This is a genomic window from Collinsella sp. Sow4_D11 (assembly GCF_052116465.1).
GTDB lineage: Bacteria > Actinomycetota > Coriobacteriia > Coriobacteriales > Coriobacteriaceae > Collinsella.
The window spans coordinates 1-53936 of the sequence record NZ_JBQKLA010000015.1 but is presented as its reverse complement, the minus strand read 5'-3'; the positions used below and the strand labels follow the sequence as shown (position 1 = coordinate 53936).

The 53936-nt window shown below is 59.5% G+C and carries 50 protein-coding genes and 3 pseudogenes; 40 read left to right on the top strand and 13 right to left on the bottom strand.

Going from position 1 to position 53936, the window contains the following annotated elements; translation table 11 throughout:
- The first annotated feature begins 149 nt into the window (after positions 1-149).
- The 27 genes from ACTQ40_RS07485 (at position 150) to ACTQ40_RS07355 (ending at position 29080) form a co-directional block, all read left to right on the top strand.
- On the top strand, positions 150-1631 hold the full coding sequence (locus tag ACTQ40_RS07485; RefSeq protein ID WP_154515227.1) for a DUF1846 domain-containing protein: 1482 nt from the start codon (positions 150-152) through the stop codon (positions 1629-1631).
- Positions 1632-1824: 193 nt separating this feature from the next.
- Positions 1825-2208, top strand: a complete 384-nt coding sequence (locus ACTQ40_RS07480; RefSeq protein ID WP_441044758.1) for a hypothetical protein — start codon at positions 1825-1827, stop codon at positions 2206-2208.
- Between the two features lie 180 nt (positions 2209-2388).
- Positions 2389-4050, top strand: a complete 1662-nt coding sequence (locus ACTQ40_RS07475; RefSeq protein WP_441044757.1) for a CTP synthase — start codon at positions 2389-2391, stop codon at positions 4048-4050.
- A gap of 41 nt (positions 4051-4091) precedes the next feature.
- A complete protein-coding gene (gene xerD, locus ACTQ40_RS07470; RefSeq protein WP_441044756.1) occupies positions 4092-4994 on the top strand; it encodes a site-specific tyrosine recombinase XerD in 903 nt (300 codons plus the stop codon).
- A gap of 464 nt (positions 4995-5458) precedes the next feature.
- Entirely contained in the window at positions 5459-5893 is a 435-nt protein-coding gene (locus ACTQ40_RS07465) for a division/cell wall cluster transcriptional repressor MraZ (protein WP_441044755.1), read from the top strand.
- A 20-nt stretch (positions 5894-5913) separates the two neighbouring features.
- Complete coding sequence (gene rsmH, locus ACTQ40_RS07460) at positions 5914-6879, top strand: 16S rRNA (cytosine(1402)-N(4))-methyltransferase RsmH (RefSeq protein ID WP_154515233.1); 966 nt, start codon at positions 5914-5916, stop codon at positions 6877-6879.
- A gap of 90 nt (positions 6880-6969) precedes the next feature.
- Positions 6970-7440, top strand: a complete 471-nt coding sequence (locus ACTQ40_RS07455; protein ID WP_441044754.1) for a hypothetical protein — start codon at positions 6970-6972, stop codon at positions 7438-7440.
- 239 nt (positions 7441-7679) lie between these two features.
- Positions 7680-9323 (top strand): peptidoglycan D,D-transpeptidase FtsI family protein, encoded by a 1644-nt coding sequence (locus ACTQ40_RS07450; protein WP_441545600.1) that lies wholly within the window; start codon positions 7680-7682, stop codon positions 9321-9323.
- A 124-nt stretch (positions 9324-9447) separates the two neighbouring features.
- The gene (locus ACTQ40_RS07445; RefSeq protein WP_427719184.1) at positions 9448-10872 is read left to right on the top strand and encodes a UDP-N-acetylmuramoyl-tripeptide--D-alanyl-D-alanine ligase; all 1425 of its coding nucleotides are present in this window, start codon (positions 9448-9450) and stop codon (positions 10870-10872) included.
- Between the two features lie 3 nt (positions 10873-10875).
- The gene (mraY, locus tag ACTQ40_RS07440; protein ID WP_154515238.1) at positions 10876-11895 is read left to right on the top strand and encodes a phospho-N-acetylmuramoyl-pentapeptide-transferase; all 1020 of its coding nucleotides are present in this window, start codon (positions 10876-10878) and stop codon (positions 11893-11895) included.
- Positions 11896-11904: 9 nt separating this feature from the next.
- The gene (gene murD / locus ACTQ40_RS07435; protein WP_441044753.1) at positions 11905-13311 is read left to right on the top strand and encodes a UDP-N-acetylmuramoyl-L-alanine--D-glutamate ligase; all 1407 of its coding nucleotides are present in this window, start codon (positions 11905-11907) and stop codon (positions 13309-13311) included.
- Positions 13312-13479: 168 nt separating this feature from the next.
- Positions 13480-14841 carry a putative lipid II flippase FtsW gene (gene ftsW, locus ACTQ40_RS07430; protein WP_441563698.1) on the top strand — a complete coding sequence of 454 codons (1362 nt, stop codon included), beginning with the start codon at positions 13480-13482 and terminating at the stop codon, positions 14839-14841.
- The gene (gene murG / locus ACTQ40_RS07425; RefSeq protein WP_441044751.1) at positions 14831-15946 is read left to right on the top strand and encodes an undecaprenyldiphospho-muramoylpentapeptide beta-N-acetylglucosaminyltransferase; all 1116 of its coding nucleotides are present in this window, start codon (positions 14831-14833) and stop codon (positions 15944-15946) included. Before ftsW ends, murG begins: the two co-directional genes overlap by 11 nt.
- Positions 15947-16042: 96 nt before the next feature.
- A complete protein-coding gene (murC, locus tag ACTQ40_RS07420; protein WP_441044750.1) occupies positions 16043-17461 on the top strand; it encodes a UDP-N-acetylmuramate--L-alanine ligase in 1419 nt (472 codons plus the stop codon).
- Positions 17462-17466: 5 nt separating this feature from the next.
- The gene (murB, locus tag ACTQ40_RS07415; protein ID WP_154515248.1) at positions 17467-18378 is read left to right on the top strand and encodes a UDP-N-acetylmuramate dehydrogenase; all 912 of its coding nucleotides are present in this window, start codon (positions 17467-17469) and stop codon (positions 18376-18378) included.
- A gap of 187 nt (positions 18379-18565) precedes the next feature.
- On the top strand, positions 18566-19600 hold the full coding sequence (locus ACTQ40_RS07410) for a cell division protein FtsQ/DivIB (protein WP_441016687.1): 1035 nt from the start codon (positions 18566-18568) through the stop codon (positions 19598-19600).
- Positions 19601-19800: 200 nt separating this feature from the next.
- Positions 19801-20952, top strand: coding sequence for a cell division protein FtsZ (ftsZ, locus tag ACTQ40_RS07405; protein ID WP_427727619.1), 1152 nt, complete (start codon positions 19801-19803; stop codon positions 20950-20952).
- A gap of 210 nt (positions 20953-21162) precedes the next feature.
- Positions 21163-21963 (top strand): polyphenol oxidase family protein, encoded by an 801-nt coding sequence (locus ACTQ40_RS07400; protein WP_441044749.1) that lies wholly within the window; start codon positions 21163-21165, stop codon positions 21961-21963.
- On the top strand, positions 21960-22796 hold the full coding sequence (locus tag ACTQ40_RS07395; RefSeq protein WP_154515256.1) for a phosphate ABC transporter substrate-binding protein: 837 nt from the start codon (positions 21960-21962) through the stop codon (positions 22794-22796). Before ACTQ40_RS07400 ends, ACTQ40_RS07395 begins: the two co-directional genes overlap by 4 nt.
- 1 nt (position 22797) lies before the next feature.
- Complete coding sequence (pstC, locus tag ACTQ40_RS07390; RefSeq protein WP_441033191.1) at positions 22798-23724, top strand: phosphate ABC transporter permease subunit PstC; 927 nt, start codon at positions 22798-22800, stop codon at positions 23722-23724.
- 3 nt (positions 23725-23727) lie between these two features.
- Positions 23728-24633, top strand: a complete 906-nt coding sequence (gene pstA / locus ACTQ40_RS07385; RefSeq protein ID WP_427727613.1) for a phosphate ABC transporter permease PstA — start codon at positions 23728-23730, stop codon at positions 24631-24633.
- Between the two features lie 12 nt (positions 24634-24645).
- Entirely contained in the window at positions 24646-25449 is an 804-nt protein-coding gene (pstB, locus tag ACTQ40_RS07380) for a phosphate ABC transporter ATP-binding protein PstB (RefSeq protein WP_089571588.1), read from the top strand.
- A gap of 92 nt (positions 25450-25541) precedes the next feature.
- Positions 25542-26399 (top strand): phosphate signaling complex PhoU family protein, encoded by an 858-nt coding sequence (locus ACTQ40_RS07375; RefSeq protein WP_427719211.1) that lies wholly within the window; start codon positions 25542-25544, stop codon positions 26397-26399.
- A 120-nt stretch (positions 26400-26519) separates the two neighbouring features.
- Positions 26520-27257 (top strand): YggS family pyridoxal phosphate-dependent enzyme, encoded by a 738-nt coding sequence (locus ACTQ40_RS07370; protein WP_441044748.1) that lies wholly within the window; start codon positions 26520-26522, stop codon positions 27255-27257.
- A 60-nt stretch (positions 27258-27317) separates the two neighbouring features.
- The gene (gene sepF, locus ACTQ40_RS07365) at positions 27318-28046 is read left to right on the top strand and encodes a cell division protein SepF (RefSeq protein ID WP_154515266.1); all 729 of its coding nucleotides are present in this window, start codon (positions 27318-27320) and stop codon (positions 28044-28046) included.
- A 15-nt stretch (positions 28047-28061) separates the two neighbouring features.
- Positions 28062-28349 (top strand): YggT family protein, encoded by a 288-nt coding sequence (locus ACTQ40_RS07360; RefSeq protein ID WP_427727642.1) that lies wholly within the window; start codon positions 28062-28064, stop codon positions 28347-28349.
- A 62-nt stretch (positions 28350-28411) separates the two neighbouring features.
- Positions 28412-29080 (top strand): DivIVA domain-containing protein, encoded by a 669-nt coding sequence (locus ACTQ40_RS07355; protein WP_154515270.1) that lies wholly within the window; start codon positions 28412-28414, stop codon positions 29078-29080.
- A gap of 165 nt (positions 29081-29245) precedes the next feature.
- On the opposite strand, the gene ACTQ40_RS07350 is transcribed toward ACTQ40_RS07355, so the two are convergent.
- From ACTQ40_RS07350 to ACTQ40_RS07340, 3 genes are all read right to left on the bottom strand, one after another.
- A complete protein-coding gene (locus tag ACTQ40_RS07350) occupies positions 29246-29767 on the bottom strand; it encodes a nitroreductase family protein (RefSeq protein ID WP_441563699.1) in 522 nt (173 codons plus the stop codon).
- A gap of 295 nt (positions 29768-30062) precedes the next feature.
- Positions 30063-30686, bottom strand: coding sequence for a DUF47 domain-containing protein (locus ACTQ40_RS07345; protein ID WP_441044747.1), 624 nt, complete (start codon positions 30684-30686; stop codon positions 30063-30065).
- 66 nt (positions 30687-30752) lie between these two features.
- Entirely contained in the window at positions 30753-31802 is a 1050-nt protein-coding gene (locus ACTQ40_RS07340; RefSeq protein WP_441016702.1) for an anion permease, read from the bottom strand.
- A 249-nt stretch (positions 31803-32051) separates the two neighbouring features.
- On the opposite strand from ACTQ40_RS07340, the gene ACTQ40_RS07335 reads away from it, so the two are divergent.
- The 4 genes from ACTQ40_RS07335 (at position 32052) to ACTQ40_RS07320 (ending at position 35156) form a co-directional block, all read left to right on the top strand.
- Positions 32052-32390, top strand: coding sequence for a hypothetical protein (locus ACTQ40_RS07335; protein ID WP_154515278.1), 339 nt, complete (start codon positions 32052-32054; stop codon positions 32388-32390).
- 80 nt (positions 32391-32470) lie between these two features.
- Entirely contained in the window at positions 32471-33166 is a 696-nt protein-coding gene (locus ACTQ40_RS07330) for a Bax inhibitor-1 family protein (RefSeq protein WP_154515280.1), read from the top strand.
- 136 nt (positions 33167-33302) lie between these two features.
- The gene (locus ACTQ40_RS07325) at positions 33303-34418 is read left to right on the top strand and encodes a TIGR02452 family protein (RefSeq protein ID WP_441044745.1); all 1116 of its coding nucleotides are present in this window, start codon (positions 33303-33305) and stop codon (positions 34416-34418) included.
- A gap of 78 nt (positions 34419-34496) precedes the next feature.
- Positions 34497-35156, top strand: coding sequence for an SGNH/GDSL hydrolase family protein (locus ACTQ40_RS07320; protein ID WP_427747774.1), 660 nt, complete (start codon positions 34497-34499; stop codon positions 35154-35156).
- A 73-nt stretch (positions 35157-35229) separates the two neighbouring features.
- On the opposite strand, the gene thiD is transcribed toward ACTQ40_RS07320, so the two are convergent.
- The gene (gene thiD, locus ACTQ40_RS07315) at positions 35230-36060 is read right to left on the bottom strand and encodes a bifunctional hydroxymethylpyrimidine kinase/phosphomethylpyrimidine kinase (protein ID WP_441041697.1); all 831 of its coding nucleotides are present in this window, start codon (positions 36058-36060) and stop codon (positions 35230-35232) included.
- Between the two features lie 180 nt (positions 36061-36240).
- Positions 36241-37575: a phosphomethylpyrimidine synthase ThiC gene (thiC, locus tag ACTQ40_RS07310; RefSeq protein ID WP_099431544.1), complete on the bottom strand. Its 1335-nt coding sequence runs from the start codon at positions 37573-37575 to the stop codon at positions 36241-36243.
- A 171-nt stretch (positions 37576-37746) separates the two neighbouring features.
- Here thiC and ACTQ40_RS07305 point away from each other — a divergent pair, with 171 nt between their 5' ends.
- Positions 37747-38262 (top strand): hypothetical protein, encoded by a 516-nt coding sequence (locus ACTQ40_RS07305; RefSeq protein WP_441044744.1) that lies wholly within the window; start codon positions 37747-37749, stop codon positions 38260-38262.
- A 40-nt stretch (positions 38263-38302) separates the two neighbouring features.
- On the opposite strand, the gene ACTQ40_RS07300 is transcribed toward ACTQ40_RS07305, so the two are convergent.
- Together ACTQ40_RS07300 and ACTQ40_RS07295 are read right to left on the bottom strand one after the other, a co-directional pair.
- Complete coding sequence (locus tag ACTQ40_RS07300; RefSeq protein ID WP_427727597.1) at positions 38303-39112, bottom strand: YaaA family protein; 810 nt, start codon at positions 39110-39112, stop codon at positions 38303-38305.
- A 103-nt stretch (positions 39113-39215) separates the two neighbouring features.
- Positions 39216-40613: an aminopeptidase gene (locus ACTQ40_RS07295; protein ID WP_427794724.1), complete on the bottom strand. Its 1398-nt coding sequence runs from the start codon at positions 40611-40613 to the stop codon at positions 39216-39218.
- Positions 40614-40779: 166 nt separating this feature from the next.
- Between ACTQ40_RS07295 and polA the strand changes: the two genes are divergently transcribed.
- A complete protein-coding gene (gene polA, locus ACTQ40_RS07290; protein WP_441044743.1) occupies positions 40780-43530 on the top strand; it encodes a DNA polymerase I in 2751 nt (916 codons plus the stop codon).
- A gap of 272 nt (positions 43531-43802) precedes the next feature.
- On the opposite strand, the gene ACTQ40_RS07285 is transcribed toward polA, so the two are convergent.
- Positions 43803-44630, bottom strand: coding sequence for a Cof-type HAD-IIB family hydrolase (locus ACTQ40_RS07285; protein ID WP_441044742.1), 828 nt, complete (start codon positions 44628-44630; stop codon positions 43803-43805).
- A 554-nt stretch (positions 44631-45184) separates the two neighbouring features.
- On the opposite strand from ACTQ40_RS07285, the gene ACTQ40_RS07280 reads away from it, so the two are divergent.
- The 4 genes from ACTQ40_RS07280 to ndk all read left to right on the top strand — a co-directional run bounded on the left by ACTQ40_RS07280 (position 45185) and on the right by ndk (position 49155).
- The gene (locus tag ACTQ40_RS07280; protein ID WP_441044741.1) at positions 45185-46411 is read left to right on the top strand and encodes an argininosuccinate synthase; all 1227 of its coding nucleotides are present in this window, start codon (positions 45185-45187) and stop codon (positions 46409-46411) included.
- A gap of 234 nt (positions 46412-46645) precedes the next feature.
- Positions 46646-46816 carry a hypothetical protein gene (locus ACTQ40_RS07275; RefSeq protein ID WP_441044740.1) on the top strand — a complete coding sequence of 57 codons (171 nt, stop codon included), beginning with the start codon at positions 46646-46648 and terminating at the stop codon, positions 46814-46816.
- A 118-nt stretch (positions 46817-46934) separates the two neighbouring features.
- Positions 46935-48365 carry an argininosuccinate lyase gene (gene argH / locus ACTQ40_RS07270; RefSeq protein WP_441044739.1) on the top strand — a complete coding sequence of 477 codons (1431 nt, stop codon included), beginning with the start codon at positions 46935-46937 and terminating at the stop codon, positions 48363-48365.
- 385 nt (positions 48366-48750) lie between these two features.
- Positions 48751-49155, top strand: coding sequence for a nucleoside-diphosphate kinase (gene ndk, locus ACTQ40_RS07265; RefSeq protein ID WP_432317366.1), 405 nt, complete (start codon positions 48751-48753; stop codon positions 49153-49155).
- Positions 49156-49332: 177 nt separating this feature from the next.
- On the opposite strand, the gene rpiB is transcribed toward ndk, so the two are convergent.
- Together rpiB and ACTQ40_RS07255 are read right to left on the bottom strand one after the other, a co-directional pair.
- Positions 49333-49800 (bottom strand): ribose 5-phosphate isomerase B, encoded by a 468-nt coding sequence (rpiB, locus tag ACTQ40_RS07260; protein WP_055251633.1) that lies wholly within the window; start codon positions 49798-49800, stop codon positions 49333-49335.
- On the bottom strand, positions 49797-50084 hold the full coding sequence (locus tag ACTQ40_RS07255; RefSeq protein ID WP_441563697.1) for a hypothetical protein: 288 nt from the start codon (positions 50082-50084) through the stop codon (positions 49797-49799). The genes rpiB and ACTQ40_RS07255 overlap by 4 nt, the downstream gene beginning before the upstream one ends.
- Between ACTQ40_RS07255 and ACTQ40_RS07250 the strand changes: the two genes are divergently transcribed.
- Together ACTQ40_RS07250 and ACTQ40_RS07245 are read left to right on the top strand one after the other, a co-directional pair.
- Positions 50068-51381 carry an L-cysteine desulfidase family protein gene (locus tag ACTQ40_RS07250; protein WP_441068120.1) on the top strand — a complete coding sequence of 438 codons (1314 nt, stop codon included), beginning with the start codon at positions 50068-50070 and terminating at the stop codon, positions 51379-51381. The two genes, ACTQ40_RS07255 and ACTQ40_RS07250, sit on opposite strands and share 17 nt — an antisense overlap.
- Positions 51382-51471: 90 nt before the next feature.
- Positions 51472-51738 (top strand): hypothetical protein, encoded by a 267-nt coding sequence (locus ACTQ40_RS07245; protein WP_441563701.1) that lies wholly within the window; start codon positions 51472-51474, stop codon positions 51736-51738.
- A 33-nt stretch (positions 51739-51771) separates the two neighbouring features.
- On the opposite strand, the pseudogene ACTQ40_RS07240 reads toward ACTQ40_RS07245, so the two are convergent.
- Positions 51772-51861 (bottom strand): annotated as a pseudogene (locus ACTQ40_RS07240) (helix-turn-helix transcriptional regulator); the annotation flags it as partial.
- 28 nt (positions 51862-51889) lie between these two features.
- Positions 51890-52048: pseudogene (locus tag ACTQ40_RS07235) on the bottom strand (helix-turn-helix domain-containing protein); the annotation flags it as partial.
- A gap of 350 nt (positions 52049-52398) precedes the next feature.
- Between ACTQ40_RS07235 and ACTQ40_RS07230 the strand changes: the two are divergent.
- Complete coding sequence (locus tag ACTQ40_RS07230) at positions 52399-53472, top strand: helix-turn-helix transcriptional regulator (protein WP_441563696.1); 1074 nt, start codon at positions 52399-52401, stop codon at positions 53470-53472.
- Between the two features lie 143 nt (positions 53473-53615).
- Here ACTQ40_RS07230 and ACTQ40_RS07225 read toward each other — a convergent pair.
- Positions 53616-53936 (bottom strand): annotated as a pseudogene (locus ACTQ40_RS07225) (XRE family transcriptional regulator); the annotation flags it as partial.

Below are 53936 nucleotides of genomic sequence, written 5' to 3'. Positions count from 1 at the left end.
GGGGGGGGGTGTTTTTAGCCCCCCCCCAATAAGAGTGTAAAAAAAAACCCCCCCGCCCAATTTTGGGGCCCCCGGCCTCGTCGGTGGGGGAGGGTCTGCTCCGCTATAATCGCCTAGGACATTAAATGGAAACGGGACGGGAGCCATACATGCGCCAGGGTTTCGACAACGCGAAGTATATCGAGCTGCAGGCTGCTCACATTAAGGAGCGCATCTCGCAGTTTGGCGGCAAGCTGTATTTGGAGTTTGGCGGCAAGCTGTTCGATGACTATCATGCGAGCCGCGTGCTGCCGGGTTTTGAACCGGACAGCAAGTTCCGCATGCTCAAGAGCATTGCCGACGACGTCGAGGTCATCATCGCAATCAATGCGAACCATATCGAGAAGAACAAGGCCCGTGGCGACTTGGGCATTACCTATGACGAGGACGTCCTGCGTCTGGTCGATCTGTTCCGCGGGAACGGATTTGCCGTTGCCGCCGTGGTCATCACGCAGTATGCCGGTCAGCCCGCTGCCGACGTCTTCCGCAATCGTCTAAACGCGCTCGGCATTCCCGCCAAGCTGCACTATCCCATCGAGGGCTATCCGCACGATGTTGACCTGATCGTTTCTGATGAAGGCTACGGCAAGAACGAGTTTGTCGAGACCACGCGTCCGCTCGTTGTCGTGACGGCGCCCGGCCCTGGCTCGGGTAAGCTCGCCACCTGCCTGTCGCAGCTGTATCACGAGCACAAGCATGGCACCGCTGCCGGCTATGCCAAGTTCGAGACCTTCCCGGTCTGGAATCTCCCCCTTACGCATCCGGTGAACATTGCCTATGAGGCTGCCACGGCAGACCTCGATGACGCCAACATCATCGACTCGTTCCACCTTGAGGCATATAACAAGACCACGGTCAACTACAACCGAGACGTTGAGGCGTTCCCGGTTGTTCGCGCCCTGATGGAAAAGATCTTGGGCGAGAGCCCCTATCAGAGCCCTACGGACATGGGCGTCAATATGGTCGGTTTTGCCATTACCGATGACGATGCATGCCGAGATGCCTCCAAGATGGAGATCGTGCGCCGCTATTTTGCCGCGGTTGAAAGCGTGCGCCGTACTGGCGTGGGCGATGAGCAGGTCGACCGTCTCAAACTCATTATGAAAAAAGCCGGCATCGACAAGAACTATTCGCCGGCACGCTCGGCTGCTCTCACCAGGGAGCAACTGACGGGCGGTCCCGTGGGTGCCATGGTGATGCCGGACGGTTCGGTAGTGACCGGAAAGACCTCAACGCGTCTGGGTGCCGCGAGCTCGCTCATCATGAACGCGCTTAAGCATGTTTCGGGCGTCGATCTTGAGCTCGAGGTCATCAGCGATGAGGCGATTGAGCCTATCAGCAAGCTCAAGACGCATTTCCTTGGCAGCAAAAACCCGCGTCTCCACACCGACGAGACGCTCATGGCGCTCTCTATCACCTCGGCCACGAGCGAGACGGCTACTCGTGTTCTTTCGGGTCTTGAGCAACTGCGCGGCTGCGATGCCTTCTTTAGCGTGATTATCTCGCCTACGGACGAGACGGTGCTGCGCAAGCTGGGCATTAACGTGTGCTGTGAGCCCAAGTTTGAGCGACGCGGTTTCTTCCATCGCTAAGATTGAGATGAGACGCCGCATCGGAGTGCGCACCCGATGCGGCGCTTAGGGGTATTTAGGGCTTAATTTGCCGAAATTTAGGCCGTTTACCTGCCCAAAAGCGATTTGCGCGGTATACAATTACCTCAGTGGATACATCCTTTGCGGGGCTACCCATGATGGATGTTGCCGGCCATCGAGGGATGCGCCGGTCATGCGCGGTGCTTTTGATGCTCGTGCTCGGTTTGAGGAGGCTGCCATGGCGGGCAAGGGTCGTGCGAGTGTCAACGATATGAAGCGTGTCGAGGTGCTGGTGCTGATGGAGATCGATCGGCAATCTAAGGGAAACGGTGTGCCGTACGGTTTCTCGCGCAAGACACTCTCCGAGTGCGTAGGGGTTTCGCCGTATCGTGCCCGCGCTGCAATCGACCGTTTGGATTCTGATGGCCTTATCGAGGTCGTTTCTCGTTATAACGATGATGGCGGCCAGCTTGCAAACGGCATATGCCTGACCGGGCGAGGCGAGTGGTACCTTAAGGGTGTTCGTGCCGGCATGCTTGTTCAAGATATGTTGAAGGATGAGACTGCCGATCGGTAACAACACGGCAGTTTCGACGAGCCTGCACCGCCCAAAGCTACTTGGGCGGTGTTTTGTTTCGAGATGGAGAAATGCGGGCATGCGGGTGAAAAATAGCGAGCGGCTTGCTTTTCGAGTATTACAATGAAGACCCGTAAGATGTGAATGGAAAACTTCTACGGGAAGCGCAGGTAATTCAATATGACCAAGCATGTGTTTGTAACCGGCGGCGTAGTTTCGTCCTTGGGTAAGGGCATCACCGCGGCCTCGTTGGGCCGTCTGCTCAAATCGCGCGGCTACAAGGTGACGATGCAGAAGGCCGACCCGTATCTGAACGTCGACCCCGGCACCATGAGCCCGTTTCAGCATGGTGAGGTCTTCGTGACCGAGGATGGCTACGAGTCCGACCTGGACCTGGGCCATTATGAGCGCTTTATTGACGAGAATCTGACCCGTGATTCCAACTTTACGACCGGCGCTATCTACAAGAGCCTGATTGCCCGCGAGCGTCGCGGTGACTTTTTAGGCGGCACCGTTCAGGTGATTCCGCACGTCACCAACGCCATTAAGGATAAGTTCCGCCGCATCGAGGAGCAGACCGGTTCCGACGTGGTCATCACCGAGCTGGGCGGCACGATTGGCGATATCGAGTCGCAGCCGTTCGTGGAGGCCATCCGCCAGTACCGTAAAGAGGCCGGTCCCGAGAACGTCTGCTACATCCACGTGTCGCTCGTCCCCTATATCGCCGCCGCGCACGAGGTCAAGACCAAGCCCACGCAGCATTCGGTCAAGGAGCTTCGCAGCTTTGGCATTCAGCCCGACATCATTGTGCTGCGTTCTGATCACCATATCGACGATGCCATCCGTGGCAAGATCGCAAGCTTCTGCGACGTCGATACCGACTGCGTCTTTACCAACGAAGATTGCGCGAGTATTTACGATGTGCCGCAGCTGCTCGCCGAGCAGGACTTTGACCTGCGCATTTGCGAGCGCCTGGGCTTGGACCCGCGCGAGCGCGACATGAGCGAGTGGAACGAGTTCCTGCGCAAACAGAATCATGCCAACCACCATGCCGACAAGGTCAAGATCGCCGTTGTGGGCAAGTATACCCAGCTCCCCGATGCCTACCTGTCGGTTATCGAGGCCCTGCATCATGCAGGCGTTTTCTATGATCGTCATGTGGACGTGCAGCTGGTCGACGGCGAGAGCCTCGACGAGCAGAACGTCTCCGAGGTGTTAGGCGACGCATCGGGCATTTTGGTGCCCGGCGGCTTTGGCAAGCGTGCCCTGGAGGGCAAGATTCTTGCTGCCGAGTTTGCTCGCGAGCATAAGATTCCGTATCTGGGCATTTGTCTGGGCATGCAGGTCGCCGTGTGCGAGTTTGCCCGCAACGTGGTCGGCCTTGCCGGCGCTAGCTCCTCCGAGTTCGATCCGGACGGTCCGTTTAGCGTAATTGACCTGATGAGCTCGCAGGAGGACGTGACCGAGAAGGGCGGCACCATGCGCCTGGGCGCCTATCCGTGCAAGCTCGCCGCCGATACCCTTGCGCGCGAGGCCTATGGCGAGGAGCTTGTCTATGAACGCCACCGTCATCGCTTTGAGTTCAACAATGCCTTCCGCGACCAGCTCGAGGACGCGGGTTTGGTTATCTCGGGTCTTTCGCCTGACGAGCGTCTGGTCGAGATGGTCGAGCTGCCGCGTGACGTGCATCCGTGGTATGTGGCCACCCAGGCCCACCCCGAGTTTAAGAGCCGTCCGACCAAGCCGCAGCCTCTGTTCCGCGAGTTCGTGCGCGCTTCGATTGGCCAGCACGAGGGTATCGATCGCCTGCAGGTGACGCCCATGAACCTCGCGACGGACTAAGGGTGCCAGCGAACGAAAGACATACCGAAGATACTCCCTCGTTGCTCGATACGGTGGCGGGGGAGTATCTTGATTACCTTGCGGTCGAGCGAGGCTTGGCGCGCAATACGATCGCGGCATATCGTCGTGACTTGACGACTTACTGTTCCTACCTGCAGCGGGCCGGTGTTGAGTCCTTTGAAGGCGTGAACCGTCAGATAATAGAGGGTTTTGTCGGTGATCGGCGCGACGGGGGCTACTCCGATGCCTCGGTGGAGCGTGCAGTTGCGGCCGTGAAAGGTTTGCATGCCTTTTTGGTTCGCGATGGGATCGTCGCCCAAAACCCGACGGCTGCACTGCGCCTGCCCAAAAAGGCGGAGCGCCTTCCGGAGTATCTCTCGGTAGGGGATGTCTCGGCGCTCCTCGACCAAGATTTCCCGGAAGGGGAGATGGGTTTGCGGGACCATGCCATTTTGGAAGTGCTCTATGGATGTGGCCTGCGCGTGAGCGAGTTGGTGGGGCTCGATGTGGGCGACGTCCATTTTGACGACGGCTTTGTGCTGGTGCGCGGCAAGGGCTCGAAGGAGCGGCTTGCCCCACTCGTGGGAAGTGCCGCACGGGCTATGGCTCAATATATTGCTGATGGGCGTCGGCGCCTGGCCGCTCATGCCCGCGGGTCAAAGACGCCGGCAGTCTTTTTAAATAAGAACGGTGGTCGCCTGTCGCGTCAGAGTGTTCATGTCATATGCGAGCGATACGGGCGTCAGGTGGGACTGGTGGGACTTCATCCTCATACCTTGCGTCACTCCTTTGCGACCCATATGCTTGCGGGCGGTGCCGACCTGCGCGTGCTACAGGAGATTTTGGGACATGCCGACATTTCGACCACACAGGTCTACACGCATGTCGACCGCACGCAGCTGACCGAGGTCTACCTGGCGGCTCATCCGTTGGCGCATCGCTAGCGACTCTTTGACCTGCATATTTACAACTAATGGGGGACGGACCCCAGGTTGTCGTGACGCGGTTTTGTGCGCGTATCGGCAATCTGGGGTCCGCCCCATCTTTTGTCTTGCGCCGATGCGCCGGTGGGTCGCGTGTGACGTTGGTGGGGAAGTTTGGGGGGGCGATGTGAACGGCGCGTAAAGGGACACAAAATTCGCCTCAAGGTCAACTTGAAGGTTGAGGTTGAAAGCCGGGCTGCTACAGATGGCATCTCGGCTTTGCTGTAAACACAACATATTGTGTTTTCGAACATATGAACGAGGGTGTTTTACAGCATATAGAGGGTGGAGTGGTGGGGTGTTGTGGGGGAAGGTGTGGGGAAAGATGTTGAAAAATGGGGCAGTTCCCCATATTATTAATGACGTCGACAGGCGGGGTGGTTCCCCGCGTACGTGCCATCTGAGTAACCGAGGGGAGGGCGCACATGGGAATGACGGGTGCATACGAGCGCAATCTCGATGCAAAAGGTCGTCTGTCCCTGCCTGCACCCCTTCGCGAGGAGCTTGGAGAGCATGTTCGCGTGTTCAAAGCCCTGGATGTCGATGCTCTGTACGTGTTCTCTGCCGAGGCCTTCGATAAGTGGGTCGAAGGACTCTTCGCGGGTCGTGAGGGCCACGAGGGTTTTAACCCGCGTGACATCAACGACCAGAAACTCATGAGGGCGATCAACAAGCGCACCACCTCGATGGATGTGGACAGCGCCGGTCGTATCGGTCTTTCTGAGTCTCTCCGCAAGCAGGCGAAGCTCGACCGCGAGGTCACGGTTGTGGGCAACTACGACCACCTCGAGGTTTGGGACCGTGCTACGGCCGATGAGGACGATGACGATGAGGCTCTGCTGGACCTCTTCTTCTCGTAAGGGCAAGGCATGAGTAACGGATGGAGCGTGGGATCTTGACACAAGAATATCGGCATGAACCTGTCATGCTCGGCGAAGTGCTTGAGTCGCTGCAGCTAAAGAGCGGATCTGTCGTCTGCGATTGCACCCTTGGCGGTGCCGGTCATTCGGTAAAGATGGCCGCGCAGGTGGGGGAGACGGGTCTTTTGCTTGGCGTCGATCAGGACGACATGGCCCTCGAGGCCGCTGGTGCCCGTCTGGACCGCGAGGTCCCCGGTGTCCCGCATCAGCTGCTGAAGGGCAACTTTGGCGACTTGGACGAGCTGCTTTGCTCGGCCGAGGTGCCCGGGGTCGATGGCTTCCTGTTCGACTTGGGCGTTTCGTCACCGCAACTCGATATCCCTGGCAGGGGCTTTTCGTATAACGAAGATGCCCCATTGGACATGCGGATGGATCCGGGTAACAACACCCTAAACGCAGCTGAGGTCATCAACACCTATAACGAACACGACCTCGCCCGGATTCTACGCGTCTATGGCGAAGAGAAGTTCGCCTCGCAGATCGCACGCGAGATCGTGCGTCGCCGCGAGTCCGAACCGATTGAAACCACCGGTCAGTTTGTCGAGATCATCAAGGCTGGCATTCCGGCTGCCGCTCGTCGGCATGGCGGACACCCGGCCAAGAAAAGTTTCCAGGCCATTCGCATCGAGGTCAATCATGAACTCGATGTGCTCGAGAGAGGACTTGACGCCGCCACCAGGTGGCTCAACCCGGGCGGACGCATCTGCGTCATCTCGTATCACTCGCTCGAGGACCGTATCGTAAAGAATCACTTTAAGGAGATGAGCCAGGGGTGCACGTGTCCGCCGGAGATTCCGGTGTGCGTGTGCGGCAACGTGCCGATACTCAAGGTCATCACCCGCAAACCCTTGGTTGCCCAACCCGATGAGGTTGCGCGCAACCCTCGGGCGAGATCAGCCAAAATCCGCGTGGCGGAGCGCTTGTAGCGTTACGCGCGCGATATTGGACCTCCCGCTCGCACCATAAACGAAGCTTAAACACACTACCAACGTACTCGGGATGGGAGGCGGCATATCATGGGCTACAACACCTCAAACGCAGCACTCGCCTATGATATGAACGCCATGCCCGCCTACCGCGAGGCACCGCAGGCGCCCGCTGCTCCTCGTGAGCAGCGCACACCGCGCTTTGATGTCTACACGGGCGCGGGCCGTCAGGCAAACCAGGCGGTAAGCCCGGTTTTCATGAGCGTTCTTAAAACGTTTTGCATCATTGCGGCTATCTTCATGACGATTGGCGTCGCCCGCGTGGCGCTTGCAAGCGTTACGGCCCAGGTGCTCAACAGCAACGCCGAGCTTACCAGCACGCTCGAGAAGGCGACCGATGAGAGCTCTGACCTTGAGGTCATGCACTCTGTTTATGGTGCCGATACGCGCATTCGCGATCTTGCGGGCGCTTATGGCATGGTGGAGCCCAGCGAGAGCGTTACACTTGATTTTTCGCAGGATGCAGCCGCGGGCGCTAGCTCGGCTGCGGCTGTCCAGTAATAAGACGGTAGCTGAGTATGACAAATGATTATCGCCGCGGTCCAGACGGGAGTCGCGGGCAGGGACGTCCCTCTTCGCGGGGACGTTCTGGTTATCAAGGATCGGGTCGGTCATCTTACAACTTGGGGCCGAATCGTGGCAACGACCCAACGTCGCGCCTTCGCGGCTCGGATGACCCTCAAGTACGCAATAGCAGATCGAATAGACGATCTTCGACCGAATGGCTTACGGGGACGCCATTGCCTCGCCGTAATGTCGTCATGGGTTGTATCGGTTTGGGCCTGGCTGCGGGCGCCATCCGCCTTGCCGACTACCAGATCGTAAATGCCGATGAGTTGCGCGGGCGCGCCGATGCTCGACGCCTGCTTGCGGAGACGCTTTACGCCAAACGCGGCACGATCTACGACCGAAACGGCAACGTGCTGACGTCGTCGGTCGAGTGCAGCAATGTCGCCGTGAATCCACAGCTGATTGAGGATGTCGACAAAACGGTATCGGCCTTGGTTAAGGCGACTGGAATCGATAAGAAGACTTGCCGCAAGCTGGTTCAGTCCGACGGCACCTGGGTGTATATCAAGCGCCAGGTGGACGAGGACGATGCCGCGGCATTGAAGAAGAAAAATCTGCCCGGCGTGCTCTTTGAGCAGGCGATGAAGCGGGTGTATCCATACGGCAATCTGGCTTCGCAGGTTCTAGGCGTGGTGAACGTTGACAACGTGGGCCTAACGGGCCTTGAAAAGCAATATGACAAATTGCTGACCGGAACAAACGGCACGCTGGTACGAGAGCGTGCGAGGGACGATAGCTATATTGCGGGTGGCGCCTATAAAAAGGTTGCCGCCATCGATGGCGTTGACATCGTGACGACGCTGGATGTCAATATCCAGCGTGCAGCAGAGGACGCTCTGGCGGAGGCGGTCGAGAAGACCAAAGCCAAGAACGGTTCGGCTTTGGTGACAGACCCTACTACCGGCGAGATTCTGGCCGCCTGTTCGTATCCGACCTACGACCCGACCAATTTGGAGAACGCCAAGACCGAGGATATGAACTTGCGCTTGGTCACCGATGCGTATGAACCCGGTTCGGTCTTTAAGACGCTCGTTGCAGGTGCGGGTTTCGACTTGGGCGTCGTGCGCTCGAGTACGTCGTTTGAGGTGCCGGCGAGCATTAAGGTCGGCGACGATACCGTCACCGATGCCGATAAGCGTGACTACGCCATGACCATGGATGTGCGCGAGATGATGCGCCGCTCATCCAATGTTGGCTTTGTATTGGTCGGGCATAAGATCGGCGCGGACGATTTTGCCGCGTACGTGGACAAATGGGGCGTTGGACACAGTTCGGGCATCGATTTTCCCGGCGAGAGCCTTGGCATTGTCAAGGAGCGTGACCAGTATGACGGTGCCACGTTGGGCTCGATGAGTTTTGGCCAAGCGCTGTCTGTCTCGCCGATCGAGATTGCGCGCGCCGTGGGTGGCATTGCCAACGACGGCGTGATGATGACGCCGCACTTTTATAAATCCAGCAAAGGCGAGGAGAAGGACTGGGGCGAGGGCGAGCAGGCGATTTCTGAGGATGCCGCCGCCCAGGTGACATCGTGCATGCAGACGGTCGTTTCCGAGGGCACGGGTGTCGGGGGCGCCGTCGACGGTTACGACGTGGCGGGTAAGACCGGTACGGCCGAGCGCGCCGATGAAAAAGGCGGCTACCTCAAAGCGAGCTATATGTCGTCCTTTATGGGGTTTGCCCCGGCGCAAGCACCCAAGGTTTTGTGCTATATCACGCTCGACGGAACGCCGAGCGGTTCGGATGCCGCCGCCGTGCCGTTCCAGGTCATTATGGCTAACGCGCTCGATGTGTTGGGTATCCCACGCACCAAGTAGGGGGTTACAATCCTGAAAAGGGCTGTCGATTAATCTGGAGGGTGTTCACATGCCCTGCACCACGCATGCGCGGCGCTGGGATACAATACGCCGATAGCATTATTAGGTTTACAGGGGAGCTGCAATGATAGAGATCGCCGTCAACAACCTCGCGGCCGCAACAGGGGCCCGGACCGTGACGGGAGAAGCCGATCGGGTATGCCGTGGGTGCGTTATCGACTCGCGCCAGGTTGAGGAAGGCACGATTTTTGTTGCCTTTCCGGGTGAAAAAGTCGACGGCAACGATTTTGCTTCCCGCGCCATCGAATCGGGCGCCGGCGCTGTTGTGATGACGCGCGAGCCCAATGCCGAGCTTGTATCGCTGGCTCAGCGTAAGGGCTGCGCCATCCTACACACCGATGATCCCGAGGAATTTTTGCTGCGCCTGGCACATGCCTATCGCACGCAGCTTGGCTGCCTAGTAGTTGGCATTACCGGCTCTATCGGTAAGACGACGACCAAGGATGTCCTTGCGGCAGTGCTTGCCAAGCGCTATCGCGTTTGGGCCACCAAGGGTAATTTCAACAATCTGATCGGTATGCCGCTCACGGTTTTGGCCGCTCCTGCCGACACCGAGGTGCTGGTTCTCGAGATGGGTATGAACCATTTTCACGAGATCGAGCGCCTTTCTCGGTCCGCCAATCCCAACCTTGCCATCGTGACCAAGATCGGCACCTCTCATATTGGAATCCTGGGAAGTCGCGAGAATATCGCCCGCGCTAAGTCCGAGATTGTTGGGGGCATGTGTGCCGCCGACGACCTTCTCCCGTTGCTGGTTTTGGGCGGCGAAGACGACTTCACCCCGTTCATTCGTGAGACGTTTGCCGAGCCCGCGGGTATCGACGTGATGCTGGCGGGTGTTTCGGATGTTGATGAGGTTTGCGCCCGCGGCATTCACATTGATGATGAGGGTCGTCCGGTCTTTACGCTTGACTTTGGTATGGGTGAGTCCGTTGACACCATGCTCGCCATTCCCGGCGTCCAGTCCGTTCCCAATGCCGTTAAGGCCGCCGCAGTTGCCTATCGTTTGGGTGTGACCCCCGAGCAGATCGATGCTGCCTTTAGGGGTATCGCGATTACCGGTCATCGTCAGGAGATCAAACACGCCAAGAGCGGTGCCCGCATTATCGACGACTCGTATAACGCCAGCGCCGAATCCATGGCTGCTGGCCTTGACCTGCTGTGCTCGCTTTCGTGTTCTGGCTCTCGAATGGCGATTCTGGGCGAGATGGGCGAAATGGGCGACGAGGCCCCCCGCATGCATGAGCTGGTGGGCGCCTATGCCGCGGCTAAGAAGCTCGATATGCTGGCGTGCGTGGGCGGTGAGCTGGCCGCTCGTATGGCCGAAGCCGCGCGCATGATGGGCATGGACGAGGACCGCATCCAGGTGTTCTCCGATTATCAGCAGGTGCTCGACCGTATGGCCGGCGCACTTGAGAAACATGATGTTGTGCTGGTCAAGGGCTCTCGCTTTGTCGAGCTCGACCGCTTTGTGGAAGGTGTGTGCTAGCCCATGTTCGGGAACCCCGCGTATCCTACATACCAGGCCTTTTTGGGACTTGGCATCGCCGCCGCCATTGCGCTGCTGCTCATGCCGTGGTGGATCAAGCTTCTTAAGGTCGAGGGTATCGGCCAGCAGGTCCGCGCCGATGGACCCAAACGCCACCTGATTAAGCAAGGCACGCCCACCATGGGCGGCGTTGTCATTCTCGTAGCCGTTTCGCTGACGTGCCTTTTGATGGGCAAGCTCACCACCGAGCTTGTGCTCGTGCTGCTTGCCACGCTTGCAACCGGCGTTCTGGGCCTTATCGACGATTTGACCTCTGTCACGCACGGTCGTTCGCTCGGCCTGACGCCCCACGCCAAGATGATCGGTCTCACCATCATCTGCGTCACGTTTACCGTGCTTGCCGTCAGCTGGTGCGGCGTTGCCCCCGAGATTCGTTTTCCCGGCGGTCTGACGATTGACCTCGGTATCTTCTCGACCACCATTGGTGGCCTTACCTTTCCGTGGCTCTACATCGTCTTTTGCTGGTTGATGATCGCCGGTCTTTCTAATGCCGTGAACCTGACCGATGGCCTGGACGGCCTTGCCGGTGGCACCTCCATGATTGCCATGCTTGCCATGGCTGCCATGGCGTTTTTGCACGGTGACGTAAACCTGTCTATCTTCTGTACCGCATGTGCTGGTGCTTGCCTGGGCTTCCTTTGGTTCAACTGCTATCCGGCGAGCATCTTTATGGGTGATACCGGCTCTCTTGCCTTGGGTGCGGCCTTTGCCTGCACGTCCATTATGACCAACACCGAGGTCGTCTCGCTCATCATCGGCGGCCTGTTTATCGTCGAGACCCTGTCGGTCATGATTCAGGTCGTCTACTTCCACTTTACGCATAAGCGCGTCTTCCTTATGGCGCCCATTCATCATCATTTCGAGAAGAAGGGATGGGCCGAGACTAAGGTCGTCATCCGTTTTTGGATTGTCGCTGCCGCTTTTGGCGCTCTGGGCCTTGCCCTGTTTTTCCAGTTGGGATAGTGGTTTTTCATGCCTCTTGCAGATTCCTTTAGCCTGCTCGTCTTGGGCCAGGGTAAGTCCGGTCTTGATGTCGCTCGCTGGGCGCTTGCGCACCCCGAGCGCGTGAGTACCGTTACCGTGTACGGTGGCGGCACGTCCGAGCCCAATGATGCCACGCGCTCGCTCGAGGCGCGCGGGGTATCGTTTGTCTACGGAACCGAGCAGGTCGAGGGCGCGTTTGATGTATGCGTGACGTGTCCGGGCATCTCGGAGTTCTCGTCATTCTTTAAGGCTGGCCGCGATCACGCTGTCCAGATCATGGGTGAGCCCGAGTTTGCCTACCGCCTGTCTCCCCAAAATTGGATCGCCATTACGGGCACCAATGGCAAGACGACCACCACGTCGCTGACCGACTACCTGCTTAAGGCAGCGGGCGAGGCGAGCGTTGCTGTCGGTAATATCGGTGAGCCTCCGGTGAACGAAATCGACGACCGCGCGCATAACGAGTGGTTTGTAGCTGAGCTTTCGAGCTATCAGATCGCAACGACCCAGGAGCTTCACCCCCGTGTGGCGGTGCTGCTCAACATCACCCCCGACCATCTGGGCTGGCACAAGAGCCATAAGAACTATGCGCTCGCCAAGATTAAGCTCTTCGAGAATATGGTCGATGATGACCTTGTGGTTATCGACGTCGAGGATGCCGGTATCCATGAATTCGATGAGTATGTCTACACGCCGGGTCGTCGCATCTGCAAGGTCGCCTTTGACGAGCCTGCGGGCGAGGACGCCGCATTTGTGCGCGATGGCAAGATGGTCATTCGCCTGAAGGGCGTCGAGGCCCCGCTCATCGCCACGTCCGAGCTCAAAATCTCCGGACATCACAATGTCATCAATGCCCTGTGCGCTGCCACGGCTGCCCTGGCCGTCGGTGCCGATGTCGACGGTGTGTGTCGCGGCCTGGCCTCATTCCAGCCGCTGGAGCACCGCGTTGAGCCCTGTGGCGAGATCGATGGCGTGCGCTACGTCAACGATTCCAAGGCAACGAACACCGATGCGGTCGAAAAAGCCCTGACGGCGTTTCCCGACGACGACGTGATCTTGCTGCTCGGTGGTCACGATAAGGGCACGCCACTCGAGTCCTTCGCCCGCGTTGTCATGGACAACGTGCGATCGGTCGTCTGCTTTGGCGATGCGCGCGAGCGCTTTACCGCCGCTATGGACGAGGCCGATGTCGATGGTGATGTTGATATCGCTCAGGCAGACGACCTGCGCGACGCCGTCGACGTTGCCCGTTCGCTGTCGAGCCGAGGCGACGTGATCCTGCTTTCTCCCGCCTGTTCTTCGTTCGATGAGTTCTCGGGCTACGAGGAGCGCGGCCGCGTGTTTAAGGACTACGTGGCCCAGCTTGCCGCCGCAGCGAAATCGCAAATGGAATAGGGGCCGCCGGTGAGAGAGGAGAGCCCCCGACAAGGTATGAGGAGGCCCGACTCGGACCGTGCTTCCTCGCAACGCAGTACGCCGCGTTCCGGTCGCGGCGGGCAGACGCTCAGCGAACGCTATATTGCCGGCGTCCCCGCCCGCATCATGCGCCCTCGTTTGATATTCATGGCGTGCCTGTTTACTTTAGTGTGCTTTGGTCTGCTGATGGTGTACTCGGCGTCATCGGTCGAGGCATTGCACGAGAACGGCTCGGCGACGTTTTTCCTGGTTCGACAGGCTACCTTTGCCGGAGTTGGCGTGCTTGCCATGGTTGCGATCGTTCACGTCTTGCCGGACAGCTGGTTTGGGGAAAATGTACTTAGGATCTTCCTTATCGGCATGATTCTCTTGCTGTTTGCGGTATTTCTTGTCGGCAGTGGCAGCCGTGGCGCCACGCGCTGGCTCAACATCGCCGGTATTCAGTTCCAGCCTTCTGAGTTTTTAAAGCCGTTTGCCATCGCGTATTCGGCCATCATACTCGACCGTTTCTTTTCGCCCGGTGGCAACATCAACGAGTTCCTTCGTAAGATGGTCGTCTACTTGGGCATTTCGCTCTTTTTGATCTTTATCCAGCCCGATTATGGCACCGTCTTGATCATCTCACTGACCCTCATGTGTATGGCGTTATTTGCGGGCCTAGACCCCAAGTTTATCATCGGCGTGATCATTCTCGTCATTGTCATGAGTGTGTTTGCGCTTGTTGCAGAGCCGTACCGCATGGTGCGTGTTCAGGTTGCCCTGAACCCTTGGGCCGACGAGTATGGCGATGGCTATCAGGCAACGCTTGCCATCATGGCGTTTGCTTCGGGCGGCTTGTTCGGCCGTGGCATCGGTAACTCCACCATGAAGTATTCGTATCTGCCCGAGGCACACAACGACTATATTCTGGCCATTATCGGCGAGGAGGTCGGTTTTGTCGGGACCGCGCTGCTCTTCCTGGTCTTTGCGATGCTGATTTACTCAGCGTTTCGCATTGCCGAACAGGCTGCGGACCGTCGCGGAGCGCTCATGGCATCGGGTTCCGCAGTCATTCTCGCGGTACAGTTTTTGATCAATGCGCTGGGCATCCTCAACGTGTTTCCCATGACGGGTAAGCCGCTGCCGTTTATCAGCTACGGCGGTTCGTCGATTATCGTATCGCTTATGCTTGCGGGGCTGATCTTGCGCGTCTCGCACGAGAGCGCCCGTCGTGATGAGTACGACCGTCGCCGCGAGAGCTTTGCCGTTATGGACGAGAGCACCGCCGGCGTGCCCCATGTGCGCGGCGATCGCCCTTCGCGCAACGGTTTTACCGTCTTGGATGGCTCTGCGTCCGAGCCGTCGGCTCGTCCGCGCCCGCGAACGGCTCCGCAGGGGCGTCCCCAACGCCCGAACCCCCGAAGCTCGGGCGGCGGATATAATCGAATCAATTTGAATTCGGACCCATCGGCGCGTCTGCGCACCGACGATCAGGGACCGCGCGTACGAAGGGATTTTCATGACCGATAAGATGACCGTTGCTATCGCAGCCGGCGGCACGGCGGGACATATCAACCCTGCGCTTGCCTTGGCTGAGGAGTTGCACGACCGCGGACATCATGTTGTGTTCGTGGGCCAGTCGCACAAGCTCGAGGGTCGTTTGGTTCCCGAGGCCGGGTTCGATTTTATACCTATCACGGTCACGGGCTTCGACCGCTCCCGTCCTTGGACCGCGCTGAGCTCGCTGTGGCGCGTCAATAAGGCCAAGCGCTCGCTCGCCAGCCATTTCTCAAAGGTTGTCAAGCCCGATGCTGCCATCGGTTTTGGTGCCTACGTCGAGGTCCCGCTGCTGGGCTGGTGCAAGGATGCGGGCGTTCCGTATCTGCTGCACGAGCAGAACTCTGTTCCGGGCCTGGCCAATAAGATGATGAGCTCCCATGCCGCCCGCGTGTGTATCTCGGTGCCGGCTGCGCGCTCTGTCTTTGAGCGCGGGGGCGACCCCGAGCATGTGCTCATGACCGGTAATCCGGTGCGCCGCTCGGTCATTGAGGGCGATCGCGCCCGCGGCCGCGAGGCACTTGACGTGCCCGAGGATGCGACGCTTCTGCTCGTCTTTGGTGGTTCGCTCGGTGCCCAGCATCTCAACGAGCGCGTAGCCTCGCTCAAGAGTGAGCTGCTGACCCGCGAGAATCTCTACATTTTGCATTCGACGGGAGCCGACGGCTTTGAGGACACCGAGCGTGCTTTGGCGCTGACGTCCGATGAGACGAAGCGCTATCGCGTCCAGCCCTACATTGACAACATGGGCGACATGCTAGCTGCAGCTGACCTGGTGCTCTCGCGCTCCGGCGCCTCGAGCGTGGCCGAGATTGCCGCCCTCGCCGTGCCTTCGGTGCTCGTGCCGTATCCGCATGCCACGGCCGACCACCAGACGACCAATGCGCGTTATCTGGTCGATGCCGGCGCCGGCGTGCTTTGTGCCGATGCCGATATCGATGCTCCGGCGTTTGCCGAGGAGCTGCTGCATCTGGTCGATGACGCCGCAGCGCGCGATGCCATGCGTCAGGCGGCGCGCGGGTTGGCTCAGGACCGCGCCGCCGCACTTTTGGCCGATGCGGTAGAGGGTTTGCGTTAGTTAGACGGGATATCGAGCTTGCGCTCGCGCGGATGAGGTAGGTGCGGTACAGTTAACGGGTTACAGGCAGTGTTTACGCAAGGAGTACACGAGCACATGGCTGATTCCCAGACTGCAACCTCCGCGCCCGAGTTCAAGAGCGCCCACTTTATCGGTATCGGTGGCGCCGGCATGAGCGGCATCGCTCTCGTTTTGCACGAGCGTGGCTATGCCGTTACCGGTTCCGACCTTAAGACCTCGCGCTACATTCGTCAGCTTACCCGTGCTGGCGTGAAGGTTCATGTGGGCCACGAGGCCGCCACGATCGATGAGGTCAAGCCCGACGTGGTCGTGGTCTCTACCGCTATTCCTGAGTCCAACCCCGAGCTTGTGCGTGCTCGCGAGCTCGGTATTCCTGTGTGGCCCCGCGCCAAGATGCTCTCGGCTCTGGGCCACGGCTACACCACCATCGCTGTTGCCGGTACGCACGGCAAGACCACGACGTCCTCGATGTGTGCCACCATGCTCGACCGCATGGGTCTGGATCCCAGCTTTTTGATCGGCGGCATCGTTGAGGGTTACGATACCAACGGAAAGAACGGCTCGGGTGACTACTTTGTCGCCGAGGCCGATGAGTCCGACAGCTCGTTCCTGTTCCTGAACCCCAACGTGGTCATCGTGACCAACGTCGAGGCCGACCATCTCGACCACTACTCGGGCATCGAGGAGATCGAGGCCACCTTTGCCAAGTTTATGGGCCTGGTTGGAGAGAGCGGTACCGTCATCGTTTGCGGTGAGGACCCGCATCTGGTCGAACTCGCCAAGTCGACGGGTCGCCACGTGCTTTCCTATGGCTTTGCCGAAACCAACGACGTCGTCTGCGTGCATCCGGATGTCAAGGGCATTCAGAGCGACTTTATCGTTCGCCTTGAGGATGGGACCGAGCATGCTGTCGAGATCAAGAGCAACCCCGGTCGCCACAACATGCTCAACGCCACGGCAGTGCTAACCGTTGCCCATGTCCTGGGTCTCGACGTCGATGCCGCAGCCGAGGCGCTTTCGAGCTTTGAGGGCGTCCGCCGCCGCTTTACCCATGTGGGCGATATTGACGGCATCACCGTGGTCGATGACTACGGCCATCACCCCACCGAGATCAAGGCGACGCTTGCCGCCGCCTCGTCGCTGGGCTATAAGCATGTTGACGTCGTGTTCCAGCCGCACCGCTATTCGCGTTTGCAGGCGCTGTGCGATGACTTTGCCGATGCCTTCGCCAATGCCGATAAGCTGCTGCTCATCGATGTGTTCTCTGCCGGCGAGATGCCGATTCCGGGCGTTACCTCCAAGATGCTCGCTGATACTGTGCGCGCCAAGCACCCTGGCAAGGAGGTCGTGTACTGCTCCAGCCGTCTCGAGCTCAATCGTGAGCTCGAGAAAATGGTAGGTGAGGGCGATCTGCTGCTTACTATGGGCGCCGGCGACGTTACGACCGTTGGCCCTGAGTTCATCGAGTATCTGACTGCCAAGAAAGACGCTTAGCCCCTATGGGTCTGTTTAACGCCGTCATGGCGCTTTCGGGCATGATTGACACGGATGTAGTCGAGGATGAACGCCTTGCGCGTCATACGAGTTATCGTATCGGCGGCAAGGCCGACCTCTTCGTGACGTGCCATAGCTATCATGCCCTTCGTCGTGCCGTGGCAGTACTCGACCGTGAGCAGGTGCCGTGGGTCATTATCGGCAAGGGATCTAATCTGCTCGTTGCCGATGCGGGCTATCGCGGCGCCGTCATTTCGCTGGGGCGTGAGTTTCAGCGCACCGTTGTTGCCGAGGACGGTTGCACGCTGACCGTTGGCGCGGGCGTTATGTTCGCACGTTTGGTCAACGATGCCCTGTCGCGCGGGCTTTCGGGCCTTGAGTTTGCGGTTGGCATCCCCGGCTCGGTCGGCGGCGCCGTATCTATGAACGCCGGTACGCGTACCGAGTGGATAGGTTCGCTTGTCGAGGATGTGGTCACGTTTGACCCGGCATCCGGCATTAAGCATTATGCGGGGTCCGAGATTGCCTGGGGCTACCGTGAGTGCAGCCTGCCGCGTAACGAGATTATTCTCGAGTGCGTGCTTAAGCTCAAGCCTGCGCCTAAGGCCGACATTCGCGAGCGTATGGAGCGGTACCTGACGAGGCGCAAACGCACGCAGCCCATGGGTCGCGCTTCTTGCGGGTCGGTCTTTCGCAATCCACCCGACGCGAGCGTTGGCAAGCTGATTGAGGATTGTGGATTAAAGGGTTTTTCGGTTGGCGGTGCGGAAGTTTCGCCCGTACACGCTAATTTTATCGTTAATAACGGTACCGCCTCGGCCGATGACGTGGCCGCGGTTATCAGGCATGTGCACGGAAAGGTGAGGGAGGCGTATGGCATCGAGCTCAGACCGGAAGTCAAATTCCTCGGCTTCTAGAGCATCGAAACCTACCTTCCGCCGCGCCGGAGGGCGTTCCGGCGCACCCGTCCAGCCTCAACGCAAGCCCCCTGTGTCCTCCAAGCCCGCTGGATCCGTACGGTCCGCCAAACGTCCGGTCGTCGGCTCGCAACTTGGTGGACGCCCTGCCGCAAAAAAGACGGTTCACCCGGCTCCGCGCCCCTCGGTGACGTCTAAGTCGGCGATGGGTGCCAAGCCCTCTCGCCCCATAGTGACGCCCAAGCCCTCGCTGGGGGCTAAAGCGACGCATCCCGGTCGTACGTTGGGCGCTGCCAAGCCGCGCTCGTTGACGTCGGTGCCCGCCACTAAGGCACCTGCGACCAATAAGGGTATCAATCCGCTGTCGTCGCTTGGCGCCATGGCGAGTAAGACGTCCGAGGCCGCCTCTGCCGTTAAGGGCAAGGGCAAAATCGTGGGCGGAATCTTGGCGGCTGTGGCCGTGCTTGCCGTCGTTGCCATCGTCGTTATCAATTCCGGCCTGTTTGCCGCTACCGATATTCAGATCGAGGGCAGCGAGCATGTGACCAAGCACGATGCCATGCAGCTGATCAGTCTGCCCGAGAACACATCGCTCTTCAACGTAAATCCCGACCAGATCACCGAAGATCTCAAGCAGAACCCGTGGGTTTCGGGCGTGGACGTTCAACGGCAGTTTCCCCACACGCTCGTCATTACGCCGACGGAGCGCAAGGTCACCGCGATCGCTTATATAAGTTCCGACGATCTTGCCTGGGCCATCGGCGACGATGACACCTGGATCGCACCGCTTTCGACCTCTGTGGAGGTGGACGACCAGGGAAATGTCGTCACTTCGGGTGAGGGCGCCAACACATTGAGCGGTATCGATGCTGCGTTGGCGCTGGCCAAGCACTACGGGGCCGTGCTGCTTACCGATGTCTCGGCTGATGTCGAGCCGGTCTCGGGGCGGGCTGTTTCTTCCAAGGCCGTTAAAGCGGGCCTGGATTACGTGCGTGGTTTTTCCGGCGAATTCTTGGCGCAGATCAAGGATATTTCTATACCTTCGGTCGAGGCCATCTCGGCGAATCTTGATAATGGCGTTGAGGTCTCACTGGGCGATTCTGATGATATCGCCAAGAAGGAACGCGTCGTGACCAAGCTTCTGTCGCAGGTAGAGGGCGTAACCTACATTAACGTTCGGTCTCCCGGCAACTATACGTTTAGAAACGCACCGACCGCTTAGCGTCGGTGCGTGGCTTTGTTGAGGGGCCATACCACGCCGTTTATCTGGTTTGTTTGGTTTTCACGGTCAATTATTTGACTGATACGTTCATAATGTGCAAACATAATACGGTTTACCTTTGCATTTACTTTCAACCTGAAGGTTAATGTGCGCAGGGGTCAACCCATGCTATGGCTATAACCTTTGTTCGGAGGACCGACATGCACGAGACAGAGATCAACAACTACCTTGCCGTCATTAAGGTGGTCGGCGTCGGCGGCGGCGGTACCAACGCGGTCAATCGAATGATCGAAGAGGGCATTCGTGGCGTCGAGTTTGTTGCCATCAACACCGATGCTCAGGCGCTCGCGATCTCTGATGCCGATATCAAGGTCCACATCGGTACCGACCTTACCCGCGGCCTGGGCGCTGGCGCCAACCCCGAGGTTGGTCGCAAGGCTGCCGATGAGTCCCGCGATGACATTGCCGAGGCGCTCGCTGGCGCCGACATGGTGTTCATCACCTGCGGTGAGGGCGGTGGCACCGGCACCGGCGCCGCTCCCATCGTTGCCGATATCGCGATGAACGAGGTCGGTGCGCTGACCGTCGCCGTCGTGACCAAGCCCTTCACCTTCGAGGGCCGCAAGCGTAAGAAGAGCGCCGAAGAGGGCATTAAGACCCTTTCCGATTGCGTCGACACCATGATCGTTATCCCTAACGACAAGCTGCTCGACATCGCCGAGAAGAAGACCACCATGCTCGAGGCCTTCGCGATTGCCGATGGCGTCCTTTCCCAGGGCACCCAGGGCATCACCGACCTCATCACCGTCCCGGGCATCATCAACCTGGACTTCGCTGATGTTAAGACCATCATGAAGCAGGCCGGCACCGCCATGATGGGTATCGGTACTTCTTCTGGGGACACCCGTGCCGTCGACGCCGCCCAGCAGGCTATTTCCAGCCCGCTGCTCGAGAGCTCTATCGATGGTGCTACGCGCGTCCTGCTCTCCATCGCCGGCTCCAAGGATCTGGGCATCCAAGAGATCAGCGACGCTGCCGACGTTGTCGCCAACGCCGTCGATCCCGAGGCCAACATCATCTTCGGTACCGTTGTCGACGAGTCCCTGGGCGATCAGGTGCGCATCACCGTTATCGCTACGGGCTTCTCCGACTCTAATGTCAACCGTCAGGACGAGCTCTTCGCTGCCCAGCAGTCCCAGAGCAAGGCTTCCGTTGCCGAGCCTCAGCGTACCGCTCCCGCTGCAAGCTCGGCTCAGTCTGCCCCGACCCGCAATGTCGGCGGTACGGAGCTTCCCAATTTTGGTAACGACCAGTTCGAGCTTCCCGACTTCCTTAAGCGTGGTAGCTTCTAGTTCGTTTTTCTCAACAACCTGCACGGGGTGTGTCCATTTGGATGCACCCCGTTTTGTTTCTCGTTTGTAAACGAAAGTCTCCAATCTCTTTACGTTCCCCTTACGTTTGGTCCCTACCGCTGCGGGTATCCTTTTGTAGAAGTATGGCAGCCGTATGGCACGGACTGCTGCGGCTTGGCCGCGATACTCGTGTTATTAGGAGGCTTTAGTATGGCAGCACGTGCGGACAACGTTTCGCGTGTCGACCATGATGGAGTTACGTTGGTAGAGGGCGCGACGCACGATGTCCGCTTTGCCTTCACCGAACGCACTGGCGGTGTTTCCGAAGATGCGTACTCCTCACTCAATCTGGGCTCGCATGTTGGCGATGACCCCTTTGCCGTTCAAGAAAATCGTCGCCGCGTACTCGAGGCCATGGGTGTTGCCGAGTGCGAGCACAACCTGCTTGTCCCCAATCAGGTACACGGTGACAATGTCGTGACGGTGACCTCGAACGGCGCCGATGATCTCGAGAACATTCGCGAGCAGATTGCCGAGGGCTGCGATGCCCTCGTCTGCACGGCGCATGAGGTGCCCGTGATGCTTTGCTTTGCCGATTGTGTTCCCGTTGTGCTGGTGGCTCCCGGCGGCTTTGCCGTGGTGCATTCTGGCTGGAAGGGCACGATTGCGCGCATTTCCGCCAAGGCGTGCCAAGCGCTCTGCGAGGCGGCTGGCTGCAAGCCAGACGACATCTCTGCCTATATTGGGCCCCATATCCTGGGTGACGAGTACGAGGTGTCCCAAGAACTTATGGACCGCTTTGCCTCCGAGTTCGCGTGCATCGATGCTGCCGCTTCTCGTATGATCGATCTTTCCGCCCCCATTCGCGAGGCGCTGATGGACGCCGGCGTCGAAGCGAACGGCATTGTGGACACCAAGCTCTCCACCGTTCGTCAGAACGACCGCTTTTATTCCTACCGCAACGAGGGCGGCACCTGTGGGCGCCATGCTGCGATCGGCGTGATGCTATGAGAAAGATCGCATCGGTCCTAAGCGCGGCAGTGCTCACGCTTACGCTGTGTGCCTGCTCCTCGGGATCTTCCACGTCTTCTATCACCGTGGCCGGCTCGACCACCTGCCTTCCCATTGCCGAGATTGCGGCCGAGGGCTTTAAGGAGGAGACCGGCACCGACGTGCTCGTCTCTGGCCTTGGCTCTTCTGCCGGTATCGAGGCCGTCAGCAACGGCACGGCTGACATCGCCAGCTCGTCTCGTGGCCTCAATGCCGACGAGCAGAATCTGGGCCTGACCCCGATTGTAATCGCGCACGACGGCATCGCAGTCATCGTGAACGACGATAATCCGGTCGACAACCTCTCGACCGAGCAGCTTCGCGACATATACGCCGGTAAGATTACCAACTGGAAGGAAGTCGGCGGAGAGGACCTGAAGATTCAGGTTATTAACCGCGATGAGGCGTCCGGTACGCGCGAGGCCTTCCGTACCATCGTGATGGACGGCACGCCGTTCGATCGTCGCTCTGCCGTTCTTTCGGGCACGGGCCAGGTACGCGATGTCGTGTCCCGTTCGCGTGGTGCCATTGGCTACATCTCGCTGGGTTTTGTCGAGAGCCTCAACGCTAAGACTTCGGTTAAGGCTGTTTCGGTCAACCATGTCGAGGCATCCGAGAAGACGGTCGCAAGTGGCGGCTACCCCATCTCGCGCGACCTTTACTTCTTTGTGAAGGGTACGCCTTCGCAGCGTGCGCAGGACTACATTGACTATGTGACGTCCGAGAAGATGGACAAGCAGATTCGCGAGGCGGGCTTTATTCCCGTCACCAACGACGGAAAGGGGAGTGAGTAGCATGGAAGCGCAGGAAACCCCCCAGATTGAGCGAGAGGCTCAGGCGCCCAAAAAGCGTGAGTTGGCGTTGGTGTCGCGCAGCACCTATCTCAAAGAGAAGGCGCTGCAGTGGATCTTCTTTGCTTGCGCGTTCTTGGCGGTCGTCACCGTCATCCTGATTTTTGTCTTTACCACGTACTCGGCGTTGCCCGTCTTTACCGACATCGGTTTGGCGGACTTCTTTAGCTTTACGTGGGCGCCCTCCGAGGGCCATTACGGCATTATGTCGCTGCTGGCGGGCTCTGGTCTGGTGACGGTCGGTGCGCTCGCCATGGGTGTGCCCCTGGGTGTGGGCACGGCCGTGTATCTGGTCGAGATCGCCGGCAAGCGCGTGCGCAGTCTCATCAGCCCCGCCGTCGACCTGCTGGCGGGTATCCCCTCCATCATCTACGGTTTCTTTGGCATGGTCATCATCCGTCCGTTTATCGCGCAGCTGACCGGCGGTCTTGGCTTTGGTGCGCTGACAGCGTGGCTCGTGCTCGCCATCATGATCGTTCCCACCATCACCACGCTCACCATCGATGCCCTCAATTCCATTCCCATGGGCATTCGCGAGGCATCCTATGCCATGGGTGCCACCAAGTGGCAGACCATCTACAAGGTCGTGCTGCCTGCAGCCAAGTTGGGCATCGTCGATGCGATTGTCTTGGGCATGGGTCGTGCCATCGGTGAGACCATGGCCGTGCTCATGGTCGTTGGCAACGCTCCGGTCATCCCGGACAGCATCTCGAGCCCCATCTCGACGCTCACGAGCCAGATCGCGCTCGATATGAGCTATTCCTCGGGCCTGCACCGCTCGGCTCTGTTTGGCATGGGCGTGGTCCTGTTTATCATTTCCGCCGCATTGGTGGGCATCGTCCGTCTGATTTCCAAGAAGAAGAGGGGGTAGGCTATGTCCGATTCCGTTGACACGACGGTCGATACGACCTCGTCGCGCGAACGCATCAAGCGTGCCCTTTCCCATGGTAAGAAGGGCCGCATCAACAAGGATCTGTCCAACAAGATTATGCTCGGCGTGTTTCGTGCCGCGGCCTATATCACCACGCTGGTGCTGGTCGCCATCATCGCCTATGTAGTTATCAACGGTCTGCCGCACATCTCGCTCGACTTTATCTTTGGCTGGCCGCAGGGCGTAAACGCCGAGGGCGGCATTTGGCCCACTATCGTCTCGACCGTCTACGTGACGGCGCTCGCCATGCTCATCTGCACGCCGGTTGCCGTCTTGGCTGCGGTCTATCTGGCTGAATATGCCAAGCAGGGCAAGGTTGTCGACATCATTCGCTATGCTGCCGATGCCCTGGCCTCGGTGCCCTCCATTGTTATGGGCCTTTTTGGCTACGCCTTGTTTGTCGAGGCCATGGGCCTGGGTCTTTCGATGGTTTCGGCCGCCCTGGCGCTCGCACTTCTGATGCTGCCCATTGTCATGCGTACCACCGAGGAGGCAATCCGCGCCGTTCCGCGCTATATCCGTTGGGGCGCATATGGCCTGGGTGCCACCAAGTGGCAGGTCGTCTCCAAGATCGTGCTTCCTTCGGCTTTTGGCCGCATCGCCACCGGCATCGTACTTGCCATCGGCCGCGCCATCGGCGAGACCGCCGTGGTGCTCTACACCATGGGCCAGGCCATCAACCTGCCTATTTCGCCGCTCGATTCCGGTCGCCCCATGACCGTTCACCTTTATCTGCTTGCCAATGACGGCATCAACATGAACGCAGCCTACGGCACCGCGCTTTTGCTGATGGCGATTATTCTGGCCTTCAACCTGTTTGCGCGTTATCTGTCGCGCAAACGCCGCTAGTTAAGGAGTCCCATGTCCGTCTATCAGTCCGCTCCCACGCTGGAGCAAGCGGCCATCACGGCCAAGGATTTCAACTTTTGGTACGGTGACTTTCATGCGCTGACGGGGCTCGACCTCAACATCGCCAAAAACGCCATTACCTCGTTTATCGGCCCTTCGGGCTGCGGCAAATCGACGTTTTTGCGCTGTATCAACCGTATGAACGACCTTATCGAGGGCACGCGCGTCGAGGGCACCATGACGCTCGACGGCAACGATATCTATGCCGAGGGCGTCGACCCGGTCGACCTTCGCCGCCGCGTGGGCATGATTTTTCAGCAGCCCAACCCGTTCCCTAAATCCATCTACGAGAATGTTGCTTTTGGCCCTCGTCTGCAGGGCGTGACTAGCAAAAGCGACCTCGATGACATCGTGGAAGAATCGCTCAAGCGCGCCAACCTCTGGAAAGAGGTATCCAATCAGCTCAACAAGGATGGTTTGGCGCTTTCGGGCGGTCAGCAGCAGCGTCTGTGCATCGCGCGTGTGCTCGCGGTGCAGCCCGATGTCCTTCTGATGGACGAGCCCTGCTCCGCCATCGACCCCACGTCCGTCTCCAAGGTCGAGGATCTGATGGCTGAGCTGGCGCCCGAGATGACGATCATCATCGTCACACATTCAATGCAGCAGGCAGCTCGCATTAGCGACTACACCGCCTTCTTCTTGCAGGAGGTTGCCGGCGAGCCCGCCACGCTCATCGAGTATGGTCAAACCGACGCGATCTTCACCAGCCCGGTGGATTCGCGGACGGAAGACTATATCACCGGCCGCTTTGGCTGATCGGTGCGACTAGTCCCAAGCCGATCGGACCTGGTCCGGTGCGTATTCACTGTGCGGGCGGCATGACCGCACCCAACTGATTGGAGTGAACCATGCGCAAACTGTTTTCCCGTCAGCTCGTCGAGGCTCGTCACGAGATGTTGAGCATCTACGAGGCTGTAGACCTGGCTCTTCACGACGCCGTGAAGGCCTATGTGACCGACGACCGCAAGCTCGCCACCAAGACCAAGAAGCGCACGCTTTCGATTGACGCGCGCTGCGCCAACCTGGAGGCCGTGTGCTACAACCTGATCGCTACACAGTCGCCGGTCGCCTCCGACTTCCGCTTGCTGCAGACAATCATCTACGTCGACTTTAACCTGCAGCGCATGACCGATAAGGTTCGCCAGATCTGCCGCGCCACGCGTCATATGGTCAAGGCCGATATCTCACTGCCCCAGGAGCTCGTCGGTACGGTTGAGGCCGAGGCCGAAGCCGTATACCAGGTGCTGGGCTCGTCGCTTTCCGCGCTTGTCACCAACGACATGTCCATCATCTGCAACTTGGCCGTCGAGGACGAGCCGGTGCATGCGGCCTATGAGAAGTTCTTCCGTACCTTCAACCGCATGGACGCGGGCGAGTTTATGGACGACGACAGCAACTATGACGATCTGCGCCGCGCCATCATGGTTTCGCGCTACCTCGATCGCATCGCCTCGATTTCCATCGATGCCGCCTGCCGTCTGACCTTCCTTTTGACCGGCCAGCGCATGAACGCCGGCGATATCGCCCGTACGGACGAGGATGAGCTCGAGAGCATGCGCGTACCTTCGGGCGAGGGCGTCATCATGAGGCCCGCTGTCGATGCGCGCTTTGTTGCCAAGGTGCCCGCTAACGAGGTGAGCGAGGGTCTTCGCTACCTGCTCGAGCACCTCGAGGACGAGGACGATACCGAGGATGACGAGGAGTAGGGTAGCTCCGTTCGTCGAAAGATTGTAAATACCTAAGTGAGCGCGGCCTTGCACATGCAGGGCCGCGCTCTTGCGTTAGCATGGGACTACTTGTACGTCTGTCTGCGGAGGCGATTGGCAATGGATAATTATTTGAACGTGATGCGCGCTCGCCGCGAGCAGATTCTCGAACGCTTTTATGCCGCACTCGATCGCGCGGGCCGTTCTCACGATGCCGCACGTCTGATTGCCGTCTCCAAGACCGTTGGCGTCGATGAGACCGTTGCTGCCATCCAGGCAGGGTATCGTCATTTTGCCGAGAACCGTCCGCAGGAGCTTGTTCGCAAGCTTACGGGGCTGGCGGAGCATCCGGAGCTGCCCGAGGTGCGCTTCGATATGATCGGTAATCTTCAGACCAACAAGATCAATGCGGTGCTGGGTGCGGCCGAGCTGATTCATTCGGTGGGGTCGCTTCATTTGGCGCAGGCTATCTCGAGCCGTGCCGTCCGCAAGATGAAAGCGGGCGAGCTATCTGCTCCTCAGCATGTGCTGATCGAGGTCAATGTAAGCGGCGAGGAGTCCAAGGGCGGCTTTTCGCCCGATGAGGTTCGTGCCGCGGCTGGCGAGCTTGCGGAGCTTGAGGGAATTTGTGTGCAGGGGCTTATGACCATGGCGCCCCGGGGGAATAAGGATGTGGCGCGCCGCACCTTTGCCGGGCTGCGTGAGTTGAGGGATGAGCTGGAGACGGCACACCCCGATCTGTGTCTGCCTGAGCTATCTTGCGGCATGAGCGAGGACTTTGAGCCTGCCCTTGAGGAAGGCTCGACGCTTGTTCGCCTGGGCAGGGTAGTATTTAGCCCGGAGTTTGAAGTAAAATAAGAGCCTGAAGTGCGCGCTGATTATCAGAGCGCCTGCATTAGACCGTGAGAGGACACAACCATGGGTTTCCTTGACGAAATTAAAAATAAAATGCACCTAGGCGGCCAGCAGGGTTATGACCAGGGTTATGGCCAGGATGATGACTACGGTTACGATGACGGCTATGACGACGGCTATCAGAACAACGGCTACAGCGGTGCTTCGGGCGAGGGCTTCTATACGCAAGATGAACCGAGCAATGGACTGCTGGGGCAGACACGCCGCGGAGAGGCTGAGTCGGTTGCTGTGTACACGCGTTCCGGTCAACTGATCGGTGACGACTCCCGTCACGCTACGACGTACAATCCGCCTTCGCGCTCTCAGGATGCCGCTGCGGGCGGTTATCGTCCCGGCGCCTATGACACGCCGTCAAGCTACGCCGAGAACGCTCGGGTCCGCGCTGCCGCTGTGCCCGCTCCTGCTTCAACGCCGAGCGATGCCTCTGCCTATGCGAGCAATATCATCAACGCCACGCCTCAGTTGCCGGCCTACGTTCTTCGTCCGGAGAGTTATGACGACGTGGAGACGGTCGTGCGCCGCGTGCGTACCAAGCAGCCTGTCGCGCTGATCTTTGTGGGCGTTCGCACCGAGGTCGCCAAACGCGTCCTGGACTTTAGCTATGGCTTTGCCTGCGGCCTGGGCGCTTCGGTCAAAGAAGTGGGCGATCGCGTGTTTATGGTGCTGCCCGCCGGCTGCGAGGTCAAGGATTCGGATCTTAAGAAGCTTCGCGCCGACGGCTATCTCAAGTAAAGACAAGGCGAGGAGATTCCCATCAACATCTACACCATCGTTCAGCTTGTCAACACGCTGTTTAATTTTTATTCCACGTTGATTGTGGTCTACTGCTTTATGACGTGGATTCCCATGAAGCAGGGTGGTTTGCTACAGGATATCGCGGCGGTGCTCGACAGCGTTTGCGGCCCTTGGCTCAACCTGTTTCGCCGGTTTATGCCGCCGATGGGCGGTATCGATTTTTCACCGGTCGTTGCGATTATTGCGTTGCAGTTGGTGCAGAAGCTCATTCTGCAGCTACTTATAGGTATACTCGTATAGGACTGGCTCAGTAACCTATGTCGGGCGCTTAGCGCCAAGGCGATGATAAAGGAGAACTTGTTATGGCTATTACCCCTGCTGACATCCAGGCTCAGACCTTCTCTGAGGCCAAGCGCGGCTACGATCCCGCCGAGGTCGACGTCTTCCTGGAGACCCTGTCCTCCGAGGTCGACGCTATGCTTGCCAAGATCGTTGATCTTAAGGGTCGCCTGACCGCCACCGAGCAGCAGCTTGCCGATACGCAGGCTCAGCTTGCGCAGGCCCAGGATTCTGCCGCTCAGGCTGCCCCTGTCGCCACTCCCGCTCCCGATTTCTCCGCTCAGGAGCGTCAGATTTCCGCCGCTCTCATTGCGGCTCAGCAGACCGCCGAGGCGATTGTCAACGACGCTAACGAGAATGCTGACCGCATCCGCAACGAGGCCGACGCCAAGGCCCGCGAGGTCATCCGTCAGGCCCTGACCGAGAAGCAGGCCGAGCTCGAGGAGATTGACCGTCTGAAGGCTTCCCGCGAGGAGTTCAAGGCCGAGTATCTCAAGCTCATTCAGCACTTTATGGACGATGCTCAGAATTCCTTCCCGGCCGATCTGCTGGCTTCTACGCCGGTTGGTTCCGCGGCTTCTCCTGCCGTGACCATGCCTGCCGCCGAGCCGCTGCCTGTCGCTGATCCGGTTGTCCCCGTGGCCGATCCCTTCGCCCCGATTGACAACTTTGCCGCGGACGACCTGGACTAGCGCCAAAACTACAATCTAGCTCTTAAAAGGAGCTCGCGCTTGCGAGCTCCTTTTTTGTATCTGTATACGGGTTGGGAAACAAAACGCCGAGCTCTGCGTGCGATAGGGCAGAACTCGGCGAACGTTTGAGCGGTAAAAGGTAGGTTTTAGGGCATGGGCCAAAAACTACTTGAGGAGGAAATTGGATAGGGGAATGGTGCGGGCCTCGCGATGCTCGGGGTCGGCGATATGGTCGGCGGGATAGCCGCAGACGAGCATGTGGTAGGGATAAACGCCCTCGGGCAGGTTGAACTGCTCGCGGGCTAGCTCGGGCTTAAAATGGCATACCCAGCACGTTCCCAGGCCCTGTTCCTCGGCCTCCATCATCATCTGATCGCAAACAATCGAGGTGTCGATAGCGCTGGAGTTCATCTGGTCATAGGGACGCACCCAAGCATCGTTGGTAACGCTGCAAACGAGGAAGATGAGCGGAGCGCCAAAGATGGACCCATCACGAGCAAACCGAGGCTGACAAGCAGCTGCCTTTTCCAGAAGCTCAGGTGTATCCAACACCATCACGCGGGTTGGATGATTATTGCAAGCAGAAGGAGCAATGCGCCCAGCCTCAACAATGGTATCCACCACAGCCTGCTCAACAGAACGATCCTCAAACAAACGACAAGAATACCGAGACCGAGCCAGATCCATATACGACATACAAGCCCTCCAACAATTAAAAATCAAACAAACCCAAAGTAACCTAAAGAGTACCCAAAGCAGCAATCAGTCAAACGCTCACCAAGGGCCAAAGTGTCCGAGCGGGTACCAAAGGTCCCTTCAGCCAAACCCCCATTGCGCTAAAACTATCAGCCAAAGTTCCAATGGTGGTACACAAGGGAGCGGGCCCGACCACTGATAACCTTTTGAACGACTCTGCTTGCAGCCGGAGTGAAAAAAGGTTATCAGTGGTCGGGCCCGCGACCGGTGGGACGCGTACCCCCAATTAACTGTTCTTCATGACAATCGAATCCACGACATCGGCCACATTCTCGCAGCAGTCGGCGCAGTACTCCAAGAAGGCGTACACGTCACGCCAGGCGATGACCTCGAGCGGGTCCTTGCCGTTGACGTGCAGGTTACGCATGGCGTTGATGTAGAGTTCGTCGGCCTCGGACTCGATGGTGTTGATCTGGATGACGAGCGCGCGCAGCGTTTTGGACTTGCGGTAGTTGGGCAACTCGACCATCAGGTCCTTCATGGCGCGGCAGGCGTCGGTCACCTTGTGGGCGATCACGATGGCATCGGGGTGGATGCTCTGGATGTTGGTGAAGTAGAGGCGCTGCACGACACCCTCAATACGGTCGAGCACGGTATCGAGCGAGCAGCTCATTAGGTTAAGGTCCTCGCGCTCAAGCGGGGTGATAAAGGCCGTGAGCAGGGCGTCTTCGAGCTCATGGTGCTTCTTGTCTGCTGCATGCTCAATCGCATGCATCTTCTCGAGCATGTCGTGGATCTGCGCGGGGTCAAAGTTCTCAAAAATCTTGGTGAGCAGCTCGGCTGCCTGAACGGCGAAGTCGGCGCAGGCGACGTAGTTGTCAAAGTAGAACGAATCGGGTTTCTTTGCCATGAGTGATCCTTTCGGGGCGAAGACGGGTGGGCGAGGTAATGCGATCCGGATGGACGTTCGGTTTGACTAGAGGAACATCATGAACAGCCTGGCCATAACAAAGCTGATGAGTCCACAGGCGGGGAAGGTGAAGAACCACGTGAACATCATGTCCTTGACCACGCCGAAGTTGATGGCCGAGAGGCGCTTGACGGCGCCGACGCCCATGATGGCGCAGGTCTTGATGTGCGTGGAGGACACGGGGATACCGGTGAGCGTGGCAAGCAGCAGGTTTGCGGCTCCTGCCAGGTCGGCAGAGAAGCCCTGATACTTCTCGAGCTTAACCATGCTCTGGCCGACGGACTTGATGATACGCTCACCGCCCACGCTGGTGCCGATGCCCATGGTGGCCGAGCACAGCAGCATGATCCAGATGGGGATGCCGGCGTCGCCGACGCCGGTCTGTCCGTTGGCAAAGGCGACACCTAAAAAGAGCACGCCGATGAACTTTTGTCCATCCTGCGCGCCGTGCATAAAGCTCATGGCCGCGGCGCTCGCGATCTGAGCATATTTAAAGAAGACGTTGGCACGTCGCCTGTTGGCGGCAGCGAAAAGAATCGAGACGAGCTTGCACAGGATCCAGCCCATGACAAAGCCCAGACCGATGGAGAGCGCCAGGCCGTAGATGACCTTCATCCACTCGTGGACATTGACGCTGCTGGCGCCGCCGAGGGCGATGGCAGCGCCGGTCAGGCCGGCGATGAGGCTGTGGCTCTGCGAGGTGGGGATGCCAAAACGCGATGCCGTGGCGCCGTAGACGACGATGGAGAACAGGGCCGCGCAGAGGCACGCGAGCGCCATGGTGCTGTTTCCGCCAAAGTCGACGATATGGGAGATGGTGTTGGCAACGCTGGCATTAAAGTGCGTCATGATGAGCACGCCCAAAAAGTTGAACGCGGCACTCATGAGAATGGCGGCGCGGGCGGGCATGCAACGCGTGGTGACACAGGTCGCGATGGCGTTGGGCGCGTCGGTCCATCCGTTGACGAAGATGGCGCCGAGCGCGAGGAACACGGTGACGGCAAGGACTGGGTTCGAAACAAGTTGGCCGAGGAAGGCTGAGAACGTTACGTCCATATATGGGCTTTCTCGAAGTTTGCAGAAACGTTACAAAAACATGATAAATCGTATCACCTCCTGCGGGTTTCTTTACCGAGTTCTGACGGGAGAAGTGAATTTTTTGGCACTAAAATTGAATATTAGCCCTGTTGACCGCGGGTGTTCTTTTTGCTAACACGCCGTGAGGACACGTGCGCTCGCTCCGACACCCCAAAACCACAGTCTGTTCGCTTTACAATATGCAAACATGCGTTCGATAATAGGGGCATGGAATATCGACAGACAGATGGCAAAACTCGGCGCGTGCACAAGCAGTATGTGGACGTCGTGGCCCGCATCCTCGCGGGCGGACAAGTTGTGCCGGTTACCGTCTGCTGGGTCGACGGTCGCTGCTTTACGATTGACGAGATTGTCTCGTCTACCGGTTTTGGCCTGACGGTTCACGGCATTCGTACGGCAACCTATAAGGTTCGTTTTGGCGGACATACGACCGAGCTGTATCTGGAAGACCAGGCGCGTGAGCGACCGGATGGCTCGCAGGCTCATCTGATGCGGTGGTGGGTGTGGGCGTTCGACCGCACACTCGAGAGTGAGCGCCGCGGGTAAGAGTGCGCGCCATTCGGGTACAATGGCAGGAATCTTGTCACCTACGGCGCTGTCGCGGCGCTTTTTGAAAGGACGAAATTATGAACGATATCCAGGGCTATCAGAACGGCCCCATCGAGACCGGCGCAAGCCGTGCCAAGGAGATGTCGCCGCGCGCGTACAACCTTGCCATGTCTGCCCTGATCTTTTTGGGTTTTTGCGCTATGGGCGCTGGCGCCTACTTTACGGGCACCATGTCGTTTGCGCGCATGATGATGAGTGGCGCCGCCCTGCCGCTGGTCTTTGGCTCGTTTATCCTGACCATTGTCGGCATCGTCATGATGTCGGCCGCCGCCAGCAAGCAGTCCGTGGGCCTGTCGCTCGCGGGTTACGCGATCTTTGCGAGCACCTTTGGTCTGACCGCGTCGTTTGGCCTTGCCAACTACGACCTGCCCACCATCAACACCGCCTTTATCGCCACTGCCGCCATCACCTTTGTCTTTGGCGCACTGGGCGTGACCTTCCCCAAATTCTTCCAGCGTGTGTATGGCATTGGTTTTGGCATTCTGCTTGCCACGATTCTGGTCGAGATCGTGCTGATGTTCATGGGCGTCTCGCAGACCATCACCGACCTGATCGTGATTGTGGTGTTCGCCGGCTTTATTGGCTACGACACCTATGTGGCCACGACGGTGCCGCCCACGCTGCCCAACGCCGTGCTCATGGCGTCCAACCTGTTCGTGGACATTATCAACGTGTTCCTGCGCATCCTGAACATCCTTGGTCGTCGCGACTAGTGCCAGATTGCAGCGGTGCTTGCCGCGCGCAAATCGATGCGAAAGGCGGTCCTTCGGGGCCGCCTTTTTTGTACGCGGCGGGGTATCATGGATGGGAAAAGCCGATAGCGGCAGCGACCGAGAAAGGTGACCACTTATGGCAGACGTCGACAACAGGAACCGTAACCGTAGGCCCAACCGCGCGGGACAGCCCAATCCCAAGCGCGAGGCCCGTGCCAAGGCCGCCGAGCGTCACGTGGCGACTGTGTCCGAAGCGTGCGCAAAGGATATCGAGCGCTCGCTTGCCGGCGTGCGCGAGTTCGAGGGCATGCCTGCCGGATTTGTCGCGGCGATGAAGGCTAAGGCCCAGGTGGCTGCTGCCGAAGAGCAGGTTGCCGATGAGTCTGAGGCCACCGAGGTTGCGCCTGCCGAGACCGAGGTCGTGGCCGAGCCTGTGCCCGCAGAGGAAGCCACGGAGACCGAGCCCGCGCCTGCTGCCGAGGAGCCCGCTCCGGTCCTGCCCGAGGTCACCGTGCTCGACGCCTCTGCCACGCAGGCCATTCTGGATAACGGCCGAGGCTACGCGCAGTTCTGCGACATGGCCGTGCTCGCCTTTGCCTCGTTCACCAACCCGGGCGGTGGCTACATCCAGGGCTATCTGGGTCAGGAGGCCACGCTCTGTGCCGATTCGTATCTGTACAATGTGCTCGATAAGCAGCGCAAATGGTACGGCGAGAACCGTCGCCGCAACATCAACTGTGAGCTGTACCGCAACCGTGCGCTGGTGGTGCCTGCGGTGCGCTTCGACCGCAACCACGTGCATGCGTACGCCGACGTGATCGTTGCCGCTGCGCCCAACGCCAAGCGCGCTCGCCAGGAGTATCGCGTGGGTGACGATGCCCTGCTGGACGCCCTGCGCGATCGTATCCGCTTTGTGCTGGCCATCTGCGACGAGCTTGGTCGCGAGAAGCTCGTGCTGGGCGCCTGGGGCTGTGACAACAACGGCTTTGACGCCGAGGCCGTGGCCGAGCTCTTCCGCAAGGAGCTCGCATCGGGCGACTTTAAGGTCAAGCAGGTCTTCTTTGCCGTGCCCTCTACGCGCTGGGATGAGGATTTTGCCAAGTTCGAGCACGTGCTGGCAAGCTTCCCCGAGCGCAACGAGGAGTCCTATGCCCAGGTTGCCGCCCGTGCCGCGGCCGCCCGTGCCGCCGAGCAGGCTCATGCCGCTGCCGAGGACGACGAGGATGATGACGACTGGCGCAAGTATCTGTAATCGGTGCGCGCTGACAGATAGGTCGAGCCGGCGGGAGGGGCTGCTCCCGTCGGCTTCTTGCTGAAGGAGGGGCTTGCGATGAAAAACGTCCTGTGCTTTGGTGACAGCAATACCTATGGCTACGATCCGGCGGGCATGCGCGATGGCACCGCGGTGCGCTATGCGCACGATGTGCGCTGGTGCGGCGTGGCCCAGCGCGACCTGGGCGAGGGCTGGCATGTGATTGAGGAAGGTCTAAACGGCCGCACGACGGTGCGCGACGATATGTGCCATCTGGACACCAATCTCAACGGCATCCGCGCGTTGCCGATGCTGCTCGAGGCCCATAAGCCGCTGGACGCCATTGTGATCATGCTGGGCACCAACGACTGCAAGACGGTCTTTAACGTGACAGCTTCCGATATCGCCCGTGGCGCCATGGCGCTGATTCGCGCCGTCCGCGCGTTTCCGTGGACCGACGCTGCGCCCTGCCCGCGCATTCTGCTGATGGCGCCTATCAAGATTAAACCGCAGATCGCCGATGTGTACATGACCGACTTTGACGAGCGCTCCGTCGAGGCCTCGGAGCATTTTGCCGAATACTATGCGTATGTCGCTGAGCAGTTTGGCTGCGACTTTTTGAATGCCGCCGATTTTGCCGAGCCGGGCGATATCGATTATCTGCACATGATGCCCGAAAGCCACGAGAGCCTGGGCCACGCCGTGGCAGCCAAGCTCCAAGAGATGCTCGGTGAGTAGCGCAGCCCCAAACCACCACAAAGGGACGGGCGCCTTTGTGGTGGTTTGTGCGGTGGTTTTGGCTGCTGGCTTTTTAGTACTGCCACATGTGGTTGACGGGGCCGGAGCCCTTGCCCATGTTCAGGCCGGCGGCGAGAGCTCCTGTTAGGTAGGCCTTGCCGGCGTTGACGGCATCGGCAAGATCCATGCCCTGGGCCAGCGCGCAGGCGATGGCGGACGAGAGCGTGCAGCCGGTACCATGCGTGTTGTCGGTCTCGATGCGTTTGTGACGGAACCACGTGGTGAGCGGATCGCCCAGGTGGTTGCCCTCGTCATCGAGCGGCGCGGGCTCTGCTAGCACATCGTTGGCCTCGTTGACAAAATGCCCGCCCTTAACGAGGGACGCGCAGCCAAAGCGGCGGGTGAGGAGCATAGCAGCGTTTTGCTGTGTGCGCTCGGAATCGACCTCGTAGTCGAGCAGCGCCATGGCCTCGGGAATATTGGGCGTGATGACGGTCGCCAGCGGGAACAGGCGGCGTGTAAGCGCTTCGGCGGCGTCCTCGGCGATGAGGCGAGCGCCCGAAGTGGCGACCATGACGGGGTCGACGACGATATTTTGTGCGTCCCAGGCGCTCAGGCGGTCGGCTATGACTTCGATAATCTCGGCAGAAGAAACCATGCCGATCTTGACGGCACTGGGGCGGATATCGTCAAAAACGGCATCGATCTGCGCCGCGACAATTTCCGGGGAGATGTTCTGCACGGCGGTGACGCCTAGGGTGTTCTGTGCGGTGATGGCCGTGATGACCGTCTCGGCATACAGGCGGTGCGCCGTGATGGTCTTGATGTCGGCCTGAATGCCGGCACCGCCGCTGGAATCGGATCCTGCGATGGATAGAACGGCTGGTACCTTACTGCGATCCATGTTCGCTCCCTTGTTCGGTCGGATTCAAATGGGTCTCCTGCCCACATTATAAAGTTGCCCGGGCCGGCTGTATGCCGATCCCGGGCGGGTGTGCAATCTTTACGTAAATGTAAGAAAATGTTCACAAGTTAACAATTGGCAGGTGCTGCGGCAAGCCTATAGGCGATCGCGGCGATAAGGCTAGTCCTCCATGCCGAGGTCGATCGTCGTGCCCTCGAACACCTTGTTGACGGTGCGGACGGCGCACATCTTGCCGCACATGGTGCAGGTGCCCTCGGTGGCAGCAGGGGATTCCTCGTAGCGCTTCTTGCCGGTGACCGGGTCGAGCGCGCACTTCCACATGGCGTCCCAGTCGAGCTTGCGGCGTGCCTGGCCCATCTTGTCGTCCATGTCGCGGGCGTGGGGCACCTTTTTGGCGATGTCGGCGGCGTGTGCGGCAATCTTGGTGGCCATGAGGCCGTCGAGCACGTCCTGGGCGTTGGGCAGGCACAGGTGTTCGGCGGGCGTCACGTAGCACAGGAAGTCGGCGCCGGAACTGGCGGAGATGGCGCCACCGATGGCTGCGGTGATGTGGTCGTAGCCCACGCCGATATCGGTCACCAGCGGCCCGAGCACGTAGAACGGGGCGTTGTGGCACAGGCGCTTCTGCAGTTTCATGTTGGCGGCGATCTCGTCGAGCGCCATGTGCCCCGGGCCCTCGACCATGACCTGGACGCCGGCGGCCCAAGCGCGCTTGCACAGCTTGCCCAGCTCGATCATCTCGGCGGTCTCGGTGGCGTCGTTGGAGTCGTAGAGGCAGCCCGGGCGGCAGGAGTCGCCGAGCGAAATCGTCACGTCGTACTCGTGGCAGATCTCGAGCAGCTCGTCAAAGTACTCGTAGAAGGGGTTCTCGTTGCCGGTGACCTCCATCCAGCCAAACAGCAGTGAGCCGCCGCGGCTGACGATGTTCATGAGACGGCCGGTCTCCTTAAAGGTTTTGGTGACCGACTTATTGATGCCGCAGTGGATGGTCATAAAGTCCACGCCGTCCTCGGCGTGCGCGCGCACGACCTCGAACAGGTCGTCCTTGGTAAGCTTGACAAGCGGCTTTTCCATGTAGCCGATGGCGTCGTACATGGGGACGGTGCCTACCATGAGCGGCGTCTCGTCGATGAGCTGCTGGCGGAATTGGCGCGTCTTGCCCGAGTTGGAGAGGTCCATGATGGCGTCGGCGCCAAAGTCCTCGGCGATCTTGACCTTCTTCCATTCCTCGGCGGCATCGGCCTTGTCGCCCGAGATGCCCAGGTTGACGTTGACCTTGGTAGACAAGCCCTCGCCGACACCAAAGGCGCGCATGCCCTTTTTGATATGCACGATGTTGGCGGGAATGGCGATGCGGCCGTCGGCCACGCGCTCGCGGATGTACTCGGGGTCGCGATGCTCGCGCTCGGCAACCTCCTTCATCTGCGGTGTGATTTGCCCGGCGCGGGCGAAATCGATTTGCGTGACGAGCTTGGGCTCGGTCTGTGTGCTCATTGGCACGGCTCCCTTCGTTGGCATTACCCATATCAGGTTTGCGGGTCAGGGCGGGCGCGCCCAGTCTCAGCCTGCCGTCTTGTCCTGCAAGCTCCCCGTTTATGTGGCGGGCTCAAGTATAGCTCGAATGGGTACGATTGACGCGACGAGCATGCCCGCGGGGAGGCGAACATGGAAGACAAGCATCTGTATCGAGAGACGCAGTGGGATGTGTCGGCCGAGGAGAGCCGCGCCCATCATGGGCTGGTCGCAATTGGTTTCGCGATTCTTGTCGTGATGGTGATTGCCTGTTGTATCTGGACGTTTGGCGGGCGTGGGGGAGTTTCCTGGACGTTTGAGGCGGACGATAGCCTGCCGATTATGACGGCGAAGGTCGCGGGTGGCAATACTGTTGCCGCGCCGGGCGACTATTGGTATCCGCGCGACAAGTTTGTGCAACTGCAGCTGAGCGGTGGTTCCATTCCTGGTGAAGAGATCGAGCGTGTGACCTTCGATGCGTCGCTTAGGACGCTGTCGGTCGAGCTCAAAAATCAGGGGGATGTACCCACGACCATGGATATAGCCCTGACGGAATGGCGCCTGGAGCCTCCGTCGGGTGTTGAGGCGTCCGAGGTGGAGCACGTTAAGGTTACCTACCAAGATGGCTCGACGACCGAGATTGCAAAAGCCGACGGCCTGGCGGAATAGACGCCGTGCCTAGGCAGCACATTCAAAAGTAGTGGTAGTCCTACAAGGCCTGTTCGTTCAGGAAGACCAAAGTGTTTTTATTTGAAAGCTCGGGAAAGTAACGATAACCAACGTCGAACGCGGTGAGCCCGCTTACATCCTCGAACTTGTTTTCTGCCATCCAGCGCACCATGGAGCCGCGCGCTTTTTTGCTGGCGGTCGAGCGTTGGATGGGCTTGCCGTTGCGGATGCCTTCACCAAAGAGACATGTGACGACCGTGGTGTCGGTGGTGAGGCGGGTCAGAACGGCTTTGGCGTATTCCGCGCTGGCGAGGTTGACGATCGTGGCGTTGGAGCCTGCCGGAGCGATGACCCGTGCGAGCTTGTCGCCCCAAAACGCGTAGAGGTCTCGGGCATCGTCGACGGCAAGCTTCGCGCCCATCTCCAGCCGATACGGTTCAACGGCATGAAAGGGGCGTACGCATCCGTAAAGGCCCGAGAGGATCCACAGATGGTCTTGCAGCCATGCGAGCTGTGCGGAATCCATCACCTCGGGCGCCATGCTTTGGTATTGAATGCCGTGATAGGACATGACGGCAGGGGAGAGGTGACGGGCGAGTGCGGGATTGTCGAGATCGCCGTTTTGCAAGATGGGCTCGAACTCATGCAGGGTGTTGAGGCAGGGCCCCAGCAGTTTGTCACTCACGTTCCACAGCGCCTGCAGGCTGCCGCTGCCTTCATTCCGCTCGATATCTAGCAGTGCGCGGTGGAGGCGAGCCGTCTCGCGCACAAAAGGTGGAATGCCCAGGACTTCAAAAGCATCTTGGGCCGCGCGCATCTGCTTGGCGGGCGAAATGATGACCTGCAGCATGGACTCTCCTCTGTCAAAAAGGAAGTTGCGGTGTAATACGGTCTGTTTTGGCCGTTTATGGGCCAGTTTAGTCCGTATCTCACCGCAACTGATGAAGGGTTGATTAGGCGCGCTCGATGAAGGCCTTGTAGCCGCGATAGGCCTCGTAGATATCGGCCTTGTTGGCGACCTCCCACAGGGCGTGCATGGACAGGACGGCAACGCCGGAGTCGATGACGTTCATGCCGTACTTGGCCATGATGTAGGCGATGGTGCCGCCGCCGCCCGCGTTGACGCGACCGAGCTCGCAGGTCTGGAAGTCCACGCCGGCCTCGTCCATAATGTCGCGGATGAGGGCCATATACTCGGCGTCGGCGTCGTTGGAGCCGCCCTTGCCGCGGCTGCCCGTGTACTTGTTAAAGCACAGGCCGCGACCCATAAAGGCTGCATTCTTGGTCTCGAACTTGCCGGCGTAGCCTGGGTCGAAGCCGGCGGATACGTCAGAGGAGAGCATGCGGCTGCGGGCGAGTGCGCGGCGCAGGGCCAGCGGGCTGCCCTCGCCGGCGAGCGTCATGATCTCGGCGACGGTGTTCTCGAAGAAGCGGCTTGTCATGCCGGTGGCTCCCACGGAGCCAATCTCCTCCTTGTCGACGATGAGCGTGATGCTCGTGCGCTCCACGTTGGCCACATTGATCTGGGCGAGCATGGAGGGGTAGGCGCAGACGCGGTCGTCGTGGCCATAGCCCAAAATCATGGAGCGGTCGAGGCCCATGTCGCGGGCGGGGCCGGCGGGCACGACCTCGATTTCGGCGGAGAGGAAGTCCTCCTCCTCGACGTCGTACTGCTCCTTGAGGATATCCAGGAACATCTGCTTGACGGGCTCGGTGGGGGCGTCCTTGTCGTCCTCGTCAAATTTTACGGGTCGGCCGCCCACGATCACGTCGAGGATCTCGGCGTCGACGGCGTCCTTGGCGGGCTTGGACATCTGCTCGCTCGAGAGGTGGATCAGCAGGTCGGAGATGGTAAAGACCGGATCGTCGGCCTTGTCGCCGATGTTGATGTCGACGGTGGTGCCGTCCTTTTTGCAGATGACGCCCACGAGTGCGAGCGGGGAGGCCACCCAGTGGTAGCTCTTGACGCCACCGTAGTAGTGCGTGTCGAGGTAGGCCATGTCGCCGGCCTCGAAGGCGGGATTTTGCTTGAGGTCCAGGCGCGGCGAGTCCACGTGGGCGCCCAGGATGTTAAAGCCCTGCTCGAGCGGGGCGGTGCCCAGGTTGACGAGCATAAGATCCTTGCCGTGGTTGGCGGCGTACACCTTGTCGCCTGCCTTGAGCTCGCGGCCTTCGGCGATCACGGTCTCCAGGTCGACGTATCCCGCCTCCTCGGCCATCTTGATGCCGGTCTTGACGCACAGGCGCTCGGTCTTGTTCTCGCTCAAAAACTGCTTATAGCCGCGGCAAAGCTCCTCGAGCTCCTCGATTTGCTGTGGCGTGTACTTTTTCCATGCGCAGGGACGCTCCATGACGCAGGCTCCTTTCGGATCGATCGTGCTGGTTGTTGTACCGTGAGCCATCGTATCACTCGGGAACGCGCGGTGGCGGGGGAGCTTGATGTGCGGTGGCCGCGGGGCGGGGAGCGTGTAAACTGGAGTGAGCAAGCCGTGCCCAGTCCAAAGCGAGGTATTCAATATGTCTGACAAGCGCCGCACCTTTGCCGTTATCGACGGCAACTCGCTCATGCACCGCGCCTTCCACGCCGTGCCGCCGACCATGAACGCACCGGATGGTCGTCCCACCAACGCGATCTTTGGCTTTCTGAACATGTTTCTTAAGATGATCGATGCCTTTAGTCCCGACGGTGTGGTCGTGGCGTTTGACAAGGGCAAGCCGCGCGTGCGCATGGAGATGCTGCCGCAGTACAAGGCGCAGCGCCCGCCCATGGACCCCGGTCTGCATGCGCAGTTTCCCATGATTAAGGAGCTGCTCACGGCGCTCAACGTGCCAATTCTGCAGTCCGAGGGCTGGGAAGGCGACGATATCCTGGGAACCATGGCACGCCTGGGTGAGGAGGCCGGCTGCGACATGCTGCTGGTGACCGGCGACCGTGACATGTATCAGCTTGTGACCGAGCACGTCAACGTGGTCTCGACTCGCAAGGGCCTGTCCGACGTGGCGATCATGACGCCCGAGAGCGTGGACGACCTGTATCACGGCATTACGCCGGCGCTCGTGCCCGATTTTTACGGCCTGAAGGGCGATACGTCGGACAACATTCCCGGCGTACCGGGCATCGGCCCCAAAAAGGCGAGCGCGCTCATCGCGCAGTACGGCAGCTTGGACGAGGTCATTGCGCATGCTGACGAGGTCAAGGGCAAGATGGGCGAGAACCTGCGTGCACACATCGACGATGCGCTGCTGAGCCGCAAGGTTGCGACCATCCGCACCGATGCACCTGTCGAGCTCGACTTTGACGCGACGTCCTTCCCATCGTTTTCTGCCGATGAGGTGTCCGCGGCGCTGGGCGCACTTGGCATTACGGCCATGCAGAACCGCTTCCTGGCGCTGATTGGCGGCGAGGGCGGGGTCGTGCCCGCTGCCAGCGCGTTCGAGATACCCGCGGTTTCGCGTGCCGCCGCCGGCGACGCTGAGGCACTTGCTGCTGTGGCGGCCGAGATCTCTCGCGCGATTGATGCGGGCGAGTGGGTCGCCGCCGTGGTGGACGATGACAAGGAGGAGGGTGCGCTCTTTGGCCTGACGCGTACGCTGTGGCTGGCGACGCCCAAGGGGCTCTTTGCGCTCGAGGAAGCCGATGACGGCACGCCTGCCGCTGTCGAGGGCTTCAATTCTGCCCACGGCGTTATCGCTGGCGTGCTCGCGCGCCTGTTTATGGAGGGCCGCGTGGCGAGCCCGGACATGAAGGCGTTGCTGCATGAGCTTTCGCCCATCGATTCTTCTGAGCCCGAGCTCATGGACCCGCTGGCAGTCGATTCCGTGCGCATCTTTGATACCGTGGTTGCCGCGTACCTGTTGGATTCCGACCGCTCCGAGTTTGACGAGGCATATCTGGCCGATACCTATCTGCAGATGGCGCTGCCTGCGGCGCGCGGTGCGGATGGTGCTGGCGAGGACGCTCCTGCTCCTGCTGCCCGTACCGCGGCGTTGACGCTGGCACTCGTGGCGCCGCTTCGCGACCGCATGGCCCGCGAGAACGCCGCCAACGTGTTCGATGGCATTGAGATGCCGCTCGTGCCGGTGCTTGCCAAGATGGAGCGCGCGGGCATGCTCGTAGATCCCGACCGGCTGCACAGCCTGTCCGAGGGCCTGGCGACCCAGATCACCGAGGTCGAGCGCAGCATTCGCGACCTGGCAGGTGATGAGACGTTTAACATCGGCAGTCCCATGCAGCTCTCGCACGTGCTCTTTGACGTTATGGGGCTTCCGACCAAGGGCCTCAAAAAGACCAAGCGCGGGTACTATTCGACCAACGCCAAGGTGCTGAGCGACCTTGCCCGTGACCACGAAATCGTGCGCCTGATTTTGGACTGGCGTGAGAAGTCCAAGATTAAGTCGACCTATCTGGACACGCTAGGTCCGCTGCGCCGTGGTGACGGTCGCGTGCACACCACGTACAACCAGACCATCACGGCAACGGGTCGCCTGTCCTCGAGCGACCCGAACCTGCAGAACATCCCGACGCGCTCTGAGCTGGGCCGTACCGTTAAGACGGCGTTTTCGGCAGGCGAGGGCAGCGTCTTTTTGGCGGTGGACTACTCGCAGATCGAGTTGCGTCTGCTGGCGCATCTCTCGGGTGACGAGCACCTGGTGCGCGCCTTTAACGAGGGCGAGGACTTCCATGCCGAGACGGCCGCGCGCGTGTTTGGCGTTTCCGTGTCCGAGGTAACGCCCGACCTGCGCAGTCGCGCCAAGGCCGTGAACTTTGGCATTGTGTATGGTCAGCAGGCGTACGGTCTGTCGCAGTCGCTACATATCTCGATGGCCGAGGCGCGCGACATGATCGATCGCTACTACGAGGCCTACCCGGGCGTGCGCACGTTCCTCGACAACGTGGTGGCGCGCGCCAAGCAGACGGGCTATGCCGAGACCATGTATGGCCGTCGTCGCCATATTCCGGAGCTCAAGGCCAAAAACCCGCAACTCCGTGGCTTTGGTGAGCGTACGGCCATGAATCACCCCATGCAGGGCACCGCCGCCGACATCATCAAGATCGCCATGGCCCGCGTAAGCCGCCGCCTGGAAGAAGAGGGCTTTGCCGCCCACATGATCTTGCAGGTGCACGACGAACTGGACTTTGAGTGCCCCGTCGACGAAGTCGAGCGCCTGACCGCCATGGTCCGCGACGTCATGGAGCACGTAGTAGACCTCCGCGTACCCCTCATCGCCGAAGCCAGCACCGGCATAACCTGGGCCGACGCGAAATAGGAAAGTAACCACAGTTCCAAAGTAACTAAAGGCAGAAGGAGGCTCCTTGCCAACAAGGAGCCCCCTTCATTCCAAAAAATCAGCCAAGTATCTAGACACCCAAGACGCCATCTAGGCGGCAAGCAAGTCAACATAGCCATGCCCGGGGCCGGCCGTTTGATTTTTGTAGATTCCGCACGAGCCGAAGGCCACTTAATGTGGCCTTCGAGCGAGCCCAGGACCTGACCGAGCAAAAATCAAACGGCCGGCCCCGGGCATGGCGACGAGATAGATTACCGAGCCGCCAAGATGGCGTCGATGAGCGTCAGTACGCCCCCGTCGTTGTTGCTCGGAATGCGCCATTTAGCATGCGCGTTCATATGCTCCTCGGCATTGTCCACGATAAAGCTATGCCCGACGCGCTCGAGCATAGGGATATCGTTGTAGGTGTCGCCCACGGCGGCGGCATCGGCGATATCGATGCCCAAGTGCTCGCACAGGTGCGCGACGCCGGCGCCCTTGTCGACGCCCAGGTTCATAAAGTCGATCCACTCGCGGCCCGCATTGGTGACGTAGAGCTGATCCGAGAACGTGGGGTTATAGGTCTCGCGGAACGCAGGCTCAGCGTCGTAGGCGGGGAAGAAGATCGAAATCTTGTTGGACTCGAAATCAATGCCCTCAAAGCTGTCGACGTAGTTGATTGTGTTGTAGTAGACGCTGATCTCGTCGTGGTATTGATGGTCGCGGGCAAGCACGTAGAACTCGTCGAAGCAGCACAGGACGGGAACGGCGCGAGAATCCTCCGAGGCACGAGCGAGCACCTGTTGATACAGCGCCACATCGATATTGCTCTTATAGATATAGTTGCCGCGATATATCACGCACGCGCCGTTATCGGGGCAAAAAGCGATGCGGTTCTTGATGCCCTCGAACATCTCCTCGAGCTTGGGGGCGGGACGTCCGCTGGCGGGGCAGAATACGATGCCGGCTTCGGCGAGCTTGTCCAGGCGTTCGTCAAGGCCTTGCGGCAGCACGCGCTCGTCGGTCAGCAGCGTCTTGTCCATGTCGACGGCGATGAGCTTAATGTTTTCGATATTGGCGTCCGATTCGTAAGTTTGCATAAAAGCGAGCCTTTCGTTTCGAAATTGTTTCAGACGTTATAACCAACAACTCGTAACCAGGCGTATTTTCGCAGGAACGGAGCGTATTTGCACTGCATTTCACAAACTAATGAAAAAACTTTTCAGATATTTGAATTTGTCGCTTGTGCAGCGGGCACTTTAGCGTAATATAGCGACCATCGAAAACGGAGACGGCAAAAGAGCCGCTTACCGAGGAAAAGGTACCGTTTGCGATATTAGAATTGCGCCCGGCGATGTGTGAAAGGAGAGGCAGATGCAGTTCGTAAAGATCATCACCACTGCAGACAATGCCATCCGACGCCAGCGCGCAATTTCCCGACGACGATAACAATCGTCTCTGTCCGCATGGGGCGAATTGCCTCAACAGAGTCATTTTAAGGTCGTTGGGTTTTAGCACGACATTGCTGCATGTTTCTAGGGCATGTATGTGCTGATTTTTGCTATTTAACCTGATATTGCACGGTACGTGACCTTGAAATGACTTGCAACTGACCGATGTTCTAACTAGCTACCAAGGGCGAAAGGAAACAGCCATGAGCAAGGAAAAAGTCGTTCTCGCATATTCCGGTGGACTTGATACATCCGTATGTGTCAAGTGGCTCCAGGACGAGAAGAATCTCGATGTCGTTTGCGTCTGCGGCAACGTGGGCCAGGAGGAGACCGGCCTGGATGCCAAGAAACAGAAAGCGCTCGACCTGGGCGTTCTTGATTGCCAGGTGCTCGACCTGCGCGATGAGTTCTCCGATGAGTTCCTGACCAAGGCCATCGCCGCAAATTCCATGTACGAGAACAAGTACCCGCTGCTTTCCGCTCTGTCTCGCCCGCTGCTCGCCAAGAAGCTTGTCGAGGTCGCCCACGAGTTTGGCGCGACCTACGTCGCCCACGGCTGCACCGGCAAGGGTAACGACCAGGTTCGTTTTGAGGCTGCCGTCAAGGCCCTCGACCCTGAGCTTAAGGTTATCGCCCCGGTGCGTGAGTGGGATCTGAAGTGCCGTCCCGACGAGGTCGCCTATGCTCACGCCCACAACGTGCCGGTTCCCGAGGGCGCTAACGACAACCCCTATTCCATCGACGACAACCTGTGGGGTCGTGCCATTGAGTGTGGCCACCTGGAGGATCCCTGGAACGAGCCGCTCGACGACGCCTGGGTTATGACCAAGAATCCCGAGGACACGCCCGACACCCCGACCTACACCGAGATTGAGTTTGAGGCCGGCAAGCCCGTCGCCGTCGACGGCAAGAAGATGAAGCTCTCCGAGATCGTCATCGCCCTCAACAAGATTTCGGGCGATAACGGCTTTGGTCGCCTGGACCTGGTCGAGGATCGTCTGGTGGGCCTCAAGAGCCGCGAGTGCTATGAGGTTCCCGGCGCCCTGACGCTTATCACCGCCCACAAGGCACTCGAGGATATTTGCGTCGAGGGCGACCTGCTCAAGACCAAGATTAAGCTCGAGCAGGATTGGGCCACCGCCGTGTACAACGGCCAGTGGTACAGCCCGCTCAAAAACGCACTCGACGCCTTTATGGCCGATACCCAGAAGTTCGTGACCGGTACCGTCCGCCTGAAGTTCTTTAAGGGCAGCTGCCATGTTGTCGGCCGCAAGAGCCCCTTCAGCCTCTATGACTACGGTCTGGCCACCTACGACCGCGACACTACGTTTGACGAGAAGGCCAGCGCCGGCTTTATCGAGATCGACACGCTGTCGCTCAAGACGTGGGCCAAGGTCCAGGGTCCCAGCTCTGCTGCCGCCCAGGCTTAAGCCTTTCTCCCTTGGTATCCGCGCGGCCCATCCGCGTGATACATAACGGGCGCATGGGGTCCCTACCTTTCGTTATGCTTGCTGACACTTCTTAACATCGGTGGCCCCTACATTCCGCCCGCATATATGATGCCGCGCCTGCGGCTGAGTCCGAGCCCCGCCGGGGTTGTCCGGCGGGGCTCCTTCTATCAATTTGGCGGCTCTGCGCCTATATATATCTGAGGAGTATCCATTATGTTCAATGCTATCGCGCATGCTTTACTTGCCCTCGCGCCCGAGTTCGATGCTGCAAAGGGCGAGGATGTCCCTATGAGCCTGAAGGCATGGATTGACGGCTCGGCGAGCAACGGCTGGCGGGAGTCGATGGGCGCCAAGTGCCTGGTGCGTCACTTCTTTGCAAATTAGCCACATGGCCTCGCGCACGGCGGGGAATGTGCAAAACTAGCGGTTGATAAATCGCTTTAGCGACATGGCGCTTTGCTTTGGGCGCTTGTTTTGGTATTTGGAGAAAGGGGACGGTTCCATGGCTCTTTGGGGCGGTCGTTTTGAGACAGGCGTGGCCGAGGTCACGCAGGAGTTTGGCGCGTCGCTGCCGGTCGACAAACATCTCTATAAGCAGGATATCGCTGGCTCTAAGGCACATGCCAAGATGCTGGCGGCCCAGGGCATTATCAGTGCAAAGGACGAGCAGGCGATTGCCGAGGGTCTGACCGCAATCGAACAGGATATCGATGCCGGCAACTTCACCTTCGATATCAACGACGAGGACATTCATATGTCCATCGAGAGCGAGCTGACCCGTCGCATCGGCGAGGCGGGCAAGCGCCTGCATACCGGGCGTTCGCGCAACGACCAGGTGGCGACCGATACGCGCCTGGGCGTCAAGGCGCTGGCCAAGGAGCTCATGGAGGCCAATCTTGAGCTGCGCCACGTGCTGGTGGATGCGGCCAAACAGTACAACAAGGTGATTCTGCCGGGTTACACGCACATGCAGCATGCTCAGCCCGTGCTGCTGTCGCATCATCTGCTGGCGTATTCTTGGATGTTCGCGCGCGACTTTACACGCCTGAAGGCCGCCTTTGATGCTGCCGACAACTGCCCGCTGGGCGCTGCCGCGCTTGCCGGTACGAGCTATCCGCTCGATCGTCAGATGACGGCCGCCGAACTTGGCTTTGCGGGCGTGATTCCCAACTCGCTCGATGCGGTTTCCGACCGTGATTTCCTCCTCGATCTGCATTACGCCGGCTCCGTCATGGCGATGCACCTTTCGCGTCTTTCCGAGGAGATCGTGCTGTGGTCGAGCTCCGAGTTTGGCTTTATCACGCTTTCCGACTCGTATTCCACTGGCTCGTCCATCATGCCGCAGAAGAAGAACCCCGATTTTGCCGAGCTTATCCGCGGCAAGAGCGGCCGAGTCTATGGCAACCTGGTGCAGCTGCTCGTGACCATGAAGGGCCTGCCGCTCGCTTATAACAAGGACTTGCAGGAGGACAAGGAGGGCGCGCTCGATACCGCCCATACGCTCATGCAGTGCCTGTCCGTTATGGCCGGTATGATTTCGACCTGGACCGTCAACGAGGATGCCATGGCGCGCGAGTGCGGCGTGGGGCACCTTGCCGCCACCGATGTTGCCGATTACCTGGCCAAGCGTGGCCTGCCGTTCCGCGAGGCCCACGCCGTGGTGGGCCATTTGGTCCTGATGTGCGAGAAGCGCGGCTGCAATCTTGAGGACCTGCCGTTTGAGGTGTTCCAAGAGGCAAGCCCGCTCTTTGAGCACGACATTACCGAGGCGCTCGACATTCCGTCGATTGTCGCTGCACGCACGACCGAGGGCGGTACCGCCCCTGCCGCCGTTGCCGTGCAGCTGCAGCGTGCCCAGGCACAACTCGTTGCCGACGAAGGTGTGCTTGGATCGCTGACCAAGGTCGTCGAGATGGGCCACGGGGCAAAGTAAGGGTTTAGTTGAAGCGGCTTTGGCCATTTATTGATAAATCGTTTTTGCTTTTACGGGCGTCTGCTGCAGCGGACGCCCGTATTTTGTTGCAATGGGAAAGGGGCTTGTCGATAACTTCTGTAGGACCTTTGGGCAGGTTGTGAAGGGGCTACGTTCACGGGCGGCAACCGACCGTCCACTCGGTTCGGTGCGGTTGATGCGCGGTCGGATGGTACTCTAATCGGGCTTCGAAACAGAAGTGACACATATGGAACGTTTTAATAAATTGTAGTGTTTCAATAAACAGTTTTTTGTTTAACTGCAGCTAAAACTCTGTTACGATGCAGTCCAGGCGGGTGCCGGAATGGGACTTGGGCACGCGCGAACCTACTTGAAAGGCTACCTTATGGCTATCGAGAAGACCTTCATTATGATTAAGCCCGACGCTGTGCGCGATCGCAAGATCGGCGAGATCGTCGCTCGCATTGAGCGTAGCGGCCTTGTCATCGAGCGCATGGAGATGACCACGCTCGAGCGTGCTACCGTCGAGGAGCACTACGCCCATCTGGCGGACAAGCCCTTCTTTGGCGGTCTCTGCGACTTTATGACGAGCGGTCCGGTCGTCAAGATGGTCGTTTCCGGTCCCTCCGCTGTCTCCAAGATGCGCACCCTTATGGGCGCTACCAACCCGCTTGACGCTGCCCCCGGCACCATTCGCGGCGACTTCGCTGTCGATGTCAACGCCAACGTGATCCACGGCTCCGACTGCCTGGAGAACGCCGAGATCGAGATCAAGCGCTTCTTTGGCTAAACCAGCTTTGACTCCTCAAAGCTGTTAGCGTGTGGCTTTGGCGCCGCGGAATTCCATCCGTGGCGCCCTTTTTATTCCAGTAGATTTCTAGGTATATCCCAAAAATCTAATAAAGAGCCCCCGCCCGGATTTGCGTTCCGGACGGGGGTTTTCGTTGGCGTATGGCGTTGTAGGTCTTTAAGCTTCGTCGACGACCTTGAGGCCGCGGGTCTGGTCGATCTCGTTGAGGAGATTGACGCGACGCTCGTGACGGCCGCCCTCAAACTCGGCGTCGAGCCACTCGTCGACGATCATCTTGGCGAGCTCGGAGCCCACGACGCGGGCGCCAAAGGCGAGCACGTTGGTGTTGTTGTGCATGCGCGAGAGCTTGGCGCTGAAGGGCTCGGAGCACACGACGGCACGAACGCCCTCGACCTTGTTGGCGGCCAAGCTAATCCCGACACCGGTGCCGCAGATCAGGATGCCCAGATCGACGTCGCCGTTGGCTACGGCTTTGCCCACCTTGTAGCCGGCGATGGGGTAATCAAAGCTCTCGGAGGTGTCGGTGCCAAAGTTCACGACCTCGCAGCCGCGCTCCTTCAGGTGCTCGGAAATGATGTTCTTGAGCTCGACGGCGGCGTGGTCGTTGCCGATACCGATCTTCATGAGTGGTTCCTCTCTGGTCCGTGCGGCGGAATTGCTAAAGGTTTTACCGCGTTCGACTGCATGATAGCGCGTCTTTTGCCTAAACACTCGGGCGTTTTTTGGTCAAACGCTTTAGCGGACACGAACATCAGCCCATCACGAAAAATGCCGCCAATTTGCTTCTGGCGGCCGTCTGCCGGAACTCGACTTGCGGTTTTTGGTGCCTTGTTATCAAATGGAGAAGTTGATACTTGCGAGAGCAACCCGTTATACATGTAGGAGATACCTATGCCTACCGATTCCATCCGTGATGCCGCGTTTTGTGATGTTTTGAACCGCGAGCTTGTCTGTGCGCTCGGCTGCACCGAGCCCATTGCCGTTGCCTATGCGGCGGCGCTGGCGAGCCAGACGCTCGGTTGCGAACCCGAACATATGGATGTTGCCTGCTCAGGCAACATCATCAAGAACGTAAAGAGCGTGACCGTGCCCAACTCGGGCGGTATGCACGGTATTGAGGCCGCGGCCGTGCTGGGTGCCGTGGGCGGTGACGCCAAGAGCGCGCTCGAGGTGCTCGAGAGTGTTGGCGATGCAGACCGTGCTCGCGTGACCGAGCTGCTCTCCGATGCCGACTACTGCGATGTGTCGCTTGTCGAGGGTGTGCCCAACCTCTACATTATGGTGACTGCCACGGCCGGAGGTCATACTGCGGTCGTCGAGATCACCGACCATCACACCAATGTTACGTGCCATACACTCGATGGCATTCCGGTGTGTGGCAAGTCGGCGGGGGAGTGTGCCGCCTGCGCCGAGCGCGTCGTGGCCGAGCGTGCCGCCGATACGCCCATGTCGATTGAGTCTATCATTGACTTTATCGAGGACGGCGACATCGAGGGCGCCCGCGCTGCCGTTGAGCGTCAGATTGAGCTGAACGGCGCTATTAGCGCCGAGGGCTTGGCGAACGCTTGGGGCGCCGAGGTGGGCCGTACGCTGCTGGGCGCTCGCGCCGACGATGTCGCCTGCCGTGCGCGTGCGCGTGCGGCCGCCGGGTCTGACGCCCGTATGAACGGCTGTGCGCTACCGGTCGCCATTGTGTGCGGCTCGGGCAACCAGGGTATTACCTGTGCGTTGCCCGTTATGGAATATGCCGACTACCTGCGCTGCGACCACGAGCGCCTGGTGCGCGCCGTGATGCTGTCTGATCTTATTGCCGTGCATATCAAGAGCTATATTGGTGCGCTCTCGGCGTTTTGCGGTGCTATTTGCGCTGCGTGCGGTGCCGGCGCGGCGATTACCTGGTTGTGCGGTGGCACGCGCGAGCAGATCGGCGCGACGGTCTCCAATACGCTCGGTAACGTGGGCGGCATCGTGTGCGATGGCGCCAAGGCAAGCTGCGCCGCTAAGATTTCCGCTGCCGTTGATGCGGCGATTCTGGGCCACGATATGGCCATGCAGGGCCGCGGCTTCCGTGCCGGCGAGGGCCTGATTCAGGATACGGTGGAAGAGACGATCGCCAGCATGGGCTATGTGGGCCGCGTTGGCATGAAGGATACCGACGTCGAGATCCTCAACATCATGATCGGCAAGACCATCGTCGACTGCTAGGGGCTCTGGGGCACTGCATCTTGTTGTTGAAACTATCGCGCTTGTGGCTGTAAAGCACCTGTCTGCATTGCGGACAGCGAGGATCTCGCGGTGGGTCACCAGGTCGTTCTCGCGCTTGATGCGCTCGAGGACGGTCGCGACAACAAGCGCCGCTATCGCCGGCAGGAACGCCGCAGCCGCGGCGACGCCGGCGCCCCAGGTGCCCTCCATCCAGTTAAACGCCGGCGACAGTATCAGTGCGAACGCCACCGCCAGCCGCAGCATCCGCGTTCCCATGCGCTTGCGATCTCTTTCGACTGCCTCTTCCATAACGGTCACGTCTCCCTTCACGAGCGTGTCTATGGAGGTGTCGAATAGGATGCTCAGCATGAGCAGGCTCTGGACGTCCGGATACGTCTTGTCCCGCTCCCAGTTGCTGATCGTCTGACGCGACACGTAGAGTTTCTCGGCGAGCTGTTCTTGGGAGAGCCCCATCGCCTCGCGCCTCGTCTTTACTCACCGGCACGTCGAGCGTCTCACCGAGGGCGACGAGCATCTCCGCGTTGGGCACCGAGAGCCCGCGTTCCCATTTGGAAACCGTCTGCCTCACCACGTTCAACTTGAGCGCGAGCTCCTCCTGCGATAGCCCTTTCGATTTCCTGAGGGCCTGGATGTTCTCGTTCAGCATGGCGGATCCTTTCTCTCGCCCGGTTCCTACGTTACCGCAATGCTGTCCGCAGATGGCCCGTTGCCGCAAGCAACGGGTCGTAACATCGGCGGGGATTGTTTGAGTTCACAGGGGATGCAAGCTCCTAATAATATGACGTCCATTTAATCTACCTGCGGTTTGCAACCATAGGGTGCCTGCAGGTTGCGTAAAATGAAGCCTCAAGTTGGTGGTTTCCGCCATGTGGCTACCGTAGTGTGTAAGTCGCCGGCAGGAAAGCACCGAACGCTGGGATGCCGCGCCCGCGCCGTCGTCGTGAGCCAAGATCATGACGCCCGAGCGGTCGCTCCCAGCCAACGAGAGGACCTACTATGAGCTTCCGTACCAACCTTCAGTATCTGCGCGCCGAGCGCCATATGACCCAGGAGCAGCTCGCCATGCTGCTTGGGGTGTCCCGCCAGTCCGTCACCAAGTGGGAGGCCGAGAAGTCCTACCCGGAGATGGATAAGCTCATCAAAATGTGCCAGATTTTCGAGTGCTCGCTCGATGACCTGGTGCAGGGTGACCTTACCGATCGCGCTCCGGCACCCGCCGTCGCTACCGTGCCGCCCGGTCCCGCGACGGATGTGTGTGGCTATGACGACCACATGCGCTCGTTTGCCAAGCGAGTTCCCACGGGTGTCGCCGCGTTTATCCTGGGCGTTGTGGGGCTCGTGCTTTTTGAGGAAGGGACGGCTCTGCGCGGCCTGTTCAATAGCAGTATGGCTGCAAGTTGGGGCGAGCTTCTGGGGCTGGCCGCCCTGTTCTCCGGCGTGCTTGTGGGCATTGGCATCTTGGTTTCTGCTGGCATGGAGCACTCTGCTTTTGTGAAGGCGCATCCCTTTATCGAGGATTTTTATACTGACGATGATCGTCTTCAGGCGCGCCAGGTGCTGGTACGCGGGTTGGTTACCGGGCTCATGCTCATCATGATGGGGGTTCTGCTGGGCAACTTCATCGAGTATGAGTCTGGCGCGGAGGCTCCTGCGGGCGCTGCGTTGCTCGCCCTGGTCGCGGTGGGCGTATGGCTGATTGTCCATGCGGGCATGATGTACGGTCGCGTGGATATCGATGAGTACAACCGCGATGCGGTCGAGGAACTCGAGGTTGAGGACATCGCCCGCATCGATGTTCCCGAAGCGGTGCGCAACGAGCTGCGCTCCGCAAAGCGCACGCACAAGAAGATCGAGGCTGCTTGCGGTGTCATCATGCTCGTTTCCACCATCGTTGCGCTGAGTTGGCTGTTTTTGGGTCCTTCGTTCGCTGGGACCACATGGGACGCCATCGGTAGTGGGCGTCAGGCGGCCGATTCCATCGTCGGCTACTTTTGGCTGCCTTGGCCAATTGGAGGCATTCTCTGCGGCATCGTCAGCATTCTCATGAAGGCCTTCGGAAGGGACCGTTGAGTAGCTGGAATTTCACTAGTGCTTGCCGTCAATTTGAAGTCTTCGGCTGCGGGCACCTTCGAGTCCGCATCACGAGCGCAACGCTGGCGCCCAAAAGCGCCGATTCTTGACGCGCGTGATGCGGACTTCGGCAGATGCTGCCTCTAGTTCAGCAGCCCCCACACGGCAAAGCCGAGTGCTCCGCCGATGGCGGCCGCGGCGAAGAAGGTCAGCAAGTCGTACGCCAGTCGATGCTTCGTCGGCCACGCGCGGCGGGGGAGTACCCGCGGATCGCGCTCGATGTTCGCCTCGCCGTTCATGAAGGCGAGGATCTCGCGGTATGTCACCAGGTCGTTCTCGCGCTTGATGCGCTCGAGGACGGTCGCGACAACAAGCGCCGCTATCGCCGGCAGGAACGCCGCAGCCGCGGCGACGCCGGCGCCCCAGGTGCCCTCCATCCAGTTAAACGCCGGCGACAGTATCAG

Bases quoted from the DNA above. Each gene is read 5' to 3' on its own strand.
- ACTQ40_RS07280 (WP_441044741.1), top strand. From the start codon at position 45,185: ATGAGCAAGGAAAAAGTCGTTCTCGCATATTCCGGTGGACTTGATACA.
- murB (WP_154515248.1), top strand. From the start codon at position 17,467: ATGGGTCTGTTTAACGCCGTCATGGCGCTTTCGGGCATGATTGACACG.
- rpiB (WP_055251633.1), bottom strand. From the start codon at position 49,800: ATGAAGATCGGTATCGGCAACGACCACGCCGCCGTCGAGCTCAAGAAC.
- sepF (WP_154515266.1), top strand. From the start codon at position 27,318: ATGGGTTTCCTTGACGAAATTAAAAATAAAATGCACCTAGGCGGCCAG.
- ACTQ40_RS07320 (WP_427747774.1), top strand. From the start codon at position 34,497: ATGAAAAACGTCCTGTGCTTTGGTGACAGCAATACCTATGGCTACGAT.
- murG (WP_441044751.1), top strand. From the start codon at position 14,831: ATGACCGATAAGATGACCGTTGCTATCGCAGCCGGCGGCACGGCGGGA.
- ACTQ40_RS07255 (WP_441563697.1), bottom strand. From the start codon at position 50,084: ATGGAATCGGTAGGCATAGGTATCTCCTACATGTATAACGGGTTGCTC.
- thiC (WP_099431544.1), bottom strand. From the start codon at position 37,575: ATGAGCACACAGACCGAGCCCAAGCTCGTCACGCAAATCGATTTCGCC.
- ftsZ (WP_427727619.1), top strand. From the start codon at position 19,801: ATGCACGAGACAGAGATCAACAACTACCTTGCCGTCATTAAGGTGGTC.
- ACTQ40_RS07475 (WP_441044757.1), top strand. From the start codon at position 2,389: ATGACCAAGCATGTGTTTGTAACCGGCGGCGTAGTTTCGTCCTTGGGT.
- ACTQ40_RS07465 (WP_441044755.1), top strand. From the start codon at position 5,459: ATGGGAATGACGGGTGCATACGAGCGCAATCTCGATGCAAAAGGTCGT.
- murD (WP_441044753.1), top strand. From the start codon at position 11,905: ATGCCTCTTGCAGATTCCTTTAGCCTGCTCGTCTTGGGCCAGGGTAAG.
- ACTQ40_RS07230 (WP_441563696.1), top strand. From the start codon at position 52,399: ATGAGCTTCCGTACCAACCTTCAGTATCTGCGCGCCGAGCGCCATATG.
- ACTQ40_RS07295 (WP_427794724.1), bottom strand. From the start codon at position 40,613: ATGGAGCGTCCCTGCGCATGGAAAAAGTACACGCCACAGCAAATCGAG.
- ACTQ40_RS07370 (WP_441044748.1), top strand. From the start codon at position 26,520: ATGGATAATTATTTGAACGTGATGCGCGCTCGCCGCGAGCAGATTCTC.
- ACTQ40_RS07395 (WP_154515256.1), top strand. From the start codon at position 21,960: ATGAGAAAGATCGCATCGGTCCTAAGCGCGGCAGTGCTCACGCTTACG.
- ndk (WP_432317366.1), top strand. From the start codon at position 48,751: ATGGCTATCGAGAAGACCTTCATTATGATTAAGCCCGACGCTGTGCGC.
- thiD (WP_441041697.1), bottom strand. From the start codon at position 36,060: ATGGATCGCAGTAAGGTACCAGCCGTTCTATCCATCGCAGGATCCGAT.
- ACTQ40_RS07455 (WP_441044754.1), top strand. From the start codon at position 6,970: ATGGGCTACAACACCTCAAACGCAGCACTCGCCTATGATATGAACGCC.
- ACTQ40_RS07375 (WP_427719211.1), top strand. From the start codon at position 25,542: ATGCGCAAACTGTTTTCCCGTCAGCTCGTCGAGGCTCGTCACGAGATG.
- ftsW (WP_441563698.1), top strand. From the start codon at position 13,480: ATGGCGTGCCTGTTTACTTTAGTGTGCTTTGGTCTGCTGATGGTGTAC.
- ACTQ40_RS07275 (WP_441044740.1), top strand. From the start codon at position 46,646: ATGTTCAATGCTATCGCGCATGCTTTACTTGCCCTCGCGCCCGAGTTC.
- ACTQ40_RS07250 (WP_441068120.1), top strand. From the start codon at position 50,068: ATGCCTACCGATTCCATCCGTGATGCCGCGTTTTGTGATGTTTTGAAC.
- ACTQ40_RS07345 (WP_441044747.1), bottom strand. From the start codon at position 30,686: ATGGCAAAGAAACCCGATTCGTTCTACTTTGACAACTACGTCGCCTGC.
- ACTQ40_RS07285 (WP_441044742.1), bottom strand. From the start codon at position 44,630: ATGCAAACTTACGAATCGGACGCCAATATCGAAAACATTAAGCTCATC.
- rsmH (WP_154515233.1), top strand. From the start codon at position 5,914: ATGGAGCGTGGGATCTTGACACAAGAATATCGGCATGAACCTGTCATG.
- ACTQ40_RS07445 (WP_427719184.1), top strand. From the start codon at position 9,448: ATGATAGAGATCGCCGTCAACAACCTCGCGGCCGCAACAGGGGCCCGG.
- pstA (WP_427727613.1), top strand. From the start codon at position 23,728: ATGTCCGATTCCGTTGACACGACGGTCGATACGACCTCGTCGCGCGAA.
- ACTQ40_RS07325 (WP_441044745.1), top strand. From the start codon at position 33,303: ATGGCAGACGTCGACAACAGGAACCGTAACCGTAGGCCCAACCGCGCG.
- mraY (WP_154515238.1), top strand. From the start codon at position 10,876: ATGTTCGGGAACCCCGCGTATCCTACATACCAGGCCTTTTTGGGACTT.
- ACTQ40_RS07330 (WP_154515280.1), top strand. From the start codon at position 32,471: ATGAACGATATCCAGGGCTATCAGAACGGCCCCATCGAGACCGGCGCA.
- argH (WP_441044739.1), top strand. From the start codon at position 46,935: ATGGCTCTTTGGGGCGGTCGTTTTGAGACAGGCGTGGCCGAGGTCACG.
- ACTQ40_RS07300 (WP_427727597.1), bottom strand. From the start codon at position 39,112: ATGCTGCAGGTCATCATTTCGCCCGCCAAGCAGATGCGCGCGGCCCAA.
- ACTQ40_RS07480 (WP_441044758.1), top strand. From the start codon at position 1,825: ATGCGCGGTGCTTTTGATGCTCGTGCTCGGTTTGAGGAGGCTGCCATG.
- pstB (WP_089571588.1), top strand. From the start codon at position 24,646: ATGTCCGTCTATCAGTCCGCTCCCACGCTGGAGCAAGCGGCCATCACG.
- ACTQ40_RS07355 (WP_154515270.1), top strand. From the start codon at position 28,412: ATGGCTATTACCCCTGCTGACATCCAGGCTCAGACCTTCTCTGAGGCC.
- ACTQ40_RS07340 (WP_441016702.1), bottom strand. From the start codon at position 31,802: ATGGACGTAACGTTCTCAGCCTTCCTCGGCCAACTTGTTTCGAACCCA.
- polA (WP_441044743.1), top strand. From the start codon at position 40,780: ATGTCTGACAAGCGCCGCACCTTTGCCGTTATCGACGGCAACTCGCTC.
- ACTQ40_RS07335 (WP_154515278.1), top strand. From the start codon at position 32,052: ATGGAATATCGACAGACAGATGGCAAAACTCGGCGCGTGCACAAGCAG.
- pstC (WP_441033191.1), top strand. From the start codon at position 22,798: ATGGAAGCGCAGGAAACCCCCCAGATTGAGCGAGAGGCTCAGGCGCCC.
- murC (WP_441044750.1), top strand. From the start codon at position 16,043: ATGGCTGATTCCCAGACTGCAACCTCCGCGCCCGAGTTCAAGAGCGCC.
- ACTQ40_RS07485 (WP_154515227.1), top strand. From the start codon at position 150: ATGCGCCAGGGTTTCGACAACGCGAAGTATATCGAGCTGCAGGCTGCT.
- ACTQ40_RS07305 (WP_441044744.1), top strand. From the start codon at position 37,747: ATGGAAGACAAGCATCTGTATCGAGAGACGCAGTGGGATGTGTCGGCC.
- ACTQ40_RS07350 (WP_441563699.1), bottom strand. From the start codon at position 29,767: ATGGATCTGGCTCGGTCTCGGTATTCTTGTCGTTTGTTTGAGGATCGT.
- ACTQ40_RS07400 (WP_441044749.1), top strand. From the start codon at position 21,163: ATGGCAGCACGTGCGGACAACGTTTCGCGTGTCGACCATGATGGAGTT.